The organism is Halogranum rubrum (genome assembly GCF_900114455.1).
GTDB lineage: Archaea > Halobacteriota > Halobacteria > Halobacteriales > Haloferacaceae > Halogranum > Halogranum rubrum.
On the sequence record NZ_FOTC01000008.1, the window covers coordinates 57,672 to 114,925 of the forward strand.

The 57,254-nt window shown below is 64.1% G+C and carries 50 protein-coding genes (2 of these 50 cut by a window edge); 25 read left to right on the plus strand and 25 right to left on the minus strand.

Features of this window, described 5'->3' with window-relative positions; genetic code table 11:
* Both BM083_RS20195 and BM083_RS20205 read left to right on the plus strand, forming a co-directional pair.
* Positions 1 to 1,104 carry the end of a PAS domain S-box protein gene (locus tag BM083_RS20195; protein WP_177197721.1) on the plus strand. Its footprint begins 2,850 nt before the window's first position, so only the last 1,104 of its 3,954 coding nucleotides appear in the window; the start codon falls outside the window, past its left edge; it ends in the stop codon at positions 1,102 to 1,104.
* 305 nt (positions 1,105 to 1,409) lie between these two features.
* A complete protein-coding gene (locus BM083_RS20205; RefSeq protein ID WP_089872067.1) occupies positions 1,410 to 1,607 on the plus strand; it encodes a DUF7576 family protein in 198 nt (65 codons plus the stop codon).
* Between the two features lie 662 nt (positions 1,608 to 2,269).
* Here BM083_RS20205 and BM083_RS20210 read toward each other — a convergent pair.
* Complete coding sequence (locus BM083_RS20210; RefSeq protein WP_089872069.1) at positions 2,270 to 2,551, minus strand: DUF7123 family protein; 282 nt, start codon at positions 2,549 to 2,551, stop codon at positions 2,270 to 2,272.
* Between the two features lie 793 nt (positions 2,552 to 3,344).
* Here BM083_RS20210 and BM083_RS20220 point away from each other — a divergent pair.
* Both BM083_RS20220 and BM083_RS20225 read left to right on the plus strand, forming a co-directional pair.
* On the plus strand, positions 3,345 to 4,979 hold the full coding sequence (locus tag BM083_RS20220) for a COG1361 S-layer family protein (protein ID WP_089872073.1): 1,635 nt from the start codon (positions 3,345 to 3,347) through the stop codon (positions 4,977 to 4,979).
* A complete protein-coding gene (locus BM083_RS20225) occupies positions 4,958 to 7,474 on the plus strand; it encodes an efflux RND transporter permease subunit (protein WP_089872075.1) in 2,517 nt (838 codons plus the stop codon). The genes BM083_RS20220 and BM083_RS20225 overlap by 22 nt, the downstream gene beginning before the upstream one ends.
* On the opposite strand, the gene BM083_RS20230 is transcribed toward BM083_RS20225, so the two are convergent.
* The 7 genes from BM083_RS20230 to BM083_RS20260 all read right to left on the minus strand — a co-directional run bounded on the left by BM083_RS20230 (position 7,471) and on the right by BM083_RS20260 (position 17,388).
* The gene (locus tag BM083_RS20230; protein ID WP_177197722.1) at positions 7,471 to 9,585 is read right to left on the minus strand and encodes a S8 family serine peptidase; all 2,115 of its coding nucleotides are present in this window, start codon (positions 9,583 to 9,585) and stop codon (positions 7,471 to 7,473) included. The genes BM083_RS20225 and BM083_RS20230 overlap by 4 nt on opposite strands.
* A gap of 184 nt (positions 9,586 to 9,769) precedes the next feature.
* Positions 9,770 to 10,627, minus strand: a complete 858-nt coding sequence (locus BM083_RS20235; protein WP_009377887.1) for a DUF58 domain-containing protein — start codon at positions 10,625 to 10,627, stop codon at positions 9,770 to 9,772.
* Between the two features lie 16 nt (positions 10,628 to 10,643).
* Positions 10,644 to 11,681 (minus strand): AAA family ATPase, encoded by a 1,038-nt coding sequence (locus BM083_RS20240; RefSeq protein WP_177197723.1) that lies wholly within the window; start codon positions 11,679 to 11,681, stop codon positions 10,644 to 10,646.
* A complete protein-coding gene (locus BM083_RS20245; protein WP_245756958.1) occupies positions 11,674 to 12,558 on the minus strand; it encodes a DUF7502 family protein in 885 nt (294 codons plus the stop codon). Before BM083_RS20245 ends, BM083_RS20240 begins: the two co-directional genes overlap by 8 nt.
* A complete protein-coding gene (locus BM083_RS20250) occupies positions 12,555 to 13,193 on the minus strand; it encodes a hypothetical protein (protein WP_089872080.1) in 639 nt (212 codons plus the stop codon). Before BM083_RS20250 ends, BM083_RS20245 begins: the two co-directional genes overlap by 4 nt.
* Complete coding sequence (locus tag BM083_RS20255) at positions 13,190 to 15,574, minus strand: vWA domain-containing protein (protein ID WP_089872082.1); 2,385 nt, start codon at positions 15,572 to 15,574, stop codon at positions 13,190 to 13,192. Before BM083_RS20255 ends, BM083_RS20250 begins: the two co-directional genes overlap by 4 nt.
* The gene (locus BM083_RS20260) at positions 15,574 to 17,388 is read right to left on the minus strand and encodes a DUF7408 domain-containing protein (protein WP_089872084.1); all 1,815 of its coding nucleotides are present in this window, start codon (positions 17,386 to 17,388) and stop codon (positions 15,574 to 15,576) included. Before BM083_RS20260 ends, BM083_RS20255 begins: the two co-directional genes overlap by 1 nt.
* A 525-nt stretch (positions 17,389 to 17,913) precedes the next feature.
* On the opposite strand from BM083_RS20260, the gene BM083_RS20265 reads away from it, so the two are divergent.
* The 4 genes from BM083_RS20265 (at position 17,914) to BM083_RS20285 (ending at position 24,311) form a co-directional block, all read left to right on the plus strand.
* Complete coding sequence (locus BM083_RS20265) at positions 17,914 to 19,539, plus strand: BGTF surface domain-containing protein (RefSeq protein WP_143085781.1); 1,626 nt, start codon at positions 17,914 to 17,916, stop codon at positions 19,537 to 19,539.
* 585 nt (positions 19,540 to 20,124) lie between these two features.
* Complete coding sequence (gene csg, locus BM083_RS23695) at positions 20,125 to 23,016, plus strand: HVO_2072 family ArtA-dependent S-layer glycoprotein (protein WP_281244249.1); 2,892 nt, start codon at positions 20,125 to 20,127, stop codon at positions 23,014 to 23,016.
* 264 nt (positions 23,017 to 23,280) lie between these two features.
* Positions 23,281 to 23,658, plus strand: a complete 378-nt coding sequence (locus tag BM083_RS20280) for a hypothetical protein (RefSeq protein ID WP_089872092.1) — start codon at positions 23,281 to 23,283, stop codon at positions 23,656 to 23,658.
* Positions 23,659 to 23,690: 32 nt separating this feature from the next.
* A complete protein-coding gene (locus BM083_RS20285; RefSeq protein WP_089872095.1) occupies positions 23,691 to 24,311 on the plus strand; it encodes a PGF-CTERM sorting domain-containing protein in 621 nt (206 codons plus the stop codon).
* A 28-nt stretch (positions 24,312 to 24,339) separates the two neighbouring features.
* Here BM083_RS20285 and BM083_RS20290 read toward each other — a convergent pair whose 3' ends face one another.
* The 5 genes from BM083_RS20290 to BM083_RS20310 all read right to left on the minus strand — a co-directional run bounded on the left by BM083_RS20290 (position 24,340) and on the right by BM083_RS20310 (position 29,406).
* A complete protein-coding gene (locus BM083_RS20290; RefSeq protein ID WP_089872096.1) occupies positions 24,340 to 25,128 on the minus strand; it encodes a DUF7519 family protein in 789 nt (262 codons plus the stop codon).
* Positions 25,065 to 26,327: a DUF58 domain-containing protein gene (locus tag BM083_RS20295; protein WP_089872099.1), complete on the minus strand. Its 1,263-nt coding sequence runs from the start codon at positions 26,325 to 26,327 to the stop codon at positions 25,065 to 25,067. Before BM083_RS20295 ends, BM083_RS20290 begins: the two co-directional genes overlap by 64 nt.
* Entirely contained in the window at positions 26,324 to 26,917 is a 594-nt protein-coding gene (locus BM083_RS20300) for a DUF7269 family protein (RefSeq protein ID WP_089872101.1), read from the minus strand. The genes BM083_RS20295 and BM083_RS20300 overlap by 4 nt, the downstream gene beginning before the upstream one ends.
* A 2-nt stretch (positions 26,918 to 26,919) precedes the next feature.
* The gene (locus BM083_RS20305) at positions 26,920 to 27,735 is read right to left on the minus strand and encodes a DUF4129 domain-containing protein (RefSeq protein ID WP_089872103.1); all 816 of its coding nucleotides are present in this window, start codon (positions 27,733 to 27,735) and stop codon (positions 26,920 to 26,922) included.
* 99 nt (positions 27,736 to 27,834) lie between these two features.
* The gene (locus BM083_RS20310; protein ID WP_089872105.1) at positions 27,835 to 29,406 is read right to left on the minus strand and encodes a BGTF surface domain-containing protein; all 1,572 of its coding nucleotides are present in this window, start codon (positions 29,404 to 29,406) and stop codon (positions 27,835 to 27,837) included.
* Between the two features lie 323 nt (positions 29,407 to 29,729).
* On the opposite strand from BM083_RS20310, the gene BM083_RS20315 reads away from it, so the two are divergent.
* Positions 29,730 to 30,197 (plus strand): DUF6789 family protein, encoded by a 468-nt coding sequence (locus BM083_RS20315; protein ID WP_177197725.1) that lies wholly within the window; start codon positions 29,730 to 29,732, stop codon positions 30,195 to 30,197.
* Positions 30,198 to 30,487: 290 nt separating this feature from the next.
* On the plus strand, positions 30,488 to 31,693 hold the full coding sequence (locus BM083_RS20320) for a glycosyltransferase family 2 protein (protein ID WP_143085782.1): 1,206 nt from the start codon (positions 30,488 to 30,490) through the stop codon (positions 31,691 to 31,693).
* Positions 31,694 to 31,707: 14 nt separating this feature from the next.
* Here BM083_RS20320 and BM083_RS20325 read toward each other — a convergent pair whose 3' ends face one another.
* Positions 31,708 to 32,859 (minus strand): glycosyltransferase, encoded by a 1,152-nt coding sequence (locus BM083_RS20325; RefSeq protein ID WP_089872107.1) that lies wholly within the window; start codon positions 32,857 to 32,859, stop codon positions 31,708 to 31,710.
* Positions 32,860 to 32,946: 87 nt separating this feature from the next.
* Between BM083_RS20325 and BM083_RS20330 the strand changes: the two genes are divergently transcribed.
* From BM083_RS20330 to BM083_RS20340, 3 genes are read left to right on the plus strand one after another with little or no spacing between them, the layout of a single operon-like run.
* Entirely contained in the window at positions 32,947 to 34,110 is a 1,164-nt protein-coding gene (locus BM083_RS20330; RefSeq protein ID WP_089872109.1) for a polysaccharide pyruvyl transferase family protein, read from the plus strand.
* Positions 34,107 to 35,039, plus strand: coding sequence for a lysylphosphatidylglycerol synthase transmembrane domain-containing protein (locus BM083_RS20335; RefSeq protein WP_089872111.1), 933 nt, complete (start codon positions 34,107 to 34,109; stop codon positions 35,037 to 35,039). The genes BM083_RS20330 and BM083_RS20335 overlap by 4 nt, the downstream gene beginning before the upstream one ends.
* Positions 35,036 to 36,904, plus strand: coding sequence for a glycosyltransferase family protein (locus BM083_RS20340; protein ID WP_089872113.1), 1,869 nt, complete (start codon positions 35,036 to 35,038; stop codon positions 36,902 to 36,904). Before BM083_RS20335 ends, BM083_RS20340 begins: the two co-directional genes overlap by 4 nt.
* A 119-nt stretch (positions 36,905 to 37,023) precedes the next feature.
* Here BM083_RS20340 and BM083_RS20345 read toward each other — a convergent pair whose 3' ends face one another.
* Positions 37,024 to 38,019 carry a DUF7096 domain-containing protein gene (locus BM083_RS20345; RefSeq protein WP_089872115.1) on the minus strand — a complete coding sequence of 332 codons (996 nt, stop codon included), beginning with the start codon at positions 38,017 to 38,019 and terminating at the stop codon, positions 37,024 to 37,026.
* Positions 38,020 to 38,220: 201 nt separating this feature from the next.
* Positions 38,221 to 38,418 (minus strand): hypothetical protein, encoded by a 198-nt coding sequence (locus BM083_RS20350; protein ID WP_143085783.1) that lies wholly within the window; start codon positions 38,416 to 38,418, stop codon positions 38,221 to 38,223.
* A 195-nt stretch (positions 38,419 to 38,613) separates the two neighbouring features.
* Here BM083_RS20350 and BM083_RS20355 point away from each other — a divergent pair, with 195 nt between their 5' ends.
* On the plus strand, positions 38,614 to 39,069 hold the full coding sequence (locus BM083_RS20355) for a DUF7344 domain-containing protein (protein WP_089872119.1): 456 nt from the start codon (positions 38,614 to 38,616) through the stop codon (positions 39,067 to 39,069).
* A gap of 258 nt (positions 39,070 to 39,327) precedes the next feature.
* Positions 39,328 to 39,882, plus strand: a complete 555-nt coding sequence (locus BM083_RS20360; protein WP_089872121.1) for a hypothetical protein — start codon at positions 39,328 to 39,330, stop codon at positions 39,880 to 39,882.
* An 80-nt stretch (positions 39,883 to 39,962) separates the two neighbouring features.
* Here BM083_RS20360 and BM083_RS20365 read toward each other — a convergent pair whose 3' ends face one another.
* Both BM083_RS20365 and BM083_RS24025 read right to left on the minus strand, forming a co-directional pair.
* Positions 39,963 to 40,817, minus strand: a complete 855-nt coding sequence (locus BM083_RS20365; protein WP_089872123.1) for a hypothetical protein — start codon at positions 40,815 to 40,817, stop codon at positions 39,963 to 39,965.
* A complete protein-coding gene (locus tag BM083_RS24025; protein WP_281244251.1) occupies positions 40,814 to 40,939 on the minus strand; it encodes a hypothetical protein in 126 nt (41 codons plus the stop codon). Before BM083_RS24025 ends, BM083_RS20365 begins: the two co-directional genes overlap by 4 nt.
* 384 nt (positions 40,940 to 41,323) lie before the next feature.
* On the opposite strand from BM083_RS24025, the gene BM083_RS20370 reads away from it, so the two are divergent.
* Positions 41,324 to 42,307, plus strand: coding sequence for a transcription initiation factor IIB (locus BM083_RS20370; RefSeq protein ID WP_009377859.1), 984 nt, complete (start codon positions 41,324 to 41,326; stop codon positions 42,305 to 42,307).
* A 111-nt stretch (positions 42,308 to 42,418) separates the two neighbouring features.
* On the opposite strand, the gene BM083_RS20375 is transcribed toward BM083_RS20370, so the two are convergent.
* Positions 42,419 to 42,826, minus strand: a complete 408-nt coding sequence (locus tag BM083_RS20375) for a CBS domain-containing protein (protein ID WP_089872124.1) — start codon at positions 42,824 to 42,826, stop codon at positions 42,419 to 42,421.
* Positions 42,827 to 42,835: 9 nt separating this feature from the next.
* Complete coding sequence (locus tag BM083_RS20380; protein ID WP_089872126.1) at positions 42,836 to 43,042, minus strand: dodecin family protein; 207 nt, start codon at positions 43,040 to 43,042, stop codon at positions 42,836 to 42,838.
* A 141-nt stretch (positions 43,043 to 43,183) separates the two neighbouring features.
* Here BM083_RS20380 and BM083_RS20385 point away from each other — a divergent pair, with 141 nt between their 5' ends.
* Positions 43,184 to 43,822, plus strand: a complete 639-nt coding sequence (locus BM083_RS20385; protein WP_089872128.1) for a phosphoribosyltransferase — start codon at positions 43,184 to 43,186, stop codon at positions 43,820 to 43,822.
* A gap of 84 nt (positions 43,823 to 43,906) precedes the next feature.
* Here the strand turns inward: BM083_RS20385 and BM083_RS23560 are convergent, their stop codons facing one another.
* A complete protein-coding gene (locus BM083_RS23560; RefSeq protein ID WP_177197726.1) occupies positions 43,907 to 44,074 on the minus strand; it encodes a hypothetical protein in 168 nt (55 codons plus the stop codon).
* Positions 44,075 to 44,698: 624 nt separating this feature from the next.
* Here BM083_RS23560 and BM083_RS20390 point away from each other — a divergent pair.
* Positions 44,699 to 45,820 carry a hypothetical protein gene (locus BM083_RS20390; RefSeq protein WP_089872130.1) on the plus strand — a complete coding sequence of 374 codons (1,122 nt, stop codon included), beginning with the start codon at positions 44,699 to 44,701 and terminating at the stop codon, positions 45,818 to 45,820.
* Positions 45,821 to 45,885: 65 nt separating this feature from the next.
* Here the strand turns inward: BM083_RS20390 and BM083_RS20395 are convergent, their stop codons facing one another.
* Entirely contained in the window at positions 45,886 to 46,839 is a 954-nt protein-coding gene (locus BM083_RS20395) for a VOC family protein (RefSeq protein WP_089872132.1), read from the minus strand.
* A 150-nt stretch (positions 46,840 to 46,989) separates the two neighbouring features.
* On the opposite strand from BM083_RS20395, the gene BM083_RS20400 reads away from it, so the two are divergent.
* Both BM083_RS20400 and BM083_RS20405 read left to right on the plus strand, forming a co-directional pair.
* On the plus strand, positions 46,990 to 47,799 hold the full coding sequence (locus tag BM083_RS20400) for an alpha/beta fold hydrolase (protein WP_089872134.1): 810 nt from the start codon (positions 46,990 to 46,992) through the stop codon (positions 47,797 to 47,799).
* A gap of 67 nt (positions 47,800 to 47,866) precedes the next feature.
* Positions 47,867 to 48,901, plus strand: a complete 1,035-nt coding sequence (locus tag BM083_RS20405) for a TatD family hydrolase (protein ID WP_089872136.1) — start codon at positions 47,867 to 47,869, stop codon at positions 48,899 to 48,901.
* Here BM083_RS20405 and BM083_RS20410 read toward each other — a convergent pair.
* Entirely contained in the window at positions 48,895 to 49,788 is an 894-nt protein-coding gene (locus tag BM083_RS20410) for a fumarylacetoacetate hydrolase family protein (RefSeq protein ID WP_089872137.1), read from the minus strand. The two genes, BM083_RS20405 and BM083_RS20410, sit on opposite strands and share 7 nt — an antisense overlap.
* A 358-nt stretch (positions 49,789 to 50,146) precedes the next feature.
* Between BM083_RS20410 and BM083_RS20415 the strand changes: the two genes are divergently transcribed.
* The 3 genes from BM083_RS20415 (at position 50,147) to BM083_RS20425 (ending at position 52,004) form a co-directional block, all read left to right on the plus strand.
* A complete protein-coding gene (locus BM083_RS20415; protein ID WP_089872139.1) occupies positions 50,147 to 50,503 on the plus strand; it encodes a DUF7964 domain-containing protein in 357 nt (118 codons plus the stop codon).
* A complete protein-coding gene (locus tag BM083_RS20420; RefSeq protein ID WP_089872141.1) occupies positions 50,500 to 51,684 on the plus strand; it encodes a tyrosine-type recombinase/integrase in 1,185 nt (394 codons plus the stop codon). The genes BM083_RS20415 and BM083_RS20420 overlap by 4 nt, the downstream gene beginning before the upstream one ends.
* 113 nt (positions 51,685 to 51,797) lie before the next feature.
* Positions 51,798 to 52,004 (plus strand): DUF7835 family putative zinc beta-ribbon protein, encoded by a 207-nt coding sequence (locus BM083_RS20425; protein WP_009377842.1) that lies wholly within the window; start codon positions 51,798 to 51,800, stop codon positions 52,002 to 52,004.
* A 165-nt stretch (positions 52,005 to 52,169) separates the two neighbouring features.
* Here the strand turns inward: BM083_RS20425 and BM083_RS20430 are convergent, their stop codons facing one another.
* Both BM083_RS20430 and BM083_RS20435 read right to left on the minus strand, forming a co-directional pair.
* Entirely contained in the window at positions 52,170 to 52,985 is an 816-nt protein-coding gene (locus tag BM083_RS20430; protein ID WP_009377841.1) for an IclR family transcriptional regulator, read from the minus strand.
* Between the two features lie 518 nt (positions 52,986 to 53,503).
* A complete protein-coding gene (locus BM083_RS20435) occupies positions 53,504 to 54,754 on the minus strand; it encodes a Zn-dependent hydrolase (protein ID WP_089872144.1) in 1,251 nt (416 codons plus the stop codon).
* Positions 54,755 to 54,911: 157 nt separating this feature from the next.
* Here BM083_RS20435 and BM083_RS20440 point away from each other — a divergent pair, with 157 nt between their 5' ends.
* The gene (locus BM083_RS20440; protein ID WP_089872146.1) at positions 54,912 to 56,576 is read left to right on the plus strand and encodes an ABC transporter substrate-binding protein; all 1,665 of its coding nucleotides are present in this window, start codon (positions 54,912 to 54,914) and stop codon (positions 56,574 to 56,576) included.
* 12 nt (positions 56,577 to 56,588) lie between these two features.
* Positions 56,589 to 57,254 carry the 5' portion of an ABC transporter permease gene (locus BM083_RS20445; protein WP_089872148.1) on the plus strand. 294 nt of this gene lie beyond the right edge of the window, so only the first 666 of its 960 coding nucleotides appear in the window; its start codon is at positions 56,589 to 56,591; its stop codon lies off the right edge, out of view.

Below are 57,254 nucleotides of genomic sequence, written 5' to 3' on the forward strand. Positions count from 1 at the left end.
GCGGTCTGTAACCGACTCGCCTCGGCAGATCCGTACCGTTTCGCGTGGATTGGAACCAGAGACGCCGTCAACGGTGATCTGCGACCACGCGTCTCTGCCGGCGGCGACCAAGGGTTCCTCTCGCTGGTGAGTGAAGCACCCCCCGAAGGCGGCGAAGACACGCGCCCGGCGCATCTTGCGGCGACGACACTCGAACCACAGGTGCAGAACACGCTCCACGGTGACCCGCCGTTCGAACCGTGGCGCGAGGCTGCCCTCAAACGCGGTTTCCGGTCGAGTATCGCCGTCCCCATCGTGCACCGAGAGACGCTCTACGGTGTGCTGTGTCTCTACGCGAGCGAACCGAACGTGTTCAACCGCATGGAACAGACGGTGCTCGCCGAACTCGGCGAAATCATCGGCCACGCACTGAACGCGCTCGAACGGAAGCGGGCGCTCGTCAGCGAGCAGTCGGTCGAACTCGACTTCGCGGTCGATGGCCCACTCGACCAACCGCTCCGATTTATCGCCGACCTGGACGCGACCTTCGAGTACCAGAGCCTCGTCCAGCGAAGTGACGGCTTTCTCCACCTCTTTTTCGTCGTCCGCGGCGTCGAACCCGAGGCGGTGCTCGACGCCGGTGAGACGGCCGTCGACGTCGACGACATCACGCTCATCGCCGACCGAGACGACGAACTGCTCTTCGAGTGTACCGTCGCGGATACGACGCTGTTCGCGAGTCTACTCGACCGTGGCGCGATACCACAGGCTGTCTCACTGGAAGGACCGACGGGGAACCTCGTCATCCGCGTCCCACAGAACGTCGAACCGCGGTCGATGGTCGAACTCCTCGAACGGAACTTCACGGAGGCGACGCTGACCGCTCGCCGTGAACACGACGACCCTGTCTGGACCAAACAGGAGTTCCAGTCGGCGTTCGAAGACAACCTCACCGACCGGCAAGAGGAGGTGCTTCGGACGGCCTACTTCGCCGGATTCTTCGAGTGGCCACGAGAGAGTTCGGGTGAGGACGTCGCCGACATTCTCGGCGTCTCCCAACCGACGGTCCATCGCCACGTCCGAGCGGGAGAACGCAAGCTGTTCTCCCTTCTCTTCGATAGCTGAGTGGGTGTATGGGGCCGATTTATACTCTTACCCCCTGTGTTGCTTTGACAGGTGCCTGTATAACGTCAACCCCTATTGAGGTAGAGAGACGAAATATGGTACCATGGAGACACCGACCCCGACGCACGGGACGGCACCGTCACGCTCACTGGCGACGGGCACCCTCTCGTCTCACGGTGGACTGCGTGCTCCACGGTACTACCACATCGCGGGTCGGCCGACCCCACTACGACCGACGCACCGATGTGGCTTCGACCAGCAGACGAGTGACCCGGCGAAAAGAAGCGACTCTGTCGACACACCACATGAGTAAACACGAGACAACAGCGGCGGACGCAGCGCACTACTCGAAGGAGTTCGGTTCCGATATGTGTGCGAGTTGCGGTCGTCGTATCGACACGACCCAGTGGCGACCCGCTTCGACCGGTCGAGACGACACCGGTCGGTACCAGATGTACGTCTTCTGTAACGAAGACTGCCGCGGCAACTGGGCGGATAGCTAACGACACCCGAACATCGATTTCTGCCAGTGAGTCCGACAGCGTGCCGACTCCGTCTCTCACATGGCGTTACTCCACTCTTCTACGTCGACGTGCCGTGCTCTCACTTGGGCGAGATTCGACTACTCATGCAGATGCTCGCCTCTGTCGAGTCTCGACGATGTCAAACGTGAAAGTATAAAATATTTAGATATTACCTAAAACTGTCAATTCAGGACATCCGTTGGTCGATATCCTCGACGGGACGTGTTCGGCGACATCGTCTCTCCGCTCACATCGACTCGCTTCCTCCTGTCTAACTATCGGATACATGTATTAGGAGCACTTTCACTGCCTATCTGACGTTTGTCCTTGGACTATCTGTGCACATCCGTCCTCTGCAGCGTCGATTTTCTATATATGACTATATTGGGGAAAAAATACAGATAACGGGCGTATCCACGTCAGATAGCTTCTCTATTTTTGTCTCTCTGCTCTATGTGTACGCATTTGCCTCGTTGTCGCTTGCAACCCACCAGATACGACTACGAACGATGCGAGTTATCTCAACTATTCACTACATCTGCTTACAGATATACATTCTGTCACAAATAGTGGCGAGTAACAGTCGTCTCGGGAGAGACAGAGAAGAGAGCGATGCCGGAGGGAGGGCCGGCCGAAAGGCGTCAGACGGGAACCGAAGTGGCGTCGAGCGTGCCACCGTCAGCCATCACGGCGGGGACGATGTGCCACGTCGTCGCGCCGGTGTAGGACCACCGTTCTATCTCTAGTTCGGTTACGGAGTCGCGCAGTTTGAACATCAGCGCGCCGATCTGCTTGGGCGTCATGCCGACGTCGTCGGCGATGAACTTGCTCTTGAAGTAGAACTCGCCGTCGCGTGCTTTCTCTAAGAGGAACGCTTTGAGCTGTTCTTCGTTCGGGGCGTGTGCGGAGTCAGGGACACTCATCTCTTCTACCTCTGACAGTCGTAACGCTCGCTGTCTGCTTATAGCGAAACGATGCTATAGGGTGGTTCGAGTAGTTTCGCATTGACACTCTCGGCGGGACGCGTTCTCGTAGCACGAAGATGCTTCTCGACGGCGACACTGGCTTTATTTCTTTCACGAACTGCTGTGTATATCTGGTGCGTGTCGTCCTCGCGTCGACGACACTCCCCACCACGAGACGGTGCGCGTAAAACGTCCATCTAGTCGTTACCGACACACAACAGGTCGTTCCCGTCTCTACAACGAACGCTTGCTCCGTTCGAAACAGTTCTGACAGAGAGTCGTCTCTGACAGTCTCTCTATCGAGAACGGTGCGGTCCCTCGTTTTTCGTGGGCCTCTCGGTGGCACTTTCTCGACTCTCGATAGTTTTCACGACGACGCCGACAACGTTCCGTTCTCTCTATCTCTCGTCTCGACACGTCTCCCTATCGACACGGCGGATAGTCTCCACGACGAACACGACGCGGTGAAAGGTACAGTTCGTCGACAACTCTCTGTCGCGAACTTCCATACACGGACAGCTGTGACGAACCGAACGACTCGTACCCGTCTCTGACGGTCGCTGACAGCTCTCCCGACTGTCTGTCGCTCCGTCAGACGAGTTTTTGCACGCGGGCGACCTTCTCCCTGTAACGAGAAGCATGGGCCCTCTTATGGTGACGAGTACAGGCCGTCACTCGTCGGACCGCATGACGGCGTGTGGCCGAATGGGCGACGGCTACACGAGTTACTATAGCGCCGCTTCCGACCCGTATGAAACCCGTCCCCGCGCTCGTCACGCTGTGGGTAGTCCTCTCTGCCCTCGCGACGGCGATAGCCGTCCCAGTCGCCGCACAGTCAGATACCGTTCAGGTCATCGGTGAACCCGACCTCCAGGTGTTCAGTCCGACCTACCGCTTCACGCCCGGTCAAGAGGTGCAGTTCGACCTCTACGTCACGAACGAGGGCGACGTCCGCAAGGGCGGCCCGGCAGAGTACGTCGAACGCGTCACCACTGCTCGCGCGGCCACGCTTCGTGTCCGCCCGGGCGACGTCCCCGTCGAAGTGACGAGTGGGCGCGTCCCCGTCGGCGACGTGACGACGGGAACCGCGGGCCCGTTCGGCGTCTCGCTCATCGTCGCCGACGACGCTCCGCCGGGTCGCTACCGTCTCCCCGTCGACGTGGAGTACATCTACACGCGCATCGTCACCGTCGACGAGGACGACGCCGACCCCTCGCCCCGCTATCTCGACATCGAAGTCGACGAGCGACAGTATCTGGAGTTCGTCGTCGAAGACACCGCTCGCTTCGACGTCGTCGGCGCCCAGACGGACGTGCTCGTCGGCGACCGCGGGACGTTCGACCTGACGCTCCGCAACGTCGGGACGGAACCCGCGAGCGACGTCCAACTGCTACTCACGTCGACGAGCGACGAACTCCGGTTCGGCGCGGGCGAGGCGACGGCCAGCGGATTCGTCACCAGCCTCGAAGCGGGCGAGACCGCCTCGCTCCGCTACACGGTCAGTCTCTCACCCAACGTCACCGAACGCGACTACCCCGTGAACGTCGCCGTCACCTACACCGACGTCGACGGCATCCGCCGCGAGGGACTACCACTCTCGGCCAGTGTCCGCCCGAACCCCGAACAGGCGTTCTCACTCGGCGACGTCGACACGACGCTCACCGTCGGCCAGGAGGGAACCGTCTCCGGCACCGTCTCCAACGACGGTCCGGCGACGGTCTACACACCCGTCGTTCGCCTCGCCGTCGGCAGTCAGTATCTCGACGTTCCCGAGTCGGAGTTCGCCCTCCCTGACCTCGAACCGGGCGAATCGGCCCCGTTCACCTTCGACGTCGACGTGAGCGACGCCGCGAGCGCCGGGTCCCGTGAGTTCACGTTCGACGTCCGCTATCAGACCGCCCGCGGCGACGTACGCACGAGCGACCCGCTACCTGCCCGCGTCGAAATCGGCCCCGAACGCCCGGTGTTCCTCGTCGAACCGCTCTCAGAACCCATCGCTGCTGGCGAGAGCGACACGCTCGTCTTCCGTGTCACCAACAACGACGACGAACGCCTGACCGCTATCACGGCGAAGGCGTTCTTCGACGACCCACTCGACAGCGACGACGACGAAGCCTTCGTTCCCGCACTGGACCCCGGGGAGTCGACGAACGTCACCTTCAGCGTGAGCGTGGCGGGCGGGGTGGCGTCGAAGGCCTACCCCGTCTCCGTCGACTTCGAGTACGACACACCCGACGGTGATACGGAGGTTTCGGAAGCCTACCGCGTCCCCGTCGAGGTGACCGAACGCGAGGGCGGCGGATTCGTCTCGACGACGTCGCTGCTCGGTGTCGGTCTCGTCGCCGCCGTCGTCGTCGCGGGGGCGTGGGTCTGGCGGCGACGCTGATGCGCGCCGTCCTCCAACGAGCCATCGACCGGGCCGACGCGTGGATCGTCGACCGACCGGGCCGCGTCGTCGCCCTCTTCCTCGTTCTCACGCTCGTCTTCGGCGTCGGCCTGACGAACGTCTCGACCGACAGCGGCACCGAGTCGTTCTCCGAGGACATCCCCGAACAGCAGGCGCTCGACGCCGTCACCGAGCAGTTCGAAGACCCCTTCGACCCCGACCCGCAGACGACCCAACTCATCCAGTCCGGCGAGAACGTCGTCTCGAAACCGGGTCTGCTCCGCATGGCCGAGGCGCAGTATCGACTCGCCGAACGCGAGGACTTGCGAGTCGTCGAGACGAACAGCGCCGCCTCGATGGTCGCGATGCAGTTGGACCCCTCGGCGACGACGCTCGAAGCCCAACGTGACGTGCTCGAACGAACGCCCTCGGGCGCTATCCGGCAGGCAGTCCGAGAGACGGCCGCCGAGAACCCCGCGTTCGTTCGTCTGCTGAGTACGGACTTCAACCAACGGAGCGCGAGAGCGTCGGCCACCGTCGCCATCGTCGAACACGACATCCCCGGCGACCCCGCCGAGGAAGGCCAAACGGGCGAACTCACCCGCATCCAACGGACGAGCGAACGCGTCGTCGCACCGCTCGGCGGCGACATCCGCGTGTTCGGTGCGGGCATCATCAACGACGAGTTCTCGACGGTCATCGGCGACTCACTGCTCGTCGTGATTCCGGCCGCCGTCGTCCTCCTCGTCGGGTTCCTGATTATTGCCTACCGTGACTTCGTGGACCTCCTGCTGGGGATGGTCGCACTCGGCACGACCATCGTCTGGACGCTCGGGTTCATGGGTCTCGTCGGCATCCCCTTCAGTCAGATTCTCATCGCGGTCCCGCCGCTTCTTCTGGCGGTCGGCATCGACTTCGGTATCCACGCCATCAACCGCTTCCGCGAGGAGAAGGCGGCGGGAGTCGACCGCGAGACGGCGATGCGTCGGACCACCGACCAACTACTCGTCGCCTTCTTCCTCGTCACAGCCACCAGCGTCGTCGGGTTCGCCTCCAACCTCGCGAGCGGTCTCCTCCCGATTCGGGAGTTCGGTGTCGTCGCGTCCGTCGGCATCGTCTTCGCCTTCCTCGTCTTCGGCGTCTACCTCCCCGCACTGAAGATGTACACCGACGACCTCAGAGACCGATATCCGCAGATTCCGACGTTCAGTCAAGCCCCCCTCGCCTCCGCGGAGTCTCGCGTCGGCAGCGTCCTCCAAGTCGGTGTCGTCGTCGCCGAACGCGCGCCACTCGTCCTCGTCGCCGTCGCACTCGTCGTGTCTACGGGTGCGGGCGTCTACGCCACCGGTGTCGACACCGCGTTCACCCAAGAGCAGTTCCTGCCGCCCGAGGAGACACCCGCGTACCTCGACTCGCTCCCCGAACCGTTCAGGCCGGGCGAGTACACCATCACCCGCGACATCAACTTCCTCGAAGACACCTTCGAGGCAAGCGAGGGCGACCAAGTCGTCGTCTACGTCGAAGGACCGATGACGAGCGACGGCGCGCTCGAATCGATGGCTCGTGCCGGAACGAACCCCCCATCGACGTTCGTCCCCGACGGTCGCCGTGCCGAAGAAGAGAGCATCCTGAGTCTCATCCAGTTCTACGCCGCACAGGACCCCGCGTTCGCTGCGCTCGTCGAGCGCAACGACGGGAACCGAAACGGCATCCCCGACGAGAACCTCGAACGCATATACGACGCGCTGTTCACCTCGCCTGCCGGCGATGCGGCCGAGACGTACCTCACCGACGACTACCGGAACGCGCGTGTCCTCTACACCGTCCAAGGCGACGCCGACGACGCCGAAATCACCGCCGACACCCGCGACGTCGCCGACAAGTATCGCTTCCGCGCGACGGCGACGGGCGAAATCGTCGTCTTTCAGGCCGTCGCAGACCTCATCTTCGAGTCGGCTATCGTTAGTCTCGCCCTCGCACTCGTCGGAACCGCCGCCTTCCTCGTCGTCGCCTTCACCGTGCTCGAAGGCCGCCCCTCACTCGGTCTCGTCAACCTCCTACCTATCGTGATGACCGTCGCGTTCGTCGCGGCGACGATGCGCGTCATCGACTACTCGCTCAACGCCTTCACCGCCACCGTGCTGGCGATGACCATCGGACTCGGTATCGACTACTCGGTTCACGTCGTCCACCGGTTCGTCGACGAACTGGCCGTCCGCGGCGACCCCTCGGCGGCGGTGACGGCTACCGTCGTCGGGACGGGCGGTGCGCTCGCCGGAAGCATGCTCACCACCGTCTTCGGCATCGGCGTGCTCGTCCTCGCCGTCTTCCCCGCCATCGGGCAGTTCGGCGTGTTGGCCGCTATCAGCGTCGTCTACTCCTTTTTCTCGTCGATGTTGGTGCTTCCCTCGGCGCTCCTGCTCTGGTGTCGGTTCGTGAGGCCGAACACGAACACCCCTTCGTCGACGAGTCGAGACGCACCGACCGAGGACTAATCGTCACTCGTTCGACTCTCCGCCGACGTCACGGTCACATCGAGTGTGTACGGGCCGGTCGAATCCTCGAATCCGACGACGCTGACGTAGAGGCTCTGTCGGGTGTCGGAGACGTACTCGACTCGTTCGGAGTCGCTCGTCGAGACGCTCTGGTCGAGCGGCACTCCGTCGGCGTCGTAGAGGACGAGGTCGAGGTCGCCTCGGTCGTGGCTGAACGCCATGTCGGCGACGACGCTGTCACTCGCGCCGACGTCGAGGCGGTAGAAGTCGACGTCACGGCTGGGCTCGATTTGGCTCTCGACGGGTGTACCGGGCGTCAGCGGTGTCGCCTCGTTGGCTGCGTCGTTCGGTTCATCTCGGTTCGTCTCCGAGTCGAGGGGACGCACCGCGAGTTCGTAGCCGCCCGTTCCGCCGTCGGTACCGCTTCGGACGTGGACGAAGGTGGTTCCGGTCGGGAACGTAACCGTCCCACTGACCGACTCGTTCGATTCGACTGCCACCGTCGGGTGTTTCAGTGACCACGCGGCGGAGCCGGTCGCGACGAGACTCGCTTCGAGCGTTCCAGTCCCACCGACACGCTCGAAGTCGACGGTGACTGGACTCCCGTTCGCTTCAACACGGAACCAGTCTGTGTCCGTCGAACTGCTCACGATACCCTGCACCGGTGTTCCCTCGACGAGTGTCGCCGTCTCCGGTTCGTCGTTCGGTTCGTTCGCGTCGGGTTGGCTCGCCGCTCGTGCCGTTGCCGCCCGAGCGTTCACGATACCGTCGCCCGCTCTCGTCTGGTTCTGCTCGGCCGTCGTGGCCGTCTCGGCGAGAATGACTCTGACCTCTGCGGGCGTGAGCGGGCGCTCGGCGGCCGAGAGCATGAGTGCGACCGTCCCCGAGACGTGTGGCGTCGCCATACTCGTCCCGGAGGCTTCTCCGTACTCTCCTGCCGGGAGACTACTCTGTACGTCGACACCAGGTGCTGACACCCGTGGAACGGTGTACGTTTCGGGCCACGTCGATGGCGCGGTTTCGTCCCATACCCGTTCCGTCTCGATGCGCTCGCTACTGGAGAAGGAGGCGACGGTACCATCGTCGTCGACTGCACCGACACTGACCGATTCGAAGACGTTGCCGGGCGAGATACTCTGGTCGGGACCGAAGTTCCCACCGGCGGCGACGACGACCACACCCGCCGACTCTGCGCTCTTGACAGGGCGGATGAACTCGGGGTGATGACCGATTGCCCCGATGCTCATGCTCATCACGTCGGCGTCGGATTCGACGGCCCACTGCATCCCGGCGATGATTTGGAAGAACGTCCCCGACCCGTCGTCGTTCAACACCTTTCCGACCAGCAGTGTCGACTCGGGTGCAACACCGATTGCAGTACCGCTCTCGTCACTCCCGGCGACCGTTCCACTGACGTGCGTTCCGTGCCCGTTTGGGTCGTGCGGTGTCGACTCTTCGAGTTCGACGCCGATGCTGTTGAACTCGGCCCACCCACCCGGGTAGGTCGGGTCCGACGCGTCCGTCGTGTGAAGGCTGATGTCGGGGTGAGTCGCATCCACACCCGTATCGAGTACAGCGACGCGAACTCCTGCTCCCTGTGTGCTGGACTCTCGCCATGCCGTCGGTGCATCGATGGCTGCGAGACCAGGGGTTACGTTCACGCCGGACGCGGTTCGGACACCGCTCGGCCGTCCCATCGGTGTCACCGTCTCCAACTCGACTGTGTAGACGTAGTTCGGATGAACCGACTCGACTGCCGGTAGTTCGGTGAGGTCTGCGGTGACGACAGTCGGGTCGCTCGGTTCGTCCACTTCGACCAACATCGCGTTCGTCAACCAGAGACTGTTGACGACGGCTACCCCGTCGTGCTGTTCGGCGTAGTCGTGTACCGACGTCTGCGTCGCCGCCGCGTGTGAGACGAGGGTTTCTTGCGCTTCGGCGGCGGAGTCTGCTCCAGTAGGATTCGGGCTGCTGAGTCGTACGACTAGCGTCGTGTTCGTCTCGTTCGATGCTGACGTGGCCGAGGTAGACCAGTCTCCGTCCGTCTCACCGACTCGCTCTGTGTACGTTGGCGGGGCAGTCGCGGTGACGACGCCGCTCGCTGCTGCCATCAACACTAACACCGCGAGTGTCAGGGTCAGGGGCCTGTTAGGGGACATAGCAACACCGTGAGTACCACACTCACATTCCCATACAGAGACGTGCGAATCGGTGATAAACCAGTCATATCGTCGACCAGAACGTCCACAAAGCCAGTGTACCCTCCCCGACGGTTCGAGCGCAGTGTGGAGTGGCTCAGTCGGTCCACACCCGCGTGAACGAGTCGAAGAACTCGTCACCCGTGTCGATGGGGACGTAGACGGCCCCGCGGTCCTGGCACTCGTCGGCGACGGCGGTGACGTGCGCCGACAGTCGCTCGCGGTACCGGTTACGGAGGCGCGACCCGAAGTAGGTGCGCAGTTGCTGTGGCGACTCGACGTCTTCGAACCGAGTGTCGCCGGCGGCGGACGGGTTCCACTCGTCGGGCGTCAGTACGCCCGCGACGACGAGATGGTGCGTCGCCAGCGCGTCCAGCGCCTCGCCGAACACCGCGGGGTCGGTCAGACAGTCGCTCGCGACGAGGACGAGCGACTTGGTGTGGATGGTGGCGGCGTACTCCTCGAATGACGTCACGAAGTCCGTCTGTGCCGTCGGCGTCCGCTCGTTGAGTAGTTCCACGAGTTCCAGTATCGCCCCGCGGTTCGACCGCCCGCCGTCGAGTCGCTCGGCGGACTCGCCAAAGACGGCGAATCGAAAGTCGTTGCCCTCGGCGGCGGTCAGATACGAGAAGCCGAGGCCGAGTTTCGCCGCGTAGTCGTACTTGTTCGTCTCGCCCTCGCCGAACGCCATCGACGCGCTCTCGTCCAAGAGGACGTGGACGGTCAGGTTGCGCTCGGCCTCGTACTGCTTGATGAACAGGTCGTCCGTCCGCGCGTACACCCTCCAGTCGATGAGGCGCGTGTCGTCACCCGGCGCGTAGGGTCGGTAGTCTTTGAACGTCAGCCCTTCGCCGACCATCGGGGCGGCCTGTTCGCCCTGAAAGATGGCGCTGATACGGCGCTTCTTCGCCGTCGCGAACGCTTCGATTTCGTCGAGGAACTCCGGGGTAATCATAGCTCTCTCCTTCGCCTCACAGCAGGTCGGCGACGATGGCGTCCGCCGTCGTCCCCTGGCGCTCGGCGCGGAAGTCGAGGATGAGACGGTGTCGGAGGACGGGAACGGCCATCGCCTCGATATCTTCTCGTTTCACGTGCGTCCGTCCGTCGAGCAACGCTCGTGCCTTCGCGGCGACGACGAGACCCATGCTCGCGCGCGGACTCGCCCCGAACTCGACGTGGTCGGCGTCGCGCGTCCGCCGGACGAGTTCGATGGCCGAGCGTTGCAGGTCGTCGGCGATGGGCACCTGTCGCGTGAGTTCCTGGACCTGTCGTAACTCGCCGGCCGACAACACCCGCTCGATTGGGATGTCTGGATAGAGACGCCGCGTGTAGCGGTTGACTATCTCCTCTTCGTCGTCGAGTTCCGGATAGTCGACGAGAATCTTCATCAGGAACCGGTCGGACTGCGCCTCCGGGAGCGGGTAGGTCCCCTCCTGGTCGATGGGGTTCTGCGTCGCGAGCAGGAAGAACGGCCGCGGCAACTCGTAGGTTTCGCCGCCGACCGTGACCTGTTTCTCCTGCATCGCTTCGAGTAACGCCGCCTGCGTCTTCGGCGTCGCCCGGTTTATCTCGTCGGCGAGGACGACGTTGGCGAACACCGGCCCGCGCTCGAAGACGAACTCTCGCCCGCGCTGTGTCTCGCGGATGATCTCGGTCCCCGTGATGTCCGAGGGCATCAAGTCGGGCGTGTTCTGGATACGCGAGAACGAGAGGTCCGTCACCGACGACAGCGTCCGGACCAAGAGCGTCTTCCCCAGCCCCGGATTCGACTCCAAGAGGGCGTTGCCGTCGCAGAGCAGGCAGACCAACAACTGCTCGACGACCGCCTCTTGACCGACGATTCGCTTTCCGACCTCCGTCCGAACTCGGTCGAGCGTCCGGGCGACGGCGGCGAGGTCGACGTCCTCACTGCTCACGTCGGCCGTCGGGAGGTGACTGTCACCTTCCACCGTGAACTCGCGTTCGTCGACCCATGCCTCACCGCCGTTCTCTCTCGTCTCGTCAGTCATCGTCCTCTCGTATCTCCAAGTTGTACTCGCGGATGAGGTCCGCATCCTCCAGCACCTCGCCGGGGGCGTACCCCGCTCGTTGCGCCTCGACGGTCGTGTCGCTGTCGAACCCACCCGTGTTGTAGGCGCGTTCTTCGGTGCCGCTGCCGCCGCTTCCGACGTCGACGGAGACGGGAACTTCTTCGCTCCCCGCCTGCACGTCCTCGGGTTCACCGAGCACCAACGACCCGTCACGGAGTTCCTCGTCTCCGTCTCCAGACTCCGAGGGCGGGGCGTCGCTCCCCGAACCCCCGCTCTCGCCGCCGTCGCCCCCGCCGCCGAGCGACGTGCTCACGTCGAAGTCGCTCACGTCGAGTCCGATGACAGTCGCGTGCGCCGTCAACAGCGAGAGGACGAACAGGAGGACGAGACTAACGGCTAGTCGACGACTGTTCACCAATCTCCTGCTCGACGTGTTGTGGAGTCGAGCCAACACGTCGGCGTACAGTGCGCTCGCCATCGGTCCCTTCTCGCCGCGGGCCCGCACGTCGCGGGCCGTCCGCAACGACTCGTGGACCGGCGGGTTCACCCGCTCGAAGCGCTCGACCAGCGGACGACGCACGCGAAGCCAGTAGCCGAGACTGAATGCGACGAGCGTCACCCCGGCGACGGCGACGAGTCGCACCTCACGCTCAACGGGCGACCCGGTCGTCTCCAACAGGAAGTTGGCCAGGAGTCCGGCGAGCGCCGCTTCTGCGACGGCGTGGACGAGCGCCGCCTTCTTGCCTTCGCGCCGAACCTGCCGAATCGCCGCCCCGACCTGCGTGACGGCGTCCCGTCGACTCTCGGCCGTCGTCTGACTACGGACTCGCCCCGACTCAGACACCTCGTTGCTCACAGCGGCACCTCCGCGAGGCGGCTACTCGCACTGTTACTCCGCTCGGCGGCGAGGGCGTCTTCCAGTTGTCGGATACGGTCTTGCAGGTCGGCGTTCTGCTGTTCTAACGATTGCACCTCGCCGTCCAACTGGCTGACCTCCCCTTCCAGTTGGGCGTTCTGGTCCTCCAGGTCGTCGTTGCGGTCGGTGAGCGCGTCGTTGACGTTCTCCAAGTCGCTGTTCTCGCGTTCGAGTTCGAGCCGTTGCCGTTCGAGGTCGTCCACACGGCTCTCTAACGCCGCCACTTGCGCGCGGAGTCGAACGATCTCTGACTGCGCCGCTTGGAGGCTCTCGCGGGTCTCTTCGAGGTTCCCCTCCGTCTGTCGGAGTTCGTCACCGACCTGCTGGAGGTCGCTCTGTCGGGTTTCGAGACTCTGGTTGAGTTCCGAAAGCTGGCCGCTGGCCCCTTCGAGTTCGCTCTCTCGGGCGGCGAGGCTGTCTCGTAGGGCTTCGTTCTCCGCTTCGAGTCGTTCGTTGCGTTCGACGAGTTCGTCGACGGACTCTTGGTAGTACATCGTCGCACCGGCGGTACCGACGACTGCGAGGGCGACGAGAAAGACGAACGTGAAGTTGATGGTCCGACCGATGAACGTCATCGTCCCCCTCCAATAGGCGCGCCACCGTAGTATAGGTTGAGTCTCCGTCCCGCCACGTCGACGAGGTAGACGACGAGCGCGACGCTCAGAAACACCCACGCCAGCGACTCGCGGACGACGCGCACCTTCGTCGCGCGCTCCTTCGCGAACGTCGCGATGGCCTGCCCCTCGTCCGCCGCGAACACCCGCCCGTCCGTCGTCTCGGCGACGCTCGAAAGCGTCGGGGACGGACCGAAGGCGACGTACTCGCGCTCTGCGTTCACCGCGTACTCGGCGTCGCGGAGGGTCACGAACCCTACTTCGTCGGGAACGACCGTCGCCTCGTATCGACTCTCGCTCACGCGGACGAACTGAACGTCCGGCGTAGTCGGGCGCTCGCTGCCGACGTACGTCGCCGTGACCGCCTCGCCGACGCGGGTGTCTGGCACGTCGACGACGTTCGTGACCGTCCGTTCGGGGTCGCCGATGGCCCAGTTGACCCCTTTCGTCAGCACGAGCGAGTCCGGTCGCGCGAGCAGGCCGTCGAGCGTCCCGTCGCTTCCGTACGCCGTCACCGTCAACACGCGCCCGAGTCCGTAGCGCCACGCAGCGATGGCGGGGTCGCCCGTCCCCGACGCGACGAGGTAGTCCGCCCCGGGGCGGACGCTCACGTCGTGGCTCTCCGATGGGTTGGACTGCAGCGTCACGCCCGAGGTGACGAAGTGCGTGTCGTCGACGACGGTCAGTACGTTCGACGAGAACGGACGCGACTCGTCTCGGAAGAGCAGTCGAAGACGGTTCGTCTCGTCGGCGCGAACGTACGCGCCGCCGGTCGTCTCCGCGACGATGCGCAGGAGCGACTCGTCTATCTCACTGCCGACGCCGACAGCGATGACCCGGGTGTCCCGCGCGGCGAGTCGGTCGGCCGCCGCGAGCGTCGTCGGCGTCTGCCCGATACCGTCCGAGATGAGGATGACGCTGCCGCCCTCCTCGCCGAGGAGGTCCGCCGCGCCGACGAGGCCCGCACCGATGTTGGTCCCGCCCCCGGCTTGGAGTCGTCTGATAGTGTCCTCGATGGACGCGCGCGACGTACCCAACGGGGCGGGTTCGGAGACGAGGTAGGCGGCGTCGTTGAACGCGACGACGCCCACGCGTTGGTCGTCGCCGAGTTGGTCGAGCACGTCGAGCGCGAGCGCCTTCTGGACGCGCATCCCCGACGACGCACTCCCCGACACGTCGACGAGCAGGACGATGGTCGCCGCGTCGTCGTCGCCCGCCTCGCCGGACTGGACCGGGAGCATCCCGCTGAGCGGCGAGGTGTCGTAGCCGCCGTTCTCGAAGGCGTTGCGCCCGCCGACCACGACCAGACCGTTGCCGTCGATGACGAACCGCTGGAGTGCGGCGACGTCGCCGAGGTCCTCGGCGGCGACGTCCTGTATCACGACGGCGGTGTACGGGCTGAGGTCAGACGGGACCGACTCCGCCCGCGTCACGTCGTAGAGTTCGTCGAGTAGGGTCGCGAGCGGGTACTCGCCGCGCGAGACGTACAGCACCGCCGGACGCTCGACCACGCGAACCGAGTGTCTGTACACGTCGTTCTCGGCGTAGACGTCGTCGCCTTCGAGCGTCGCGACGACGCGGTGGTCACCCGTCGTCTCGAACTGGTGGGTGAACTCGACTGCCTCGTCTTCTTCGCTGACCGCCTGACTCAGGACCGTCCGGCCGTCGACGGTGACGGTCACCGTTCTCGACTCGCCCTCGCCGACGCCCGTCACGCGCACGAGGAAGGCGTTCTCGACGCCGACGCTCGTCTTCGGCGGCCCGGCCACGCTGACGGCGCGTTCGACGCCCGACGGTTCCAACGCGAGGACGTTGACCGTCGTGTTCGCGCCGCGGGCTACCTCCGCCGCGGCGTCGAGACTCCGGCCACCCGTCACGCGCCCGTCGGAGACCAACACGAGACTGCCGTCGGGCCGACTGTTGGCGACGACGGCCTCACCCACTCGGGAGTCCGTCCCGCGAGCGACGGTGACGACGTTGACGGGGACACCGCCCGCCTCGATGTCGCGGGCGAGTTGCGCCGTGTCGGTCGGTGTGAGCGCCATGCTGTCGGATTCGTCGACGAGCAACGTCACCTGCGGGTCGCCCGGCGTCTCGCGGACGGCGACGGCCGTCGGTCCCGCCGCGGCGACGAGCAGACAGCCGACGACGACGAGGCGCGTGAGGAACATGAGCCGACGCTCTCCTCGTTTCGCCGTCGTCGGCCCCCTCGTCTCCTGGTTAGAGCGTCGAAAGAGCAGCAGCCACAGCAGGAGTATCGCGAGCGGAATCCCGACGAGGACGAGCGGTCGGTCGAACCCCAACTCGAAGTCGAAGGGGAGCGGAATCTGGACCAGTTGCATCAGAGGTCCCCCCGGCGGCGCAGGAACAGCAACTCGCCAGCGACGACGGCCAAGACGACGGCGACGACGGCGGGCGTCAGGTCGAACGGCACCGACGCGGTGGCGGCCGTTCCGGTCGTCCCGCCCGCGACGGTTTCGCTCGTCACGAGCGGTGCCTCCACGTCGGATTCGGTGGCGTCGAGCAGCGAGGCCCCGACTCGATTCTCGTCGCCGTCGGCAGTGTAGAACCCCGCCTGCGAGAGCGGGACTGTCGTCCCCGTGAGTCGCCCACTCGGCGTCGTCACCGTCGTCTCGTCGGCGAACGTCAGGCGCTCGCCGGTCCGGTAGTTCAGGTCGTCGAGCGAGGCTCTCCCTGCCAACGAGAGTATCGCTCGTTTCCAGAACACTGGATAGAGATAGTTGAATCGGAACGCCGAGTCGCGTTCGAGGTAGCCGTAGTAGAGCACCTGTCCGCCGCCGCCGTCGCCGCTGTCGGCGACGGCGACGAGCGGCGTCCCGTCGCTGGCAGTGACGAGCGGTCGGCCGGCCGTCAACGTTCCCTCGACGTACTCGCCCTCGCTGAAGTCGATACCGTCGACGAGTGGGTCGTCTCCGACCGTCGCACTCGTCGTCGTTCCGACCTCGCGACTCGCCTCCAGCAGCAAGAGGTCGCCGTACCGGAGTTGTGCGAGGTCGTCCTGTGCGAGGACGGCGACGCCGCCGCCGTCGGCGAGCGTCTCACGGGCGAGTTCGAGGTCACCGCGGAGGAGTCGTTGTGGTTCGACGTTCGAGAAGATGACTACGTCGTACTCGCCTCGGACGGCGGTCGGCGGAGTGACGACGGTGAGGTCGACTTCGTCGACGAGTCCGAGCGCAGTGGTGAGATAGGTGTTCTCGTCGTTGGTCAAGAGGAGGACGCGGACCTGCTCGGTCCCCGGCGCGGCGACGTAGGCCACGTCGTCCGTAGCGAACGAATCACCGGGCGTGAGTCGGAGTATCCCCCCACCTGTCGGTACGTCGAACGTCTCGACGGCGACGTCGCCGGGGGCGAGTTCGATGCGTCGCTGTTCTCCTCCCTCGAACCCGAGCGTCCGTGTCGCGCTCGCGGTTCCCGCGTTTCGGACCGTCGCCGTCACGCGCCCGTCGTCGAACGAGAGGTCGACGATGCCGACGGTGTCCGTCCCGCCGTCGCGGAACTGCTGGAGTTCGACCGCTCGCCCGCTCGCGCGGGCCTCCTCAACGGCCGTCTGCCAGCCCTCGCCCGCGAAGTCGCTGACGACGACGAGACGGGCGTCTTCACTCGCGAGCGTCGCCGCGGCCGTCACCGCCGCACCGAGGTCACCGGGCGTGTCTGTCACTCGAAGTTCGCCGAGCGTTCCCCGCGCGGCCGCTTCGGACCCGTCGCGGAGGACGATTCGCGGCGTCGACTCGGCGACGACGACGGTGGTCGCCCCGCCGACCTCGTCGGTTGCGGCGTCGACAGCGCGGTCGAACCGAGTCTCTCCGCCGCTCTGCGTCGCCATACTCGCACTCGCGTCGACGACGAGCACCGTCTCTTCGGCGACGGCGGCGCTCGGTACCGAGAGGTACGGCGTCGCCAGCGCGAGCGAGACGCCGACGAGGACGACGAGTTGGAAGAGAAACAGCGCGTCCCGTCGGAATCGCTCCAGGAACCGGTGTCGCGTCGCCTGGTCGGTGTCGACGCTGAGGAACGCGAACGTCGGTAACCGAACCAGTGACGGTCGCGGGCGGAGCAGGTAGAGGAGGACCAACGGAAGTACCGACGCGAGGGCCAGCAGTCCCATCGGGGTGAGGAAGGCGTCCCCGAGTGCCATACCACCTACACGTCGCCGGAGAGCATCAATCACCGCGTCGGTTACACGGCCACCCCGACGGTCGCGTCCCACGCACTGTCGCCGTCGCCACCACCCGCTCGTCCGCCGCGAGGTGGGACACTCCCAACGACCTGTTTCGTCCCCGAGTGTCAACCGACCAGTTTGCTTGTCTCGTCACCGGCATACGAATGGCGGACGGCGACGGGGCGAGACGGAATCACGTTACAAACGTAGCGTTGTAACAGACACACCCAGCCAACGAGACGAATCTCGGGTCACAACAGAACGTTTCGGCCCGTCTCGTCGGGTGACTTCGTGTCGTGGAGAGGGGTGGCGTCTGGTGGGTGATGGATGCGAGTCGATACGTGTCGTGTTGCTCGCGAGGACGCTTTCGCAACGTCGAGATGACTCCAAAAACCGCCAGCCTGCGGCCGGTTTACCACAAGAGATATGCTCTATCTGACTGAACTACCACTCGTCTTACGCCCCGGCGGAGCCCCCGTTCCGGAGCAGAGCGTCTCGCCCATGCCGCCTTCCAGCCTCTCCACGACACTTGCCCGTCTCGCGGTCGTCGCCGTCCTCGTGTTCGCAACCGTCGTTGCGACACCGGGCGTCCTCGCCGCGGATGCGACCGTCACGTTCGACGCCGAGACGTACTCGGCTACCCGCGGTGCCATCGTCCCACTCACCATCTCGCTCGATGGTGCACAGAGCGCCACCGTCACACTCACGGAGACGACCGGCGCATACGCGGCCACCGTCACTGTCGTCGACGCCGACGAAGACGGAACGGTCCGTCTCGAACTCGACACGTTCGCCGCGGGGTCGGGCAACGACTTCCACGCGTACCGCGCCACCGACGGCGACCAACTGGTCTCGGTGACGCGTCTCACGCCCGCGCGTTCGGACCCCCTCCCGGCCGGGACGTACGCGCTCGTCGCCGTCGCAGGCGAGTCACGAGACGACGCGACGCTCACACTCTCTCCGTTCTCACTCGGCGCAGTCACCGTCGAGACGGCCCCACACGTCTACTCGCCGTTCGGTGAGACGCCAACCGTCAGCGACACCGTCGCCAGCGGCGACTGGGTTATCCTTCGGTTCGACGCACCCGGCCTGTCCGGTGTCGTCGACACCGACCGGCCACCCGTCTCGGCGCTCGTCTACGCCGACCCGAGTACGCCGCGTGCACGCTCGACGCACACCGTCCGCGCTCCCGTCGCCGACGCGCTACACGGCGTCCCACTCCGCAGTCTCGTCGTCGATTACGAAGGTGAGACCGACGCCCGCCCGTGGCAACTCACGCCCGGGGCGGACGCCGCCATCGTGGGCGTCGACCACGACAGTGACGGTACCCTCGACACCGACCTCACCGAGACGCTCGTCTCCGTCAGTACGTACAGCGACGGACGCTATCGGCTCCAGTTCGACGGAGCGTACGCTCTCGCCTCCGGTGACGAACTCGTCGTCCAGTACGAACTCCACAACCCCGATACCACCGGTTCCGACCCGGTCGCCGTCCGCATCAACGACGAGACCGAACTCGTCGGCGTAGCGACCTACGGTCCCGCCGGACAGGGGACGCTCGGTAACGGCGTGACGCTCGACCTCGTCCGGGTGGTGGACGACGAAGCAGTCCCCGTCTCGCTCGCGAACGCACACTATCGCGTCGACTTGGAGACGGAGGAACTCGTCGTCGCCACCATCGCACCCGAACTCGCCGAAGACGAGACGAGTGCCGAGTACGTCGCGACGCTCTCGGTCTCTCCGGACAGTGCGTACGCGGACGATATCGACGACAGCGTGGTCGCACGGTACACCGTCGTCCCGCGGATGGCGAGCATCGACGGTGTCTCGGACGGCACGCTCTCGGTCGACCAGCACCAGCAGCGACTCTCCGGGACGACCACCGTGGCTCCCGGCAGTAGACTCGTCGTCTACGCCGTCCGATACGACGACCCCCGCTCGTTCATCCAAGCCCGGCTAGTGACCGTCTCGGCGGACGGTTCTTGGGAGGCCGACTTCGAGTTCAGTGACATCGAACCGGGGTCCCAGTTCGACGTCGCAGTGTACGACCTCGAACGCGGTGGAATCACGGCCTCGGCTGAACTCACTCCCACCGCCGTCCCTGCCGTCGTCACGTCCGCTACGTAGCGCGGTGTCTCGCGTCCGTGTACTCGGCGTCATATCTCGCCGACTCCCGTTTTCGCTGCCGTCTCGTCGTACAGCGTCGACTCGACGAAGTTCCGTACTCGTCGCCGTTACCAACGCCGCTCGACTCTCGTGACCGGTTCGGCCACTGCCGGACACAGAAAGTATTTACCACCTCGTTCTGCTCTCGGAGAAAGTATATACCAGTCCGGGCAGTTCTTTCTCTTGCTCATACCAGTGTGAGGTTTGGACCTCACGTTGGCCCTCTCGGACGCACGGACACCGTGTCCGCAGCTGTTCGGGTCCAGCCGACCGTCGCGTCGACCGCATCTCGCGGTCGGTGTGCGGCCCTCGAACCCGTACGAGCGCATTCGACCGCTAGTCGAGAGACTAGAGAGCCACGGCTATGCGGCCGTCGGCGACGGTCAGCGGTCCCGGGTCTGACTCGACGCTCACCCGAGTGTCGAGTCCGGCATGAGCAGTTTGCACACGAAAGGGAACCAAAACACCCCAACATCGTACCGAACCCCCGCACCGCCCGTGGCAACACGAAACTCCCACACAACAGACCCAAACACAACACAGTCTATGTTTACAACAACGAACCGTAACCGAAAGATACGGGCGCTGGTCCTCGCGACCCTGATGGTTACCTCCCTCTTCGCAGGGACGGTAGCGCTGACGGGACTCGCCGCGTCACAGGAACTGCCGCCCCTCTCCGAAGCCCCCGCGGGCACCATCTTTTCACAGGTGCAACGTGGCGGCAACGCCGATGATACAGAACGCATCGGCCTGATAAAGCGTGGTAACTCCGAGAACTTCCTGTACAACCCTTCCACCGACAGAACGACCCTCAACGAAGGTGACGTGCTCGTCGTCCGCGGCGGTGCACAGCGGTTCCTCGTCACTGCGGACAGTGCTCGCACCTACGCCGGTAGTGCCGGTTTCGCCGGCCCAGGTGCGACCGTCTTCCAAGGTGAACAGGACACGTCCGCCGTCGGTTTCAACACCGAGACGCTCGTCGGTGTCGAGAACGGTGGGGCAGAAGGTGAGACACTCGACCTGAACCAGGCGATTCCGCGCAATCAGGATACGGGTATCTACTCCGACACCGGTGCCCGTGACGGGAACACCCTGACGATTCAGGAACCCCGCGTCAGCCGCTTCGAAGTGCTCAACCAGAACGGAGAGCGCATCGACGCTGGCGGCTCAATCGAGGAAGACGAGTTCGTCATCGTCCGCGCCGATACCAACTTCCTGGCTGCCGAGCGCGCCGAGATCAAGCTCGTCGACCCGGCCTCTGGTGGTGCCATCACGGACGGCCTCCTGAGCATCGACGAGGCCCGCGAACAGTTCGGTGACCGCCCGGTCTTCGACGAGATCGAAGACGACGCCGGTAACGAACTGTCCGACAGATCGCTTGGCAAAGAGGGCGACCCGGACGGACTCGACCGCTCGCTGTTCAACCCGAACATCGCCCCGGCCGACACCATCGTCCTCGTGCAGGACCTGGGTGAAGTCGAGAAGGCAGGCGACTACGAGTACGAAGTCATCAGTGAAGACGACGAACCGTTCGGTGACCTCGACGTTCGCGAGACCACCGAACTCACCATCGCCTCCTCCGACGACCCGGTTCTCAGCTTCGCCGCAGAGAACCGCTCTATCGTTCAGGGTGAGTTCGCCGAGTACGAAATCGACCGTTCGACCGCTGGCGACTACCACGTCGTCGCGCTCTCCGCAGACGACCTCCGGACGAGACCATCGGGCGACACGGACGTCGGTGAAGTGACCGACGTCTTCCGTGAGTTCAACGACGGTGGTTTCCTCTCCGGTGTGCTCGTGAACACCGGCGACGGTGAACTCGTCGCTGTCCTCGAAGACGGCCGCGTCTTCAGCAACGGCGAAGACGTGACGGACGAGTTCCCGGAACTGGCGAACGGCACTGTCCCCGGTGGTGACATCGAGGACGTCTTCACGCTCGTCGAAATCGACTCCGACGGACTGGGCATCAACCAGATCGATACGGGTCGTCTCGACGACTCCAGTATCGACCTCAACCTCTACGACGGCTTCCCGAACCCGGCCGAAGCAGTCGCTGACTACGAGACCAACGACGGCGACGACGACACCGACGAAGTCACCTTCAGTGTGGCTGAAGCGACCGAAGGCCTCGCGATTACCTCGCCCGGTGCGGCCTACGTCGCCGGTGACGATATCGACGTCGAGGGTACTGCCGACCCGGCACTCGACGCCGTGTCTGTCTACGCCCGCGACGACGGTGACTGGGAACTCATCGAAGAGCTCGACCGCGTCTCCGTCGACGCTGACGGTACCTGGGACGAGACGGACGTCACGCTCTCGCAAGTGAGCGACGTCCTCAGAGTCCCCGGCACCTACCGCATCGGTGTCATCGACTTCGAAGATGCCGATGTCGACGGTGACGGACAAGCGGACGCGACGCTGGAAACCTCCGACTTCAGCACGGGAACGAGTGTCCAGCGCGGCCTCCGCGTCACCGACCAGGCACTCGACGGCCAGATGGTGACTTACAACGGCCAGGTTGCCGTTGAAGACGCCACCATCAACGTCTCTGGTGTCGCCCCCGGTGCCGACGAAGTCGTGGTCATCTTCGTTGGTGACCGCGGTGGAATCGTCGTCAACACCGACTCGGTCGACGACGAAGACGTCTTCGACAACGAAGACACCGACCTCGCCGACGCCAACGGGACGCTCGAAGAGGGTACCACGCGTGGCTTCATCATCAGCCCCGCCCGTGACGGCGTCTTCGGCGGTGAGAACGAACGCTCGCCTGACGCGTTCGCCTCCTACGTCAGAGGACTCGAAGCACGCGGTCTGACGCAAGCGCAGGCCGTCGAGCTGATTCGACAGGCCTCTGTCGACGACGACGGTTCCGACGACCTACTCGTCGAGACCGAATTCGAGATCACCGACGCCGACACGGTCATCGACAACGTCTACGCCGAAGGCGCAGACGGCAACGCCTCGGGCATCCAACCGATTGCCCTCGGCGAGACGATGGTCATCGAAGGGACGACCAACCTCCGTCCCGACGACAACACTATCGTCCTCGAGATGATTCGCGGCCCGAGCGCCGAGAGCTTCGACGTCGGTATCGCCGAAGACTGGGGTACCGACGGCACGTGGTCCGCCACCGTGCCCGTCCCCTCGGACGCCGAGGCTGGCACGTACGCACTCCGCGCCGACGACGGTGAGACGATCACTACCGTGAACGTCGAAATCGTCGAACAGCGCGAAGAAGAGACCACGGACGAACCGACCGAAGAGACCGAAGAGCCCACGACGACGGCGACGGCCGAACCGACGACCGAAGAGCCGACGCCGACGCCCGAGCCAACGCCCGAACCGACGACCACCGACACTGAGTCGCCTGGCTTCGGTATCGCCGTTGCCCTCGTCGCTCTCATCGCTGCCGCCTTGCTGGCGATGCGTCGCCGCTAGGTCGGTAGCTCGACCTCTCGTTCGTCCCCTCATTTTTTGGCACTCGTGACCCGTAGCGAGCGCCAGCCTCGTCTACATCTGGCAAACGTATTTGCCACTGCTCCACAACATAGGGAGTATCCGTGCTCTCGGCAGCGAGCGACTGGTGACCTGTCTCGTCCCCGTCGACTACCACTGGATGTCTCGCCGGGAGGCGGAGGAGCGTCTGTCATGCGTGTTCTAAGAGCTTCGAAACGTTCGGGAGATACCAAGAATCGTACCATCGTGGTCACCCTCCTACTCGTCGGCGTCGTCGCCGGTAGCACCGTCTCACTCGCCGTGGCGGGTGCACCGTTCGCTACGCCGATACTGCTGGTGTCGGCACAGGAAGACGAGTCGACACCACTCTCTGCGACCGTCGAGACGTACGACGGACAGGTGGCCGCCGAAGACGGTGACGTCACCGTGACCGGGTCGGCGTCGACGGACGGGGACGTCGTCGTCGTCTTCGTCGGCAGTAGAGGAACCGTCGTCGCTTCGACGCTCCCCGTCACCGACGACCGCTTTTTCACCTCCATCGACCTCGACGAGATGGAGAACGGGTTCGTCGACGGCATCGTCGTCTCGCCGAGTACGTCAACACCCTCTCGGGTCGCGACCTGACACAGGACCAGATTCGTGAGGTACTCCTCGAGGTGACCGTCGACGGCGACGCCTCGGATGACCTCGCTACCGACGTCCCGTTCGTCCTGGCACAGGGCAACCTCCGTCTCACCGATGTCGTCCCCAACGGTAACCGACAGGCATCTGGCGTGCGGCCGATTGCCGCCGGTGAGACGATGCTCGTCCGCGGTCTGACGAACCGTCAGCCAAGCGGCGTCCTCGTCGAGGTGACTGTCGAGGGGCCGAACGAGACGCTCGGTCCCGTGGCTGCCGAGGACTGGGAGACGGACGGCGTGTGGACGGCCACACTCGACGTGCCGAGCGATGCCACACCCGGCACGTACACCGTCATCGCCGACGACGGCGAACAGTCCGCCGACGTCGACGTGGAAGTCGTCGCTCAGCGAGCAGAACCGACGGCGAGTGAGACGACTGGGGCGGCCGAGGACGGTGAGAGCCCGACCGCGACGGCAACGGCCACGCCGACGCCGGCGTCCACACAGTCGACGACCGACCCCACGCCGGAACCGACCCCGGAGCCGTCACCCGAACCGACGACGACCGAGACGCAATCGCCCGGCTTCGGACCGTTGGTCGGACTGGCTGGACTGTTCGGACTCCTCGTACTTGCGAGAGTTGTCCGTCGGCAGTAGCGCTCTACTCTCCGTTTCAATTCCAGTTTCAGTTTCGGAGTGCGATGCCGAACAGCACCATGGCGAGGACGAGCACGACGAACGAGGGAAACGAGAGCGTCGGTGTCCCGAGACCGCTGACGAGGAGTCCGACGGCGACGGCGACGGCACCGACGAAGAGACTCGCCGCGAGGTGTGTCAGTTCTACGCGCGTCGTCGGCGCGGTTCGGCCGAGTTGTTCGCCGAGACCGATTGCGTGTTCACCGACGTCCCACACGAGGAGCGCAGCGACGGCACCGACGAGCAGCGTCGACAGCGGCCCGAGCGACACTAACCCGCCGAGAAGGACGCTGACGAACAGGATGGAGGCGCCGACTTTGAGCAGGCGACGCGACCACCGGTCGACGACGGGGACGACGGCGACGGCGACGAGGAACGCGGCGACGGTGCCGACGAGGAGCCACACCCGGACGCCCACGTCACTCGGTTCGGTGACCGCGAGGCCGAACGAGACGGCGACGACGACCAGACCCGTGGCCGTGACCGCGTGTCCGGCTACTCCCTGATTTTTCGTCCGGAGTCCGCGGCCGAGTGCGAGCAGTGTGAGGCCGACGCCCTCGACGAACAGCGTGACCCAGACGATGCCCGAGCGGTCGAGTTCCCCCAGTACCGCAACGGCGGCGAGCGCAGTCATCGCGAGCAGGACGGCGGCCGCACCGCTGAGGCGGGCCGGGCGACGGTTGACGTCGATGGCCGTCGGTGTCGGTGTCGCCGTCACGGTTCGACCTCCGTCGCCGACGCCGAGAGCGCCGTCGCCAGCGGCGTACTCGGCCGCCACTCGACGACGGGAATCCCCACCGCTCGAAGCGCGGCGATGCAGTTCTGACGGTCCATCGCCGCGAGTCGCTGTCCGAGCGTCTCGTCGCTCGTGACGTCCGGGCTGATGACGGTCACGTGGTGGCCGTAGACTTCGAAGGTGCGGGCCGCTCTGGTGATTTCGGGGTCGCACATCGGCGTCAGTAGGATGACCTGCGTCGACGCTCCGAGACGGCCGAGGAGGGTGTCGACCTGCTCATCCAACGCGGGTTCGTCGTCGGGGTCGTGCGGCATCGCACTGAACGTCTCGTGTGTGATGAGATGCCGTCGGGCGCGGACCCGGTGTTGCGGGCCGCGTCCCGGTTCGAGCCAACAGTCGTCACAGCCGAGTGCAGCGAGACCGACGTCGTTGTGCGCGTCCAGCAACCCTTCGAGCAGGTCTTCCGCCGCGGCGACGCTGTAGGCGACACCGTGCGGTCGATTCGGCGGTGCGCGGTACGCCACTCGCCGAGCGTCCACGAGCAAGACGAGACGGGCCGACTGCTCGACCTGGTACTCGATGGTCGTCTCCTCGCGAGTGCGAGCGTAACGCTTCCAGTCGAACTGCGACAGCGGGTCGCCGTGGCGGTAGTCGCGGCTACTGTGGAACTCGATACCCTGTCCGCCTCGGTTGGTCGCAATCTTGCCGATGCAGTCGATAGTGTGGCGGCGGAGGCGGGCGTCTGCGGGAAGCGCCCGACAGACGAGTTCCGTCTCCTCGACGACGCTCGTCTCGACTTCGTACGCGCCGCTCGGGTCACGGGCGACGACGATGGTCGGTTCGAAGGCGTGCGTGCCGTGCGTCGCCTCGACGCTGTAGCTGAACTGCTGTGTCTCGCCCGGTCGGAGTGCCGTCCCGCACCGGGGTGAGCCGTCGGTGACCACCAGCGAGGCGGGGACGCCGTCGACGACGCGGAGGTCGAACAGCGGTTTCGACCCGACGTTGGTGAGACTGACCGTCACGCGGACGGCCTCACCGAAGTTCGGCGTCGGGTTGTCGACGCGGCGGTCCAGTTTCAGGTCGGGTGTCGGCGGCGAGAAGACACGCGGGTACACCGCGAAGACGACGCCGACGACGCCGACGAGGAGCAACGACGGCCGCGCGGAGAGCAGTCCGACGGCCCCGGCGAGCAGCGCGGTGCCGCCGACGCCGCGCCAGCGGTTCGTCTCGTGTTCGCTCACGACTCGCCTCCCGCGTTCGAGACGACGAGCAGCGCCTCCATCGTCCGAGACGCCTGCATTCGGAACCACGGGTCACCGCGGAGGAGCGCCGCCAACTCCGTCGTCAGCGGTGGCTGTGGCGGACGGTCGGTCCGGAGGAACGTCGCAGCGTCGTCGTCGGTCGTCCAGTCGCCGCGTTCGAGGTGGGCGAGCGCCTCCGCTCGACTGCAGTGGTCGACACGACAGAGCGTCCTGATGGCGACGTCGCGCAGGTCCGCGTGGAGTCGACGGCGCGCGGCGCGCCCGACGACGGGGACGTGTATCCGTGTCGTCGCCAGCGACTCGTCGAACTCGTCGCCGAGCGGTCGGACGGTGACGGGGCGTTCGGGGTCGGGCATCGTCGCCTGTTGGATGGTCGACGTTCGGCCCGCGTAGAACCGCCCGATGGCGGCGAGAAGACCGAGTCCGGCGACGACGGCGACGACGAGATAGTCGTTTCCGACGGCCGCGATTGCGTCGTCCAGTGCGTCTGCCGGGAGTACCGTCGTCAGTGCGACGACGAGGGCGACGAGGCCTGCCGCGCCGACGAGTCGGGTGAGACTGTCGCGCATCGTCAGTGCTCCTGTCCGTGTGCTCCGTGTCGTCGCTGCTGTGTCTCGTGAATCCGTTCGACGGCGGCGCGCACTTGGGCGACGAGTTCGTCCGTCACTGGCTGGTCGCCGTAGCGAACGCGCTGGAACGCCTCGGTGACGACGGCGACGACTGCGGGGTCGTGTCCGGCGTCGACGGCGGCGGCCGCACACTCGTCGGGCGTCTTCGACTGCTCGCGGTCGAGGCCGAGACAACAGACCATCTCGTACCACGCCCGGGCCACTTCGTTCTGACACGTGGGCGGAGTCGCGCTTCGGTCGAGTGGCTCGTCGGTCGTCTGCTCGCCGAGGCCGAGTCGGTCGAGCAACGCCGCCAACAGCGCGCGAAGTTTCTCGCGGTTCCGTCCGGCGACGACGCCGGTCACCACTGCGCCGAGCGCACCGACGACGACGAGTGCGACGAGGAGCAGACGCTGCAGGAGCCACTGCAGCCAGTCGACTTCGGGGCTGGTTCCCTGCTGGCTCTCGCTCCCGCCACCCGATTGGACCGTAGCGGCCCCTGCACCGAGTTGCTTCCGTTCCACTCGACGGTCGGACTGGCCGGTGGCCGCGTCCTCTCGCTCTCTCTCGCCGCCGTCACCGCTCGGTGCCTTCGGTTTGACGACTTCCCGTTTCAGGTCGCCGACTTCGTCTGCACCGACGGGGAGGAGGTGGGTGTCGAGGTCGACGACGTCGTTCGGGTCGGTCGTCATCGCGCCGTCCATCGCCGCGGCGCTCACGCCGAAAGCGACGACTAACGCGAGTGCGAACCCGACGTCGAGTAGTTTGTCCAATCTCATCGAATCACCGCTCTCGGGAGAGTCACACGACCTGTCTGCTGTCCGGGGCGATAATTACTCACCACACAACACGGTGTCAACAGAGTGTTTACCACCGTGTCATCGCACCCGGGAGGCGAGGACGGCGGCACCGAGCAGTACGACCAGTGCAACCAGTGCGGAGACGAGACCGAACCCGGGCGACTGACTCTGGGTCTGGGTCGCCGCTGCATCTCCGGTTCCTTCGCCACCGCTCTCACCGGTTCCCATCGCGCCGTCGCTCGTCGTGGTCGGTGCTGGTGTCGGTTCTGGCGTCGGCGTCGACGCCGACTCGGTCGTGGTCGGTTCGGCCGTCGACTCCGAGTCACTCGTCGTCGTCTCCGCGTCGTCTTCGACCGGTTGCGTGACGACGCCCGTCGCGTTCCCGATGACCTCGTCGTTCCAGACGACCGAGGCGGTCACGTTCGTGCCGTTGGGGACGTCCGAGAGGTCGAGCGACCCGTCGAACGTGCCGTCGTCAGCGACGGTGACAGTCTGACTCGTCGGCAGTGCATCCGTCTCGGTCTCGTTCGTGCTGTTGAGTTCGAGTGTCAGCCGACTGCCGGGGGCGACACTCGTCGTCCCGCGGAGCGTGGTGTTCGCCGACTGCGGGAACGTCCCGTCGGTCTGGAGCGTCGCGTCTCGGTCGACGACGGCGAACGTCGCCGAGACCGACTCGCCGTCTTCCTCGTCGGGGTCGCTGTCGGCGACGAGCGCGTTCGTCTCGTTCCGTTGGAACGTCGCCTGGTAGGCCGTGTTGGGGACGAACGTGTCCGTGTTCGTGTTCACGACGAGGAACATCGTGTCGTTGGCTTCGTCGACGACGAGCACGTTGTCGCGACTCGACAGGTCGACGCGTCGTACCTCCTCGCTCGTCTCCGGGTTCACCTCGTAGATGTCGAGCGAGAGGCCGCTGTCCTCGCCGAACTCGTCGATGCCCATGAGGTCGTGTCGGGTCGACACCTGTCCGTAGATGCCGGAGGCGTCGACTTGCACGACGAGGTAGTCGCCGGCGGCGATACGGTCCGTCTCGGTGACGGACGATTCGAGGCCGCTCTGTCCGACCTCTTCGACGAACTCCTCGCGCGTGTCGAACGAGAGAAGCCCGTAGGGTGCGGTCCAGATTCGCATCCCGTCGATGCTCCCGGCTTCGAGCGTCACCTCCATCGTGTCTTGCTCGTCGGCGAGTTCGTTCCCGTCGAGTTCCGTGCCGACGGCGACGTCGTACGTACCGACCGGGAGCGGCGACTGCGCGTCGCTCGGCGTCGTGACGTCGACGACGGTGACCTCGTCGCCGGCCGCTTCGCTCTCGTCGGTCAGGCCGACCCCGGCCGTCTCGTCGTTCATCCGCGCGTAGTGCGTGTTGAGGGTGAGGCCGACGTGGCCGTCTTCGTCGCCGTCGACGACTTCGACGAGGACGCCGTACCGGTCTTCGCGCGTCATCGAGACGTAGGCCGTCGTGGTGTTGTTCAACTCGACGTCGACGGTGACGACGTCGCCACGCTGTTCGGTGAGACTGTCCTGTGGCAGTTCGGCACTCTCGTGTTCGTCCGCTCCGACGACGCCAGTGAGTACGACACTCCCTGCGACGACCGAGAGGACGAGGAGTACGACGAGACCGACTGCCTGCGTAGTGGTGTGTTCTGCTGTCATAGTTCGCCCCATAGATGGCCCGAGTCTCCTAGCCGTTCGACGAGCGTGAGCGGGTGACTGCCGTCTAACTCGCCAACCGACCGACTCGAAGCCGCTATCCACTCGCAAGCCGGTTCTTCGCATATATATACTTTTTGTTACCGTGGCTCACGTTGTCACGTATCACGACCCTGTATGGTACGACTCTATACATCGATGTCGCTTTGTGTCCGTCGACTGGCCAGACCACCGTCTTCGCTCGGAAGACAGTCGTGTCGAACGTGCTCTCGCAAGGAGAGGTCTCAGCAACAGCTTTCCTCTCGTGTGCGAAACTGCCACTTGCTATGTCGTCAGCCACTGAGACTGCGGCAGAGGTGAATGTCACGGGCAGCGAGTGGCAAGCAGGTGTCCTCGGTGGCCTGTTCGGCGGCGCACTGATGGGTGTCTTGCTCTCGGTGTCGATGACGCCGGTCATCCAGAACGCGATTCCCGCGTTGTGGGGACTCTCCGGCGGCGTCGCTGGGTGGACCGTCCACATGGCTACCGCGGCGATTCTCGGCGTCGTCTTCGCCGCACTCTCCAAGGAGCTCCCGCAGTACTCGTCGTCGGTCGGCCAGAGTACCGCCTTGGGTGCGATTTACGGCGTCGTGCTCTGGGTCGTCCTCGCGGCGCTCGTCATGCCGGTGTGGCTCTCGGCGGTCGGGTTCGCCGGTGCGCCGTCGCTTCCGAACTTCGACCCGACGAGCCTCGTCGCGCACCTCGTGTACGGTGTCGCACTCGGTGCGACGTACCCACTCGTCCTCCGCCGTTGAGGGGTCGTGGTCACGACCATCCAACCACTCACTGGGCTTCGATACCGTCCGACGCAACGGGACATTACCGCCTCGTCCAAACAGCCCGTTCGGTGGCACATTCGCGACACTGAGACTGTTTCTGGGGCGATTCGACGGAAACGATGCTCAACTATTTACCCTCGGTGAGTTATCTGTAAAGACATGCTCAGGTGTCCCGCATCGAGCACGATTGCCTGACATTCACTATCCCCGAAACGCACTCGCGCTCGCCGGTTAGACAACTGAGCGACCATCCAGAGGAATACACGATGTCAATCTCACAGGAGGGGCAGCGAGTGTCGAGCGAAGCGGGAGAAACGGTTCACCCGTCGACACCTGTCACGCCCACCCCGTTACAACAGCCACAGGTATCGACCGACCCGGCGCTCTCCGACCCCGTCGTCACACTCGTGATGCCGACGATGAACGAAGCCGACGGTATCGCCGACTGTATCGCCAGTGCGACGACGGCGTTCGAGGCACTCGGCGTCCCCGGCGAGATTCTCGTCAGCGACAGTTCGACCGACGCGACACCGGACATCGCTCGCGCGCTCGGCGCACGAGTCGTCACGCCGGACCGTCGCGGCTACGGCTACGCCTACCGGTACGCGTTCAGGCACGCACGCGGCGAGTACGTCGTCATCGGCGACGCCGACACCACCTACGACTTCACGGAGATTCCGCGGCTGCTCACTGCGCTCCAGCGCGAAGACGCCGATATGGTGCTCGGCAGTCGATTCGACGGCGAGATTCTCCCCGGAGCGATGCCGCCGCTCCACCAGTACCTCGGTAACCCGGGGCTGACCGCCGTCTTGAACCTTCTCTATCGGAGCGACGTCTCGGACGCGCACAGCGGCTTCCGCATCCTGCGGCGTGATGCACTCGAGCAACTGGACCTCCGCTCGGAGGGGATGGAGTTCGCCTCGGAGATGATCATGGAGGCGACGGCCAAGGGACTGCACATCGTCGAGGTGCCCATCACCTACCACGTCCGGCGGGGAGAGGCGACACTCGCCAGTTTCCCCGACGGGTGGCGACACGTCCGGTTCATGTTGGTCAACGCGCCGGGCGCGCTCTTCTCGACACCGGGGACGGTCTCTGCGGCGCTCGGTATCGCCGTCGTCGCACTCGGCCTGACGGGCGTGACGCCGTCGCTCGCGACGGTGCTCCTCGGGTCGTTTCTCCTCCTCGGCGGCGTCCACCTCGTCGGCATGGCGTTCGTCGTCCGTGCGACGGGGCGGCCGATTCGCGCTCCGAACGGCCCGGTGATGCATTGGCTCGGCCGACTGTTCACCGTCGAGCGTGGCCTCGTCGTCGGGGCGACGCTCGCCGCCGTCGGCGTGGTTCCGACACTCGGGCTTCTCTCCGCGCCGGCGACGCTGTCCGCCGCGGGACTCGTCGGCCTGACACTGCTCGCACTCGGCGGGTACGTCGCCTCGGTCTCACTGTTCGTCGCCGCCCTCGAACGACGCTGAGAAGGGAAAGAACGCTACGCTACTCTTCTTGCGGTCGGTGCACCGTGTTCGCCGGCTATCGCTCGCTCGTAACTCTCGACGGTCTGTTCGGCGACGACGTCCCAGTCGTAGGCCGCCGCTGCCGTCACGCAGTCTCGACTCCCGAGGTCACGTGCCGCGTCGAGTGCCGTCGCGAACGCCGCCGGAGTGACTGAACTCACCACGCCGGTCACCCCGTCGTCGACGAGGTCGGCGGCGGCGTTCATCGGCGCGCGAACCGTCACGACGGGCGTCCCGCACGCCTGCGCTTCGAGCGCGGTGATGCCGAACCCCTCGCGCCGAGAGGGGAGCGCGAAGACGTCCGCCGCCTTCATCAGCGCGTACACGTCCGTCGAGTCGGGGAGAAACCCGCTCATCTCGACCTGTTCGCGCAGGCCGAGCGTCGCCACCAACCGCCGTATTCGCTCCTCTTCCGGCCCCTCTCCGACGATGCGACACCGCACGTCGGGGCGCTCTGCCGCGAGGCGGGCGACCGCTCGAACGAGCAACGAGACGTTCTTCTCGGGGATGAGTCGTCCCACGTAGAGCACGTCGACGTGGTCACGTGCGGGAGCGACCGCCCGAATCGCGTCGAGGTCGATGCCGTTCGGTATCAGTTCTACCGGGTCGCCGGTGAGCGCACTCGTGCGACGCTGCGTGAGCGGTGAGACGGCGACGTGGCTGTCGGCGAGTCTGCCGACGCTCCACTCGGCGGCCTTTCCGGCGACACCGGCCGGACCGAGATACTCGTCCCAGTAGTCGCCCCACACCTCGTGCCACGTGACGACGAGTGGTGTCTCGTGTCGGCGTGCGGCGAGCGCGCAGGGGAAGATTGGCAGGTACGGAAACTCCTGGAAGTCGATGACGTCGAAGCGCTCGGCGGCCAGTGGTCTCGTCAGGTGGCGGGTGAACGAGAGTGCCTGACGAATCGACCGCCGTCCGTCGACGTAGAGCGGCGTCGGCGGCGCGACGCCGTGGAGGGTGACACCGTCGTGTTCGACGACGGGCGGGCCGTCCCAGGCGTGTGCGCCGAACCAGTGAACTTCGTGGCCGTCGTCACCGAGTCGTCGCCCGAGTTCGGCGACGCGTCGTTGTATACCGCCCGGTACCCACGGATAGACTGCGTCGTAGACGTACGCGATTCGCATAGGTCCCTTCCTACGTCGGCAAACCGCATAACTCGTCTCTCTCCCACAAGCTTATACAGGTTTCCGACGTTGTATCAACGACGTTCGATGTCAGACACTCATCTCCGAGCCACGGCGTCAGTGACGACCCGTTCGGCTCCTTCCGACGCCGGGCTACCGTTCCCGTCCGTCGCCGGACACGTTCTCCTGATTGGCGGCTACGGTGCCGGAAACCTCGGCGACGAGGCGATTCTCTGCGGCTTGCTGTCGGCGGTGCCGCCGACGGTTTCGACGCTCACCGTCGTCTCACACGACCCCGCGGCGACCGTCCGTGACCACACGCCCGACACACCGGACGGCGTCGTCCTCCGCGCGATTTCGCCGACGCCGAGCGCACTCCTCACCCACCTTCGTACCGTCGACGCCGTCGTCGTCGGCGGCGGCGGCATCTTCTCACGCTACATGGGACCGTACGCGGCGAAACTCCCGCTGTTCGCGCTCCTCGTCTCGGCGCTCGGGATACCCCTCCACTGGACCGCCATCGGTGTCTACGACTCCACGCCGAGACGCGTCGTTCCGCTCCTTCGTCTTGCACTCGCTCGTTCGGACTCTCTCACCGTCCGCGACGCGGCCAGTCTCGACACGCTGACCCGGTGGGGCGTCTCGAACGCCAGACTCGTCGACGACCCGGCGACGTGGCTGTCGGCCTCGCCCACTCACGGCCGGACCGTTCTGGCCGCCGCCGGTGTCGACCCCACGCGTCCCGTCCTCGCTATCGCGGCGAGACGTGTCGTCGACTCGGCGGCGAACGACCGCCTCTTCGACGCCTACCGGTCGGTTGCGATGGCGTACCGAGCGCGCGGTTGGCAACTCGTCTACCTGCCGTTCTGTCGCCATCCCACGGAGACGGTCGAACAGGACCAGCGGGTCTGCGTCGCACTCGCCGCGCGGTGCGGCGGCACGGTGTTGACGCCGTCGACGGCCCCCGACCTCCTCGATACGGTCGCCGCCTGTGACGCACTCGTGGCGACGCGACTCCACGCGATGCTGTTCGCCCACGTCGCCGAGACGCCGTTCGTCGCCGTCGCCTACGCCACGAAAGTCCAGTCCCTCCTCGACGAACTCGGTCACGCCGACTCCGGTGTCTCGCTGACCGACGTCGACGGCGAGACGCTCCTCGCGGGACTCGACCGAGCGACTGCGAGTACGACTGCTGGTGATGGACGCGGGCACGACGAGTACGACAGAGACGAGGAGGTCGACGCGCCGTGAGTCGTCGCCGCCTCACGCTCGTCGCGCGCGTCGTCGTCACCGTCACGCTCCTCGCCGTCGTCGCACGTTCGCTCGACGGCGCGGCCGTATTCGGGACCGTCCGCCGGTTCGCACCCGAGTGGGTCCTCGTCGCACTCGCGCTCCAGTTCGCCGGTGTCGTCGCCAGCACGCTCGCGTGGCAGTCGTTGCTCGCGCCGGTCGAGGACCGCCGCAGAGACTTCGGTACGCTCTTTCGGCTCTACCTCGTCAGTCGGTTCTTCACGCTCGTCGGCCCCGGAACCGTCGTCGGCGACGCGACGCGAGTGTATCAGACCCGCCGCGACGCGGCGACCCACCGCGGCGCACTGGCGACGCCGACGGCGGCCGTCGTCGCGGAGAAGGCGCTCTACGCGGGGGCGCTCGTCGCCGTCGCGGCCGTCGCCAGTCGGTTCGTCACGCTCCCCGCATCCGCACTCGACGGTCTCCGCCTCGTCGGGGTCGCCCTCGTCGTCGGTGCAGTCGGCGTCGTCGTCGGTGCCGTCGCCGTCGACCGCATCCCGTCTTCGGGGCTCGTCGACGCGGTCCGCGGCGTCGTCGACGGCTACGCCGACCGCCCGGCCGCACTGTTCCTCGCCGGGGTGGCGAGTCTCGCTACCGTCGCCGCGACGGTGCTCTCGACGTGGGCGCTCGTGACCGCACTCGGTCTCTCGGTTCCGCACGTCTACCTCTGGGCGACGGTGCCGCTCGTCGCCGTCCTCGTCGCGCTGCCCATCTCGGTACAGGGACTCGGCGTCCGCGAGGGTGCCTACGTCTTCCTGCTCGGCTACGTCGGCGTCGCACCCGAGGCAGCGCTGGCCATCAGCGTGACGAACTTCGGTCTCTCACTCGTCGTCGCCGCCGTGGGCGCGACGTGTTACCTGGCCGGTCGACGGGAGGCGACGCCGGCATGAGCGGGTCGCTGTCCTCGCTGTTCTCGACACGGCTGTTCACCCGCCTGTTCGGTCGCACCGCGACGGTCGGCGACTACCGAACGGTCCTCGTCCTCTCGCTCGTCACGCTGCTCAACTGCTGGATCGTCGGGAGTCGTCTCCTCGCGTCGACGTTCCCGCCGAACGACTCGAAACACTGGCTGCTCCGAGCGCGGTACTACGCGGGGCTGCCGATGCCGACGTCGGAACTCCCGGGGCAGTTCGCGACCCACCCGTTCTCGATTCTCCTGCTGGCGGTCGTCCTCGTGGTCGTCGGCGTACCCATCATCGCGGCCAAACTGTGGACGCTCGGGGCGTATCTCGGGGCGACGGCGGCCGTCTACGTCACCGCCCGGGAGCTGTTCTCTCGACGTGTCGCACTCGTCGCGTACGTCGCCGTGAGCTGCGGTCAGTACCTCTACTTCGACCTCCTCTCGTGGGGCGGTATTCCGAATCTCATCGCCGTCGGCTTGCTCACGCTCGCCGTCGGCGCACTCGCTCGGGCACGTCGAACCGAGACGCTCCGAGACCGGGTACTGCTCGGCGTCGTCGTCGGGTTCGGCCTGTTCGCCCACCCGCCGAGTTCGCCGGTTCTCGTCGCAGGACTGGGCTGTGCCGGCGTGGGTCTCGCGCTCGCGACGCGCGACCACGGCGTCCTCACGCGGACGCTCGTCGACGTCGCGCTCCCCGTGACGGTGTTTCTGGTCTACGTCGCGAGCCTCTGGCAGATATTCGTCACGTACACCGACAGTACGGGTGGCCACTCCATCGTCGTCATCTGGCGGATGCTCCTCCGAAATCCACCGATGTTTCTCGCGTTCGCTATCGCACTCGCCGGTCTCCCGATTCTCTTCCTCCGGCCAGTGACCGACGACGGCGCGCCCGACGACACGACTGCGACGGAGGGACCCGGGTCCGCCGCCGTCGGCGGACTCACACTCGGGTGGCTCGTCGGCCCTGTCGTGCTCGCGGGAGTCGTCACGCTTCTCCCGTCGGTGCAGACGGAACTGGCGAGAGTGACGTACTACCTCGCCGCGCCGATGTGCGTCCTCGTCGCCGTCTACGTCGACACACTCGCCCAGGCGTTCACCGAGCGAACGGCCGATACGGATTGGGAACTTCGACTCCCCGGGGTGTCGTCGAGCGGAGTGGCCGTCGCTGTCGTCGTGTTTCTCCTCATCACGCCGGCGTTCTTCGTCTCCGTGACCTTCTACGACAACGCTCTCTCCTACTACGCTGTCGACAACCAGGAGTCGGTCCTCGCCGTCGTGCAGTGGATCGACGGGCAACAACCGTTCGAGGGGCGGGTCGCCGGGTCGTTCGGTATCGTCCCGTGGGTGAAGGCGCTGACTGGACAAGACGGGTTGACACCGACGCCAGCGTCGGGGTCGTACCGTCCGGACGAGGCGGCCGAACGCGAGGCGTTTCTGACCCTCGAACGCGTGCGGACGGAGGGTGACACACCGGAGAACCTCGCGGCCGCAAGCGCCGTCATCGAGGAGTACGACGTCCACTATCTCATCGCGCCGAACAACTGGCGAGCCAGTCGGTACGGAACACTCGGTGCCCGTGTCTACGAGACGGACGCGCTGGTAATCGTCGACTTCACCGCACCGCCAGAACGATCACAGCCACTGGCCGCCGAGTCGGACGCGAACGCTCACAACGACGGCGTGGTTTCACTCGCCGACGCACAGACGAGTGACTTCGGCGTGGGCGGGGAGACGGCCTCCGACTTCGACTGGGAAGAGCTTCGTGCAACTGTCCAGCCGCAGAGAGTGACTGGTGAGGATGAAGACGAGAACGAGAGCGAGCGGAGCCTTCCGGTCGTCCGTCACGCTCGATAACGGATTCCACTCGAACGCTGTCGCGCTCGTGGGTGCCGTTCGGTTGTCGGAGGAAAGAGTCTGATACAATCGTCCATTACTCCAGGAACAGACTCGAAATCAACCGTTGTGAATCTGTGTCATTCCATTACAAACGTATGTCTGTAATGGTAACTCGGTACAGTCGAGAGACTGGCAGTGAAGACAGACTCGTTGTCGGAACTGAATTCGGACGAGCGGAGACCGTAGTGAAACTCCTTGAAGATTCGAGCGGTCGGTCGGTCGATGTAGGCGACGATGGTGCCGTCGGTGTACTCGAACTCGACGTACAGCAAGTCAGCGTCGATGCGTCGAATCGTGTAGCCCGTTCGATTCTCCCACTCGGTGGGATACGTCGTAGCGATGAGGTCCGTCACCCCTTCGATGGTCGCCGGTTCGTCGGCGGTCGCGTCGAGATAGCCTGCGTCGTACCGCTCGACGATGGTGTCGGTGCCAGCGCGGGTCTCGAGAGTGAGGCTCTGTGCCGACGCCTCCACCGAGACGACGCTCTCGTTGGCGGCACCGACGGCCACATCGGCGACCTGCGCTCGCACCGGTCCTTGGAGCGTCATCAGGTCTGCACGGAGTTTCCACGTATCGACGCCGGTCGCCGAGAGGTCGTCGAGACGGGTGACGGCGGCGGTGTGGCGATGTTCGAGTTGTTGTGCGGAGGCGTCGATACGCGCGAGTTCGTAGAGTAACTCTTCTGTCGTCACGTTGTGGAGAGCGTGTCGTTCGAGAACCTCCGCCTCTCGCGTGGTAAGCTGATTCGTCTCTTTACGAATCGTCCGAAGCTCGTCCGTCAGTACGGTGGTCTGGTTCGTCGAGGTGCCGGAGGCGAGTTGCTCTCTCTGTGCGAGTGTCGCGAGTCGGTCGTCGAGTGCGTCGTTCCGGAGCGTCAACCCGACGGCGGCGTTCGTTTCGACGGTGAGTGTCTGCGACCGCGTCCCGTTCAGCGTGCGCAACGGCTCAGCCGCAGTCTCGTGATTGTCGACAGGTGAGAGCGCGACACCGGTACCTGCGAATCCGCTCAAGAGGAGCATCGAGACGGCGACGACGGCAGCCAACTGCGGTCGCTTCGTACGCTCTGCGTTCATGGGGATGTGATGTGTCTACGCGGGCGACGAGCGTTCGTGCGCACTCGAAGGATCGACTGACATGAGCGGGAACTCGTCGCCGGTATCAATCCGAAGAGACGCGCGCAGCGGGAATAAAGCTATGTTGACGTGGTGGCGTCCAACGGCACTGCTGACTCGATAGTGGCTGCTCTCGGCCTCCTCGTCTCGTCGCATCGTCGGCTACTCGCTGTGGTCGGCCGTCGGATACGAGACGAGGACGAGGTGAAGTTCCTCTCTTTCGTGTGTTCGGACGACGTAAGCTTCCGGTGACCGGATGAGAAGCTGTAGCGTTCCACGTTCGAGTTCGAGTTGGAGGTTCCGTTCGGACCAATCGCGACCGTCCGGGGCGACCCACCGGCCGCGGTTCTCTGTGTTCATCTCTTCGTCTCCACTGTCCAGAGGTAGTCCCGGGAGCGACATATACTTTCTATCGGCGTCTGCCGGCGACGTGGGCTAACTCACCGAACTCACTCCCTCTAATCTGCTATTAGTCTCCGCCAACGATTTATTCCTTGGGAGTGTATACCCCGGTAGAGGAATCGTCAACTCCACGACGATTGAGAGAACCTGCGTATGAACTCCATCGAGACGACAGCAGCGCCTTCAGACACAGTCTTAGCCGAGAACACGGTGTACCAACTCATCGGCAATAGCCGCCGCCGTGCCGTCATCAACATCCTGTTGTCGGAGAACCAGCCCATCGCTCTGAGCGAACTCGCTCGCCAGACGGCCGAAGTGACGAGCGAACACGAGGGGATGAAACCCAGCGATATCTACAAGAGTGTGTACGTCTCGCTGCAACAGAACCACCTTCCGAAACTCGACAAACACGACGTCGTCGTCTACGACGTCGACGCGGGGTCTGTCGCTCCGGGTCCGCAGTTGCACCGGTTCGTCCCGTACGTTCGCCGCCAGCGCGCTACCACCGTCGACCAACTCAGACGGCTCGACCCGACGCTCGTCGTCGCCCTCGTGGCACTCGGCGTCGTCCTCGGTCTCTTGCTCGCCTTCGTCGTCGGCCTCGTCTGACGGCTCCGCGAGAGAAAGTATTTGCTCGTAGCAGCGGTCGTCTCATACGCTGGACCATCGACGAAGCGACCCGTTCGGTCGGCCCTCGGTCGGTTCGAGCGGCAGGGATACACGCGATGCCAGCGATGGCCGGAACGGTGGTCGAACCACGGTTCTGGTCGCGATAGACGAGTGTCTGCACGTTCGGTTGGGTGACACGACGGAACGCCCCTCGTGTCGCCATCCGACTCGGAAACGACTGTACCACCCTCACCCACCATGTTCGATACACCACACCCTGTCTTCGTTCTCGCGGCCGTCGCCCTCCTCGGAACGGTCGGGCTCGAATACGGAATCGGCGGTGCTGTTCTCGCCACGTCCACCGTCCCTCAGCCACTCGACACTGTCCTCGACGACACACCTGTCTCTCTCACGCCATCGCCGACAGACACTACATCCCCGGCGAACACCGTGGCGTCGCCACGTGAGCGAGAGTCTAAACCACCAGGCGTCCGGATGGATGTCGGGCGCGTCGAGTCCTGCGGGTCGACCTGTCGCGACGTCACCGCCCACCTCTACAACGAGGAGACGGTCGACCTGACGAACGTCGAAGTGTACACGACCATCTACGCCGGTGACGAAATCGTGTGGGTCGACGCCGAACGCGCCGGTACCATCGCCGCGGGCGACGTCTACACGACGACGAAGCGCGTGAACGTCGGCCCCAGTGAGATTTCGAAGATTCACTCCAACGGCGGTTCCGTCACCGTCGAGACGGTCATCGAGTTCGACCAAGGGTCGACCGTCGTGACCGAGAACGTCGACGTCGTGTAGCCGTCTTCGTCACCACGTCGGGAACCGACCTCGAACTCCTCGAACTCCGTGACTCGCTCGAACAACTCGAACTCCTCGTTTTACTCGTTCTGGACGCCCGCTCCTACACCGCCGACGTCGATTGCAACTCGGTCTGTTCCGTGGACGTCGACCGACACTGGACAGTCGAACGACTCGTCGCGCCGACGGTGCCAGTTGGGGTAGATTCGGTCGCCGTGCCAATCCGTGAGCGTAATCTCGTCGAACAGTGTCCCGCCGGGGAGGTAGCTACAGTTGTTCGGGTCGTAGGCGCGGTTGGCCTCCATCGTGAGGTAGGTGTATCTGAACCGCTGGTCGAGGCGGTGAGAGTGACTGACCGTCACCTCGCCCGTCGTCGTGTTCCGCATCTCCAGATACCACTCTCCGGGCAGCGAGTCGGGTCGCTGGATGACCGCTCGGAGTTCGTCACCCGGTGAGACCGAAACGAGTTTCGAGTGGGTGAACCCGTGGGCCGAAGAACCGCTCCACGTTCCAATCTCCCACTGGCCTGAGCCACCCCAGTTCCACGCCAACACTGGCTGGAGGATGTACCCGTTTCGACCTCCTCTCCCACTGTAACTCTGAAACGCCGGGAAGTAGAAGAAGACGATTCGGCCGTCGTGGTCGAGCGGTGCACAGGGGACGTGCAGCGTCGACTCGTAGCGCCCGAACCCCGCGTCGTGTTTCGCCCACGCGAAGGCGAGCCAGTGGTTGCCACCTTCGTCGGCGGCGTCGACTCCGTCGGACTGCAGTGGCCGTGTCTGCTTCTCTCGTGTACCCGTCGAACACGTGTCACAGCACTCGGCGCTCGTCTGTGTGCGCTGTGTGGACTGGCGTGCCCCCGACCCGACGAACGAGAGTCCGGTCACAGCACTCGCCGAGAGAAACGTTCGACGAGAGACACGCCGGTCACTCATCGAGGCGCGCTCACCCCGTCCGCCTCGGCGACGCCGAAATAGTCGGTTGAACCAGTTCGCAGTCGCTTTCTTCGGGGGTCGCCGTCCCCCGTGCCCGGCCCGTCTCGGCGTGTGCGACTCATATTCTGGAGTTCCAGACTCGGGGATAAATAAATGTTGACTTAACCCGACTTTGTTATCTGCATTGTAGTGTATTCTCCTCCAAAATTATCTGTCTGTTTGGGTAATAAGCGTCTTACCGGTCGGACTCTGTCAAAACATACTGTTTCAGTCGTGTGGTTTGGTCGCCGACCACGAAGACTCACGTTCGTCTCAGACATCCGGTAGCTCCGGACGGTCCTCTCGGCGGATGTCTACTGTCGCGTGGACGCTCGCGAAAATCCAGTGACTGCACGAACCTAACATTTATCGTGAGAAGAGTGTATATCTTTGGTATAGTTCGTCTAGCCACCTAGAGACACGCTTCTTGTGCGTTCGTGTTCCCACATAAGTGTACGGGAATACTAATGGGTGGGAACCAAAATACGACGGAGCGAGAAGAGGCAGAGTCGACCGAGAACGACTCGGTAGTGAACAACCAGTGCCCAGAGTGTCACTCGACGGCGCTGGTACGAAGTACCGACCGGGGCGAACTCGTCTGTGACGACTGTGGCCTCGTCGTCGACGACAACGTCGTCGACCACGGGCCCGAGTGGCGTGCGTTCGACCACTCCGAGCGCCAGTCGAAGTCACGCGTGGGCGCGCCCGTCACACAGACGATGCACGACAAAGGGTTGACGACGACTATCGACTGGAAGAACCAGGACTCGGCGGGGCATCTCCTCTCCTCGGAGAAACGAAACCAGATGCACAGACTCAGAAAGTGGCAAGAGCGCATCCGGACGAAAGACGCCGGTGAGCGTAACCTGCAGTTCGCCCTGAGCGAAATCGACCGGATGGCCTCCGCACTGGGCGTCCCTCGGTCGGTCCGAGAGGTGGCTGCCGTCATCTATCGCCGGGCACTCGACACCGACCTCATCCGTGGTCGCTCTATCGAGGGTGTCGCCACGAGTGCACTCTACATCGCCTGCCGACAGGAGGGCATCCCGCGAAGCCTCGAAGAGGTGTCGTCGGTCGCGCGCGTCGACCGACGCGAAATCGGGCGGACGTACCGCTACATCGCCCACGAACTCGGACTCCCGATGTCACCGGTCGACCCGAAGCAGTACCTCCCGCGGTTCTGCTCGGAACTCGAACTCAGTGAGGACGTCCAGCAACGTGCCACGACCATCATCGAGCGGACGACCGCAGAGGGGTTGCACTCGGGGAAGTCGCCGACGGGATTCGCCGCCGCCGCCATCTACACGGCCGCACTGCTCTGCAACGAGAAACGGACACAGCGAGACATCGCGAAGGTCGCACAGGTGACCGAAGTGACGATTCGGAACCGCTACCGCGAACAGTTGGAAGTCGTCGGACTCGACTTCGACGAGTTACTCTCGTACCGGTAGCTTCCGGGGGTGTGAAGTTCCGACCGGCGAGAACTTCCAACCGACGCGTCTCGGTGCGCCCCTTCGCCTTTTGACACTCGTCCGAACGTCCGATGCGGACGATTCACGTCTCTACTGACCAGGTGACTCTGACTCGATGACGGCGGCCAGTTTGTCGAGTTCGGCGGCGAGGAGTCGGACGAAGTCGTCGAGCGTAACGATGCCGACCAGTTCGCCCCGTTCGAGCACCGGCACGCGCCGTACCTTCCGCTCGTGCATCTCGTCGATGACGGTGAAGACGTCCGCGTCGACGTCGACGGTGAAGAGGTCTTCTGCCATGACGTTCCGTGCGGTCAGCGAGTCGTCGTCCATCGCGTAGAGGACGAGGTCTCGGTCGGTGACGATTCCTCTCGGTTTGTCGCCGTCGACGACGACGACGGACCCCACGTTGCGTGTTCGCATCGCCTCGACGACGTCGTCGACGGTATCGTCGACGTCCACGGTGACGACGTCGGTTCGAGCGAGTCTGTCGAGCGTCATGCGAATACCTCACTCGTTTTGGACGGGAAACGCGATTTCGACAGTCGCTTTGTACGCCGTTATCTCCCCGTCTTCGACGCTCGCCGTCCAGTCTTCGATTTCGATACCACTGATGTTCTCGACGGTACTCGACGCCTGCGCCACGGCTTCGCGCGCCGCGTCTTCCCACGATTCGGTGGACGTTCCAAGTACTTTGATGATTTTCACAGCTGCCATTGCACCGTCTATGACGTCGAACGGCGGCAAATAGCTATGTACGACTGCGTGTCACGTGTGTCCCACGAACACTTTTCGTCCACTCACGCGTCTCTCTAGTCGACGTGCGACGCTGAACGACCTCTCGCATCATCTCCACCCATGTTCCGAAACCGAACCGACGCTGGCCGTAGACTCGCAACGCTCCTCCGCGAGCGGGACATCGACGCGGACGTCGTCCTCGCTGTCCCGCGCGGTGGACTCCCCGTCGGACGCGCCGTTGCCGACGAACTCGGTCTTCCGCTCGACGTCGTCGTCGCTCGAAAGATTGGCGCACCCGCGAACCCGGAACTCGCTGTCGGTGCCGTCGCCAGCGACGGGACGCTGTGGCTGAACGACTCACTCATCGACACACTGGGCGTCGGTAGCGAGTACATCGAGCGACAGCAGCGTGAGGAGGCTGCCGCCGCCGCCGACAAACTCAACCGCTACCGACGCGGGCGACCACCGTTGGACCTACACGGAAAAGCCGTTCTCGTCGTCGACGACGGCGTCGCTACGGGAGCGACGACCGTCGCCTGCCTCCGACAGGTCCGTGCTGCCGGAGCGAAGCGAACACTCCTCGCGGTACCCGTCGCGCCACCTGAGACTCTCTCGCGTCTTCGCATGGAAGCCGACGCCGTGTTCTGTGCCGAGACGCCGCGGTACTTCGGCGCAGTGGGTGCCTTCTACGACGACTTCGGACAGGTGAGCGACGCCGAGGCGATGTCGTATCTCGGTGACGACGGCGCGAGCGTCTGAACGACAGGAACTCTCGTCTTCGATACGGAGTTGTCGCTGACGAGTGGCACTTCGGGTTCTGCGTGTAGATGTAGAGTTCGACCGTTATTCGGGAGCGATGACGAGTGTGTCGTGGTCGTCGCCGTCGGTACGGTGCCCACAGAACGGACACCAGTCGTAGCAGTACATCCCGTTTTTCACGTTGTACCCGCCGGTTCGTTCACAAGAGAGACGCGTTCGGACGGCCGATTGGTGGGAAACTCGCGATTTCATTTGTTAGTGGTATATGTTACCGAATGTCGGGTTGAGACTCATACTACATAAAAACTCCGAGAGACTCCCGGCCGAGTAGATGTCGGAGCGTGAGACGTCGAAGCCGCGGTCGTGCCGTGGTCAGCGTGACGCGAACCGTGTTGAACGCTGGCTGTTCGTGTGCGACGAGTGTGGGTCGGTGTCGATGGTGCAATGCTTTCGGGAGTGAGAGTCTCTCTCGTCTGGGCTGATGGCTAGTGTTATGCCCGTTGCTGACGACTCTATCTGTACAATAGTCGAAAGGCTAGTGCCTCGAATCGGACGAATTCCGGTGATTGCGGTGTCTGACTGGATGGTGTCGTTTCGGTCGACTCGGTTGGGACGCACGACCCCCGTTCGACACGCCCGAAACTGCAGTTCACTATACGGAGTTCGAACGTACAACACACAGTGGAAACACGATCACTCATGCCAACACAGGAATTTCACGGCCGAATCAGCCGAACGTACAACGAGTCCGAACAGTGGTGACTAGAACTGCCACGGTCACCGGATACTGCACCGACCGTCTCCGTGGTCGTCCTCGGCGAGTCACGTCGAATTTCGATGCACCGCCGAACAGTCGACCGATAGCGAGAGACAGCAATGAAACGTTCTGACGTGGGTCGCTCGTGGGTCGTCGCCCTCCTCGTCCTCGTAGTGGTCGTGCTCGCGGCGACGGCAGTGTGGTCACTGTGGTCACCGACGCCGCTCCCGTCGTCCGACGTTTCGTCACCGTCCGACCCGACAGCGCCACCCGCGTCACCGCAGGCCAGTCAGGGGGACGACCAACGAGCCACCGCGGCCGCCTCGACACGCGCCCAGACTGCAACGACACCGCAGGTGACAGCGACACCGACGAGTCCGTCTCCACAACCCGTGGCACCTGTCGATAGCACGGTCATCCTCGACATCAACGAACAGGTGGCGACTGAGGACGGAACGGTCGCCGTCCGTGGCGTCGCTCGTGGTCCAGACCGAGTGCTCGTCTTCTTCGTCGACCGACGCGGAGGCTACGCGTCTACCGTCCTCACCGTCGACGAGAACGACGAGTTCGAAGACGACGACGTTGCACTCGTTACGCTCCGTGGAGAACCGATGGCGGAGGGACTCGTCGTCGCCGGTGTCTTCGCTGCCGGTCGCGACGGTGTCGTCGGCGACGGTGAGATTCGTGGCTTCACCCGAGCAGATATCGAAGCACTCGACGAGAACACTCGCCAGCGGATTCTCGCTGATAGCAGTGGCCGACTCACTGGCCCAGGCCTTACGCAACGACAAGTGTTAGAAGTCCTGTTCGCCGAGAGCGTCGGCGAGGACGGCAGCGACGACCTGTCGGTCGAAGACGTGTTCGTCCTCACGGACGGTCGAACGACCATCGAGACGGTCACCGCTTTGTCGCCTGGGAACACGAACGCGACTACTGTTCGCTCGTTCTCGCCAGGTGAGACGATAGTCGTACAGGGACTGACCAACCGCAAACCCGTCGATACGACGATATTCGTCGACGTCGTCGACGGCCCGAACGCCTCGCTGTTCGAGTTCACTTCGACCGACGAGTGGGGAACCGACGGGGTGTGGTCGGTCAGTATCCCAGTTCCGGCCGACGCAGAGGCAGGTACGTACACGATTCGGGCCGACGACGGCGACGAGACGGACAGCGTCGAAGTGACGATACTACGGTCAAGGGGTAATACGACCGCGAGTGGAAACAGCAGTTCGAGGCCGTGAGTGGCCGTGCTGTGACGCCCTTTCGAGAGAATACGACGTTCTGCGCGCACTGACGGACTGGTCGTTCAGTCCGTGTTCAGGGGGGGCAGCATCTCTTCGATGCGTTCGACGTCGACGTCGAGCCACGCCGGAACTCGAAGCTGTTTGCCGAACTCTTCGGGGTCTTCGTCCAAGGTGAACCCGGGACCCATCGTCGCGTACTCGAAGATTGCTCCACCGGGTTCGGTGATGTACCGCGAGTGGAAGTAATCTCTATCTTTCGTCGACGTGGTGATGTAGCCGTTCTCACGCAGGCGGTCACTGACTTCGTTTTGCTCCCAGTCGTTCTCGACTTGGAACGCGACGTGGAGGTACGTCCCGACACCCATGACGCCGTTCGGGGCGTTCGGTCGGATGAGTACGTCGACCGTGTCGGCACACGGTGAGCCACTGGGGGCCCGATACCGAATCCGGTCACCGGCCTGTGAGTGCGTCGCCTCGCCGACCCGGTCCCAGCCCATCACTTCGAGGACGTTCATCGTGCCAGCGGGGTCCGACGAGTGGAGCGTCACGTTGTACATCCCACGAATCCCGTGTTCGGCGGGGACGTCGCCGCCGTCCCACGGTTCGATATCCGACTCGCCGGTCACCAACTCGTAGGGGATGCCGTCGGGGTCGGTGAAGCCGACGACCGTCTCGTCGAAGCGTTCCTCGACGGTGTACTCCATGTCGTGTTCCTCGAAGCGGTCGGTCCAGTAGTCGACGGAGCCATCGGGAATCGTCAGTCCGACCGCGCTCATCATCCCCTTTCCGACCAACCCCTCTTCCATGGGCATGTTCGTCATCGGGAAGTACGTGATGACTGTCCCAGGTGTCCCCATCTCGTCGCCGTAGTAGAGGTGATAGATCTTCTCGGGGACGTCGAAGCGAACCGTTCGCTTCACGAACCGAAGTCCGAGGACGCCGGTGAAGAAGTCGTAGTTCTCCTGTGGGTCGTCACAGAAGGCCGTGACGTGATGGATTCCATTGATTTCTGGCATGATACCTTACCGCATGTCTGTATGGATTGTCACTAAAAATAGTTTGTGTTAGGGGAACGATGCGATATCGAACCGTCTCTCTCTATCGGTGTCGACGATAGACGCACGGGCGCAAGAGTCAAGCGTCCGCTTCGGGTGGTCTCTCTTGTCATGCGAACACACACTATCCACGGTGGGGACGACGTCGCTCTCAACGTACAGGAGGCTGGGAGCGGACGCCCGGTGTTGTTCGTCCACGGTCTCTCACAGAGTGTGATGTCGTGGCGACACCAGTTCGAGTCGGACCTCACAGACGAGTTTCGACTCGTCGCACTTGACAACCGCGGCCACGGTGAGTCCGAGAAACCGCGAGACGCCTACGGCGACTCGAAACTCTGGGCACAGGATATCCACGCCGTCGTCACCGAACTCGAACTCGACGACGTCGTCCTCGTCGGCTGGTCCTACGGCGGCGTCGTCGCCCTCGACTACCTCGATTCGTTCGGCACCGACCACGTTGCGGGGCTGAACTTCGTCGGCGGGGTCTCGGCGCTCGGCAGTGAGACTGCGACGGCGCGACTCGGGTCGGAGTACGTGGACCTCGTCTCCGGGTTCGTCTCCACCGACGCCGAGGAGAGTATCGAGACCATGCGGCAGTTCGTCGACCTCTGCGTCTTCGAGGAACTCTCGCCGGCCGACCGCTACTACATGCTCGGCTACAACGTCGTCGTCCCACCACACGTGCGCGACAGCCTCCGTGACCGCGTCGTCTCTCACGACGACACGCTGGCCTCGCTCGACGTTCCCGTTCTGGTGACCCACGGCGAAGAGGACGCCGTCGTGGTCCCTGACGCCGCTCGCACGTACGCCGAACTCGTCGAGAGTGAAGTCTCGTGGTACCCCAACACGGGCCACTCGCCGTTCTGGGAGCGACCGGAACGGTTCAACCGCGAACTCCGAGCGTTTGTCCACGAGCTGTAACCGCTCTCTGGCTTGTCTCCTCTTCCGCAGCGACTAGGTTCAAGTCGCCGTAGTGTGTGGTCGGGATATGCCTTCGGACCCCTCGCATTCGGTGTCTCCGACGCGCCGCCCCACGGACGAAGCGTACCTCGACGACGACCCGTTCGACCCACCTTCGTCGCTTCTCACGCTTCCGTGGGCGGACTGCCACAACCACGCACACACGCTGTCGTGGGAGGACCGCGAGCGGTACGCCATCTCCGGCTGTCGGGCGATGGTGATGGTCGCGTCGGGCTACCACTGGACACCGTACAAACCCGTCGACGCCGCCGACGTCCAGTTTCTCTGGGACGACGTCGTCAACCGTCGGCGCGCCATCGAGCGAAACCACTTCTTCGAGACGGGTCTCGCACTCGGCATCCACACCGGGGTCCGTATCACCAACCCCGACGACCTGCTGGCGCTGATGGAGGAGTACTGCGAACTCGACGAAGTCGTCGCTCTCGGTGAGACGGGTATCACCCCCGCCCAACACGCCGAGTCGTGGGGACTCGACGAACAGCGCGCGGTGGTACAGGCACAGATGGAACTCGCCGACACGTACGACCTGCCGGTGCTCCTCCACACGCCGAACCAGATCGAGGACGGTCCGGACTACCGCCCCGGCGTCGGCCTCCCGGGGTTCGAGAGCAACACGTCGCTGGGACAGGACCCGGTGCTCACTGGCGACAACCCCGAACTGGAAGCGGTGAAGATGGACGTCGAAGCGGCCGCCGACGCCGGGTTGGCCGAGGAGCGAATCGTCGCCTCCCACGCCGACTCGAACAACGTCGACTACCTCTTGGGTGAGACGGACTGCTACGCCAGTTTCACCGTCGGCTACCCGTGGCTGACGGGTGTGACTGCCACCGACGTCGCCGAGGCGATTCACGAGTACGGCCCCGACCGAGTGTTGATGGACACCGACTGCGCGAACATCCTCAAGACGGACGTCTTCTCGGTCAAGAAGGCCATCTTCGAACTCTATCGTCTGGGAATCGACGTCGACGACATCCGACAGGTCGTCTGGGAGAATCCGAGAGGGCTCTTCGGTTTCGACGACTTCGAGGACGAAGACTACTGACGCTGCGTCCGACAGCGGTTGGTCAGTTCGCCGAGACCGTCGACACCGACGGTTACCTCGTCATCGTCACCGAGGAGCACCGGCGGGTCGCGAAACACGCCGACGCCCGGCGGCGTCCCGGTGAAGATGAGGTCGCCGGGTGAGAGCGTGAACGCGCGGCTACAGAAGGCGACGAGTTCGTCGAGCCCGAAGATGAGGTTCGCCGTCGTGGAGTCCTGCACTCGCTCGCCGTTCACGTCGGCCCAGATTCCGAGGTCGTGTGGGTCGTCGAGTTCGTCCAGCGTCACGATGTCCGGACCGATGGGGGCGAACGTGTCGAGGCTCTTGCCGCGAACCCACTGGTCGTCTCGCTCTTGTAAGTCTCGGGCCGAGATGTCGTTGCCGACGGTGAGTCCGGCGACGTAGTCCCACGCGTCGTCGACAGCGACGTTGCGGGCCTCGCGGCCGACGACCACCACGACTTCTGCCTCGTAGTCGACCTGCTCGGTGTAGGTCGGGTCCCACACGACGTCACTCTCCGGCCCCGTGATGCTGGTCGGGAACTTCGAGAAGAGGACGGGTTCGTCGGGGATGGGAAAGCCACCCTCTTCGGCGTGGTCTCGGTAGTTCAACCCGACGCAGACGACCTTCTGTGGGTCGCTCACGGGTTCGCGTCGCGTGAGCGTGTCGACCGGTTCGAGTGCCGCCTCGTGGTCGAGTGCGTACTCGACTGCCAGCGACACCTTCTCTTGCCAGTTCCACTGCTCGAAGAGCGCCGTCGTCGTCTGCGGTATCTCGACGCCCGCTGCCGACCCGGCCTCTGCGAGGTTGACTACGGTGTCGTCGTCGACGAGTGCCCCGCACCACGGCAACCCCGACGCTGTCGCACTGAACTGTCCTATGCGCATCGCTCTCACTACTCAGTGGGTGCATATAAGCTCAGTTGCTCGGTGTCGTCGGGAGTGTAGAGCTCTCACGCCCGAGATAGGGGGCCTCCCTGTCTGAGGCTGTTGTGACCATACCGCTTTGAACGTCTAGAAACTTCAGCGGCACAGAATTAATATTGCAATATACGGTTTATAGCACAGCGATTTGCTCGTATTCGTGGGCGAGAGTCCCTGAGACGACTGAACAATCAAAAGAAGTAGTACTCTTGATTACTTCAATAGTCAAGAGTAGTTTTTAGTAGGTCGGCGTCGTCGGCCACAGACACGCGATGAACACCGCACACAACCCGGGTTCGAGGGTCGAAAGCGAGGTCGAACGATGAGTCGCCGGTTCGTCGATACGCTCCCAGACCGGCAGGTCGAAGCAGACCTCGCCGACGAACTCGAAGATCTGGACGGCATTGAACAGTGCGTCGCCGTCCGCGGGAACTACGAAGGTGAGCAGATGGCCTACCAACTGCTCGTCAACGTCACCGACCGTGGTCTGCTCGCGCTCCACTACCGGGAGTCGGGCTGGCAAGTCGTCTACGATTCGGCTGAAGATGGCGATATCGAGTCCTCCGAAGAACTCTACCGGCGAGCACACGACGCGCTCTACACGCACGCCGACCCGGACCCGGACTCGAATCACTACGAGACGACGCCGCCGTTCTGGACGGCCCCCGACGAGGAATGACCCCCGGTCCGAGCGACACTACCGTCGCCGAACCGCTCGACGCGTTCCTCCGCTCGAAGGCGAAGGGAGGGACCGAGAGCGGAAACTACCGCCGCAACTGCGAGCGCGTGGTCCGAGAGTTCCTCGAGTGGCTCGACCGCCGGGGAGAGGCGACGACGTTCGCCGACCTCGACCCGCGCACGTTCCGCCGGTTCGCCCGCGACTTGACCACCCACGACCCGACGGCCGAAGAACCGCTCTGCCGTCGGGAACTCACGGCCGGAACCGTTCGTACCTACTACGCACAGGTGAGTGCCTACATCGGGTGGTGTGTGCGCGAAGGCTACCTCGACCGAAACCCGGCCCAGCAGAACGTCGCCAAGGAACCACTGCCGGACGACGATGGCCGCCGTAGCGGCGACCAACAGGCGTGGACCGACGACCACCGTCGCGCGATAACGACGCACGTCGACCGAGCGGTGAGCGAGGCGCTCGACGGAATTAGCGACGACGGTGAGTTGTTCGAGGCCGTCAAACCCTACCGAGACAGGGCGCTGGTGTACGTCCTCTGTTACTCCGGCGTCCGCGGCGGCGAACTCGTCGCCGACCCGAAAGACGACCGACGGGTCGGACTCCGATGGGAGGACGTCTCACTCGCCGACAGCACGCTCACGGTCTTCTCGAAGAACCAACGGTGGTCGGACCGGTCGTTACCGTCACAGGCACTCGCTGCCGTCGACCGATACCGAACCGTCCTCGACCCGCACCCCGACTGGCCGGTGTTTCCGACGCTCCACTACCCGTCGCTCTACGAGGTGATTCGTACAGGACTCAGCGCAGACGGATGGGCCGAGTCGTCCGTCGAGGAGTACGTCGACGACCTATCCGGTCATCCGGCCATCTTCGAGACCCTGCGCGAGTACGATCTCTCGCCGCCGTCGATGACGACTGACGGTGTTCGGCGGACGATGCGGCGACTCTGCGCCGACGCCGACATCGAACTCGACGACAGACACGGCTATCTCGCGCCGCACGGTGGTCGCCGCGGCGTCGGCGAGGTGATGGTACGCCAGCGTGGGTTCACCGCTGCTGCCCGCCTCCTCGACAACTCCGAGGCGATGGTCAGAGAACACTACTCCCACATCGAGGCGAAAGACCTCGCGGCGGACGCCGGGTCGGCCTTCGAAGAACACGACGGCTGAATCCATCCGTTGCAGACCGTTGCTGGAGTTATCTGGTGTGAAAACGTCTAACGTTCGCAGCATTAACAGCTCTATAGTGATACCCTGTGGGTCTGTAGACAGGAGTGAAGACTATGGCCGTAAAGAAACCACATCACGTTCAACTCGTCGAAGCGTGTCCGGGCTGTGGCGAGGACACAGAGCACCAAGTACGCCTCCAGATCATGGAGGAGAACACGGGGCCCGACGACGAGAGTCGGTCCTTCTCACGCGAACCGTACCGTGTGAGTGAGTGTTCGGTCTGCGGAGAGACCGAGACGATGCGGATGAACAACGCTTGAGCACGTACTCGACGTCTCGATAGTCGCTGCGGGTCTATTTGTGCAGTATTAGCAGTCCGTTAACAAGAATGATAACAGAATGACAGAACGTTTTAACGAACTATGACAGTGCTACGTGTGTAACGGAACTCGTCGAAGTAGCCGACGACGGTGAGATGCGCAGTCTCAGACGAAATCCGGGAGATCGGACCCGCTCTCGGCCATATTGATGTTGACCTCGATGACGTTGGCCGTGTTGGTGACCTTCTCGACTATCATCTCGTGGTAAGCGTCTTCTTTCATCCGCCGGCGCGGTCCGGAGACGGAGAGTGACCCGAGAACCGTCCCGTGTCGAGTCAACACGGGTGCGCCGACCGCCTGCAACCCCTCTATCTCCTCTTCGTCGTTGTAGGCGTAGCCCCGTTCGCGGATGCGAGCGAGTTCGTCGAACAGGTCGTCGCGGTCAGTGAGGGTGTTCGCCGTCTTCCGAACGAGTCCGTAGCGGTCGATGATGTCGTCGACGCGCTCTTCAGACAGGTGTGCGAGAATCGACTTCCCCGTCGCCGAAAAGTGGAGGTAGTCCGGTTTCTGGAGTTTACTCGTCTGGTACTCGCTTCCGACGGCCTTCTCGCCTCGGACCTTGTAGAGGTTCACACCGAGTCCGTGCTGTTCTGTCGAGAGGTGAGCGTACTCGCCCGTCTCCTCTGCCAGACTCTCTAACTCTGCTTTCCCAAACTTGTACAGTCGGTGTTGGTTCCGGACGTACTCTCCCATGAGGAGAAACTGCAGCGACAGCGAGTACGTGTTCTCCTCTTTGACGACGAACTTGTTGTCCTGTAGTGTCATCAAGTGGTTGTACACTGCACTCTTCGACATGTCCAGATGGTCAGCTAATTCGGTGACTCGTGCTCCGTCGAGTGCTTCGAGCGCACGAACGACGTCGAGCGAGCGAGCGACAGTCTTCAACAACCGCGGCGAGTCGGCGGGCGGGCGGTCTGTCATACGTTCACGTACCAACTGAATCGGTTTAGGCGTTTGTATTTGGTGCACAGTTCACAGAGAGTGCTCAAAGTCCCCGTTACAGTGCTCGTTGCCGCTGTTCTTCGATTATCTTCACAGTACAATCGTTTTGAAGCGGCTGAAAACGGCCGTTTCAGCGAATATTCACACATTCATCGCTAAGCATCTGTTCTCGATTGATGCACGGGAGATAGTACACGATACCGACCAAAACACGCAGATATCGCTACCTACGAGAGCTTACTCTCCGTAGTGTCGAGAAGTGGGAGAGCTCGTGGAGGCTGTACGAGAGAGACTGTTCTCTTCTGAGACACAGTAGCGTCACAACTCGACGCGAAGTGAACTATTGCATTTTTAGCGTCTCAGAGAAGATACTTCGAGGGAATCTAGTCGGATCTACGTCTCGTCACTACTCGGTGTAGCCAGTTATACCTCTCCCGTCGTCTGATTTCGTGGTGTCGAATCTGTGTCGCGCTCGAGAACAGCGTCTCTCGCTCGGTTCACTCGGTGGCGAGCGTCCGAAGCGCACCGGCGAGAACGTCGGTCGCCGCCGCGCAGTCGTCCCAGTCGGTCCACTCTCGCGGATTGTGTGAGATGCCGTCGCGAGACGGGGCAAAGAGAAGAGCGGCGTCGGTGACGGCGGCGATGTTCATCGTGTCGTGTGCCGCGCCGGAGTGGAGGTCCATCGTCGCAATCTCCGCCTCTTCACCGGCAGCGTGCATGGCGTCGCGACACCGCTCGCTCATCTCGACCGGCGCACGGTGCCACGGCCGTTCGAACGTCGTGGTCACGTCGCGTGAGGACTCGATCAGTTCGAGACTCTGCTGCGCACAGTCGACGATAGTCTCGATGGAGTCGGCCTCGACGTCGCGGACGTCGACGGTGAGTTCCGTCTGGCCGGCGATGACGTTCGGCGCGTTCGGTGTGACACTCGCCCACCCGACGGTGGCGACGGCCGTCTCCGACGAGAACTCGACGACGTCCTGTGCGGCCGCCTCGACGTCGAGGATGAACTCGCTCGCGGCGGCGAGTGCGTCCGAGCGGTCGCCCATCAGCGTCGACCCGGCGTGGTTCGCCTCGCCGACGAACTCGACGGCACACCGTGTCAGCCCGGTGATGGTCGTGACGACACCGGCAGGGACGTCGGCGTCTTCGAGTCGCTCGCTCTGTTCGATGTGAAGTTCGAGCCACGCATCCCACTCGCTGGCGTCGACGACGCCCTCGCCGCGGAAGCCGATGTCGTCGAGCGCCGTTTCGAGGGTGACACCTTCGGCGTCTTCGAGTGCGAGTGCGTCGTCGACGCTCATCTCGCCAGTCGCGACGGTAGACCCGAGTAGACCACCGTCGAACCGCTGGCCTTCTTCTTCGGTGAGACAGACCACGTCGACGGGACGGACCGGTTCGACACCTGCGTCCTGCATCGCCCGAACGCTCTCCAGTGCAGCGTAGACACCGAGTGGACCGTCGAAGATGCCACCCTCGGGAACGGAGTCGAGATGACTGCCGGCGGCGACGGGCGCCGCCGCCGAGTCGGCGCTCTCGGGGTCCCACCGGCCGACGATGTTGCCGACGGCGTCGATTTGGACGTCGAGTTCCGCGTCACGGAGTCGGTCACAGAACTGTTCGCGGGCCCGTCGGTCCGCGTCGGTTCCGGTGAGAACGGTTCGCCCGCGGCCCGTGTCGACCGCAATCTCGCCGAACTCGGCGTTCGCTTCGATATCTCTTCGGAGACGGCGCTGGCTCGTCTGCATGTTGAGTACGCCATGGTTTCCCAACACACTACTTGACTGTTTCCGTCGATAGTGTACGGTACGACCGACAGTGAATATTACCATCCTTATATTGGGAGAGGTTGGTGTGAGTGTAGTTAACAAAAGTTTTATCAAGGACAACTGGGACCGTAGTCGTATGTCACGGGATAGCAATAGCGACTCCAGTGAGGACGACTCGCCTCGCTCCTCGACTGGACAGGCGCTCGACCGCCGGAAGTTCCTCGCTGCGACGGCAGCAGGCGTGCCAGTCGCACTCGCAGGATGTACGGGCGGCGGCGACGGTGGGTCAGGTAGTGGTGGCGGAGACGGAAGCGGCGGCAGCGGCGGAGGGACGAGCGCAGGGTCCAGCGGCGACCCGGTCTCCGGTGGGACGCTGCGCTGGGGCGGGGCCGTCCCGGTGCAGGGACTCGACCCGCACTTGGAGAGCGCGGCGGCGACCAACCGCGTCTTGGAGAACATCACCGAGCCACTCATCCAACTCGACTTCGACTACTCGCTGAAACCCCATCTCGCGAAAGAGTGGACGACGTCGGAAGACAACACGACACTCACCTTCGAACTCAACGAGGGCGTGACGTTCCACAACGGCAAGGAGATGACCTCCGCCGACGTGCTCGCGTCCTACGAGCGTATCGCCAACGGCGAGTTCCTCGCTACTGGGTTCTTCGAGTTCGTCGACTCGATGGAGACGCCGGACGACTACACGTTCATCATCAACCTCTCGGAACCGTTCGCGCCGTTCCTCTCTCGGATGGCGACGGGCGAGATGCACATCCTCCCCGAGGAACAGACCTCCGAGCAGAAGGTCGCAGAACCCATCGGAACCGGCCCGTACCAGTTCGACAGTCGCGAAATCGAGACGTCGTTCACGATGACGAAGTTCGAGGACTACTGGGACGCCAGCGACGAGAACGGCCCGTTCCTCGACAAGATCGTCAAGAGCGAGATTTCCGACCCGAGCGTCCGTCTCCAGTCGTTCCGCGCCGGTGAGTACGACTTCATCAACGGCATCCCGCCGAAAGACGTCGAGTCCGTCAAGACCGACTCGAACATCCGCTTCGAGAAGCAGTTCCCGAAGGCGCTCATCTACCTCGGATTGAACTGCAACAAAGAGCCGTTCAACAACAAAGACGCGCGCCTCGCACTCGACTACGCCCTCGACAAGAAACAGATTACCGAAGCCGCACTCTACGGGACGGGACAGGCGACGGCGACGCCCGCCGCACCCGACAGCCCGTGGGAACACCCCGACATCGAGCCACGTCCCCGTGACCTCGACAAGGCACAGGAACATCTCGACAAGGCGGGACTCTCCGACGGCTTCGAAGTCTCGTTCAAGATTCCGCAATCGTACCCCAACCAGGTGCAGGGAGCGAAGGTCATCGCCGACCAGGCGTCCGACGCCGGTATCACCCTGAACATCCAGCAGATTACGTGGAGTACGTGGCTCTCGGACGTCTACTCGAAGCAGAACTTCGAGGCGACTACGTCGAGTTACCTCGCGCTCTACTACCCCGACGTCTCGTTCTACAAGTTCCTCCACCCCGACGGTGCGTTCTTCTTCACCGGGTGGGAGAACGAGGAGTACAACAAACTCGTAGAGGAGGCCAGACACATGTACGACGAGGACAAGCGCGTCGAGCGCTACCACAAGGCGACGGAAATTCTCCACGAGGAGCGTGCTGGCCACCTGTTCCTCTGGTGGCAGGCGAATCTCTACGGGTCGGCGACGAACTACAAGGGCAAGATTGGCGCACCGGACGGTTCGACGCTCCGTTTCAGAGACAACTGGCTCGAATAATCGGAGAGACACATGTCTATGTACAACTATCTGGTCAGGCGGTTGGGGTTCATGCTCCTGACCCTGCTGTTCGTGACGGTCATCACGTTCGCCGTCACGAACATTCTCCCTGGCGACGTCGCGTTGCTCATCCTCGGGCCGAACGCGACCGACCAGTCCATCCAGGCGCTGCAGGCGCAACTCGGGCTGGACAAGCCGCTCTACGTCCAGTACATCGACTGGGTGTTGGGACTCCTACAGGGCGATATGGGAACCTCGCTCCGGTTCGACGAACCGGTCGCACAGCTCATCGGCGAGAAACTCGGTCGCTCGCTGCTGCTCGCGACGGCCGCGACGGCCATCGCCGTGTTCTTCGCACTACCGCTCGGCGTCGTCGCCGCGGTCAAGCAGAACGAACTGCCGGACCTCTTCGCGTCGATGTTCGGTTTCATCGGCATCTCGATTCCCATCTTCCTCTGGGGACTGGTGTTCATCCTCGTCTTCGCCGTCTGGTTGGGGCTGTTCCCGACGGGCGGGTACGTTCCGCCCTCCGAGGACCCGATAGGGACGCTCACGCACCTCGTCTTACCCGCCTCGGCGATGGGGTTCGCGCTCACCGCCTACATCATGCGGATGACTCGCTCCTCGATGCTGGAGGTGCTGAGCGAGGAGTACATCAAACTCGCTCGCGCGAAGGGG

What these genes read in the sequence shown, in the direction of transcription:
- BM083_RS20205 (WP_089872067.1), top strand. Translation starts at nt 1,410, where the DNA reads ATGAGTAAACACGAGACAACAGCGGCGGACGCAGCGCACTACTCGAAG.
- BM083_RS20210 (WP_089872069.1), bottom strand. Translation starts at nt 2,551, where the DNA reads ATGAGTGTCCCTGACTCCGCACACGCCCCGAACGAAGAACAGCTCAAA.
- BM083_RS20220 (WP_089872073.1), top strand. Translation starts at nt 3,345, where the DNA reads ATGAAACCCGTCCCCGCGCTCGTCACGCTGTGGGTAGTCCTCTCTGCC.
- BM083_RS20230 (WP_177197722.1), bottom strand. Translation starts at nt 9,585, where the DNA reads ATGGCAGCAGCGAGCGGCGTCGTCACCGCGACTGCCCCGCCAACGTAC.
- BM083_RS20235 (WP_009377887.1), bottom strand. Translation starts at nt 10,627, where the DNA reads ATGATTACCCCGGAGTTCCTCGACGAAATCGAAGCGTTCGCGACGGCG.
- BM083_RS20240 (WP_177197723.1), bottom strand. Translation starts at nt 11,681, where the DNA reads ATGACTGACGAGACGAGAGAGAACGGCGGTGAGGCATGGGTCGACGAA.
- BM083_RS20250 (WP_089872080.1), bottom strand. Translation starts at nt 13,193, where the DNA reads ATGACGTTCATCGGTCGGACCATCAACTTCACGTTCGTCTTTCTCGTC.
- BM083_RS20255 (WP_089872082.1), bottom strand. Translation starts at nt 15,574, where the DNA reads ATGCAACTGGTCCAGATTCCGCTCCCCTTCGACTTCGAGTTGGGGTTC.
- BM083_RS20260 (WP_089872084.1), bottom strand. Translation starts at nt 17,388, where the DNA reads ATGGCACTCGGGGACGCCTTCCTCACCCCGATGGGACTGCTGGCCCTC.
- BM083_RS20265 (WP_143085781.1), top strand. Translation starts at nt 17,914, where the DNA reads ATGCCGCCTTCCAGCCTCTCCACGACACTTGCCCGTCTCGCGGTCGTC.
- csg (WP_281244249.1), top strand. Translation starts at nt 20,125, where the DNA reads ATGTTTACAACAACGAACCGTAACCGAAAGATACGGGCGCTGGTCCTC.
- BM083_RS20300 (WP_089872101.1), bottom strand. Translation starts at nt 26,917, where the DNA reads ATGCGCGACAGTCTCACCCGACTCGTCGGCGCGGCAGGCCTCGTCGCC.
- BM083_RS20305 (WP_089872103.1), bottom strand. Translation starts at nt 27,735, where the DNA reads ATGAGATTGGACAAACTACTCGACGTCGGGTTCGCACTCGCGTTAGTC.
- BM083_RS20310 (WP_089872105.1), bottom strand. Translation starts at nt 29,406, where the DNA reads ATGACAGCAGAACACACCACTACGCAGGCAGTCGGTCTCGTCGTACTC.
- BM083_RS20315 (WP_177197725.1), top strand. Translation starts at nt 29,730, where the DNA reads ATGTCGTCAGCCACTGAGACTGCGGCAGAGGTGAATGTCACGGGCAGC.
- BM083_RS20320 (WP_143085782.1), top strand. Translation starts at nt 30,488, where the DNA reads ATGTCAATCTCACAGGAGGGGCAGCGAGTGTCGAGCGAAGCGGGAGAA.
- BM083_RS20325 (WP_089872107.1), bottom strand. Translation starts at nt 32,859, where the DNA reads ATGCGAATCGCGTACGTCTACGACGCAGTCTATCCGTGGGTACCGGGC.
- BM083_RS20330 (WP_089872109.1), top strand. Translation starts at nt 32,947, where the DNA reads ATGTCAGACACTCATCTCCGAGCCACGGCGTCAGTGACGACCCGTTCG.
- BM083_RS20340 (WP_089872113.1), top strand. Translation starts at nt 35,036, where the DNA reads ATGAGCGGGTCGCTGTCCTCGCTGTTCTCGACACGGCTGTTCACCCGC.
- BM083_RS20345 (WP_089872115.1), bottom strand. Translation starts at nt 38,019, where the DNA reads ATGAACGCAGAGCGTACGAAGCGACCGCAGTTGGCTGCCGTCGTCGCC.
- BM083_RS20350 (WP_143085783.1), bottom strand. Translation starts at nt 38,418, where the DNA reads ATGAACACAGAGAACCGCGGCCGGTGGGTCGCCCCGGACGGTCGCGAT.
- BM083_RS20355 (WP_089872119.1), top strand. Translation starts at nt 38,614, where the DNA reads ATGAACTCCATCGAGACGACAGCAGCGCCTTCAGACACAGTCTTAGCC.
- BM083_RS20360 (WP_089872121.1), top strand. Translation starts at nt 39,328, where the DNA reads ATGTTCGATACACCACACCCTGTCTTCGTTCTCGCGGCCGTCGCCCTC.
- BM083_RS20365 (WP_089872123.1), bottom strand. Translation starts at nt 40,817, where the DNA reads ATGAGTGACCGGCGTGTCTCTCGTCGAACGTTTCTCTCGGCGAGTGCT.
- BM083_RS24025 (WP_281244251.1), bottom strand. Translation starts at nt 40,939, where the DNA reads ATGAGTCGCACACGCCGAGACGGGCCGGGCACGGGGGACGGCGACCCC.
- BM083_RS20370 (WP_009377859.1), top strand. Translation starts at nt 41,324, where the DNA reads ATGGGTGGGAACCAAAATACGACGGAGCGAGAAGAGGCAGAGTCGACC.
- BM083_RS20375 (WP_089872124.1), bottom strand. Translation starts at nt 42,826, where the DNA reads ATGACGCTCGACAGACTCGCTCGAACCGACGTCGTCACCGTGGACGTC.
- BM083_RS20380 (WP_089872126.1), bottom strand. Translation starts at nt 43,042, where the DNA reads ATGGCAGCTGTGAAAATCATCAAAGTACTTGGAACGTCCACCGAATCG.
- BM083_RS20385 (WP_089872128.1), top strand. Translation starts at nt 43,184, where the DNA reads ATGTTCCGAAACCGAACCGACGCTGGCCGTAGACTCGCAACGCTCCTC.
- BM083_RS23560 (WP_177197726.1), bottom strand. Translation starts at nt 44,074, where the DNA reads ATGAAATCGCGAGTTTCCCACCAATCGGCCGTCCGAACGCGTCTCTCT.
- BM083_RS20390 (WP_089872130.1), top strand. Translation starts at nt 44,699, where the DNA reads ATGAAACGTTCTGACGTGGGTCGCTCGTGGGTCGTCGCCCTCCTCGTC.
- BM083_RS20395 (WP_089872132.1), bottom strand. Translation starts at nt 46,839, where the DNA reads ATGCCAGAAATCAATGGAATCCATCACGTCACGGCCTTCTGTGACGAC.
- BM083_RS20400 (WP_089872134.1), top strand. Translation starts at nt 46,990, where the DNA reads ATGCGAACACACACTATCCACGGTGGGGACGACGTCGCTCTCAACGTA.
- BM083_RS20405 (WP_089872136.1), top strand. Translation starts at nt 47,867, where the DNA reads ATGCCTTCGGACCCCTCGCATTCGGTGTCTCCGACGCGCCGCCCCACG.
- BM083_RS20410 (WP_089872137.1), bottom strand. Translation starts at nt 49,788, where the DNA reads ATGCGCATAGGACAGTTCAGTGCGACAGCGTCGGGGTTGCCGTGGTGC.
- BM083_RS20415 (WP_089872139.1), top strand. Translation starts at nt 50,147, where the DNA reads ATGAGTCGCCGGTTCGTCGATACGCTCCCAGACCGGCAGGTCGAAGCA.
- BM083_RS20420 (WP_089872141.1), top strand. Translation starts at nt 50,500, where the DNA reads ATGACCCCCGGTCCGAGCGACACTACCGTCGCCGAACCGCTCGACGCG.
- BM083_RS20425 (WP_009377842.1), top strand. Translation starts at nt 51,798, where the DNA reads ATGGCCGTAAAGAAACCACATCACGTTCAACTCGTCGAAGCGTGTCCG.
- BM083_RS20430 (WP_009377841.1), bottom strand. Translation starts at nt 52,985, where the DNA reads ATGACAGACCGCCCGCCCGCCGACTCGCCGCGGTTGTTGAAGACTGTC.
- BM083_RS20435 (WP_089872144.1), bottom strand. Translation starts at nt 54,754, where the DNA reads ATGCAGACGAGCCAGCGCCGTCTCCGAAGAGATATCGAAGCGAACGCC.
- BM083_RS20440 (WP_089872146.1), top strand. Translation starts at nt 54,912, where the DNA reads ATGTCACGGGATAGCAATAGCGACTCCAGTGAGGACGACTCGCCTCGC.